Genomic DNA, 57,671 nt, shown 5'->3' with positions numbered 1-57,671 from the left:
AAGGAATATCAATATAATTACACACTTTAGGCTCGCGATGCATCACTTCTAGAACTTCCATTGGGAATCCTGTAGGAAACGCATAGTGCAAACGAATCCATTCTATGCCTTCTACTTTTACGAGTGCTTCTAATAACTCAGCTAGGTTTCGTTTTTTATATAAATCTAATCCGTAATAAGTAAGATCTTGTGCAATGAGAATTAATTCAGAAACACCATTGGCCGCCAGTTTTTTAGCTTCTGTTACGAGGTGTTCAATAGGTTTCGATTTGTGTTTTCCTCGCATCAAAGGAATAGCACAAAACGAACATGGACGGTCACAGCCTTCGGCTATTTTAAGATATGCATAGTTTTTAGGTGTCGTAGTAATACGCTCTCCTATAAGCTCATGCTTATAATCTGCACCCAATGCTTTTAGTAAACCTGGTAATTCTGTGGTACCGAAGTATTGATCTACATCTGGAATTTCATTTTGTAGATCTGGTTTATAACGCTCAGATAAACAACCTGTCACAAATACTTTATCAACATCACCTTCCTCTTTCTGCTTTACATACTCTAGAATAGTATTGACAGATTCTTCTTTGGCATTATCAATAAAACCACAGGTATTAATTACTACAATATTCCCTTCTTCTTCATGAGCCACTTCTTTGCCATTGGCTTTTAGTTGTCCCATCAATACTTCACTATCATAGACATTCTTAGAACATCCAAGGGTGACTACATTGATCTTATTCTTTTTGAGGGTTTTCGTTCTCATACCTATGTTTTATTCGGAGTGCAAAGATACGTTATAAAAAATAGGAGCAACATATAAATTAGTAAAACAAGCTGTTAGTCAGCCTTAGGCAACATCATACTTTTTATACAACTATTAACACTTGTCCATTGGGGAAGAATAAATTGTGTTTAGATACTGTATTTTCATTTTTTTCCTCAAACCTTAAAGGATAGAATAAAAATTTCTACTATTCACCCTTTCTTTAGGATAGAGAAAAAATAAAATGCGCAATTTTTAATCTAGTATTAAACGATTTGAGATTTACAGAGTCCAAAAGACAACCAAAATCAATATAATCTAGATGAGAGCTATGTACTTCATTGTGTTTTTAATATGCTTAGGTTGTTCTTCTTCTGATGACCCTACAGACACCACATCTGAAGAGATGACCACAGAAGAGCCTACACCTACTAACGGTGACACTTCAAATACAACCTTATATTTCCCTCCCATAGATAGTGACACTTGGGAAACAACAGCACCAGAACTAATAGGTTGGAACACTAATGAATTAGAACCGCTTCATACATTTTTAATAGATCACAATACCAAGGCCTTTATAATCTTAAAAGATGGAAAGATTGTGATTGAAGAATATTATAATGGTGCTTTAATAAGTGATAATAACCCTTGGTTTTCAGCAGGAAAAACACTTACCAGTTTTGTTACTGGAATGGCGCAAGATGATGGTTTATTATCTGTGGATGATACCAGTTCTACGTATTTAGGAAACGAATGGACAGCTATGTCTCCAGAACAAGAACAAGCCATTACAGTAAGAAATCAATTAACTATGACATCGGGAGGTGATTATACAGTTTCAAATACTTCGTGTACAGATCCTGAATGTCTTTTATATCTAAATGCTCCTAGCAACTACTGGTATTACCATAATGCATTTTATACATTATTACAACCTGTGCTACATGAAGCCATTCCTGAAGGGTTTGACACTTATTTTGACAACCGCCTCAAAAACAGTATTGGTATGAATGGCGCATGGATAAATATTGGTTTTAATCGTATTTATTTTAGTACTGCCAGAAGTATGGCTCGTTTTGGATTACTAAATCTTAACGAAGGGAATTGGGACGGAACACAACTTATTTCGGCTTCTTATTTTCAGGAGATGACTACCTCTTCTCAAAGTTTGAATCCCGCCTATGGATATCTTTGGTGGCTTAATGGAAAAGATAGTTATAGATTACCTAGTAGTACTGCCCAATTTTCTGGAAGTCTTATTCCTAATGCCCCAGATGATCTTATTGCTGGTCTAGGAGCAAATGATCAAAAACTATATGTGGTTCCTAGCAAAAAGCTCGTGGTCATTCGAATGGGTGATAGCGCAGGAATGGAAGTTTTAGGACCATCTGGATTTGATACTGAACTCTGGGAGAAAATCAATGCTGTTATTGAGTAAGGGTATGCTTTACCGTTTCACTCTCCTTGCAGTCGTGAACCTGCCTACCGACAGGCAGGTCTCACAAGTTCGATTTCATACTTCGATAATGCTCAGTATAAACTTCTGCATAACGATGTTCCTTGAAAGCGTATACAACCTCCCTACTGAATTAAGACATTACTCCTCATAACCTTCAGGAAGTTTACGCTCTTTTGAGATTTGCTCATACCCATAACCCAATTTTAGTAAATCAATTTCTGTAAAGGGTTTTCCAATAAAAGTAAGTCCTTCGGGCTCGTCGTCTTCAGCATATCCCATTGGAACGGTAAGGGCCGGATATTTTGCCATGGCAGCATAGGCCGCATGATAATTATTAATAGATAAGAAGGCGTCTAGTTTGTACTCATCCAAAAATGCATCAAAAAAAGCCCTTGATATCTTTTCAAGGTTATTTTTAATTTCTTCATTTTCTTGATCTGTTGTTTTATCGGCGACAATACCTTCAAATAATTGTTGTCCGTAAGGAACATGTATCAAGGTATCTTCTTTATTGAATGCAACAGCATCTGCAACATTTTTAATGGTTACCGAAGATCCTGAATGTTGCTTTAAATAGACAGGAAGATCATTTTTCATATCTATATTTAATACCGTAAGAAAGCCCGGAAGATTCACCTGTTCAGGTTCTATTTCCACAATAACACCGCCATTTGTTTTGATTTTTTCTATAGCAGTTGCGTATTGCGGATTTTCTAAATAGGAGGTTACGACACCAAAACGTTTTTCTTGCACCGTTCCTTTTATAACTTCTGAAGGTTTAAATGCGGGCAATGTTACAGATTTTGGGTCCGCTAAATCTTTCCCCATTAATGCTTGGTAAAGAATACTATTATCTATTGTATTTTTAGTCATAGGCCCGGGCGTATCTAAAGTACTGGAGATAGGCACAATTCCCGTTCTACTCAATGCTCCAATCGTTGGTTTTAATCCTACCACAGAATTCTGACTAGAGGGTGATAAAATAGATCCTGCCGTTTCTGTTCCAATAGCTGCTACTGCATAATTTGCAGCCACCGAAACCCCACTCCCTGAACTGGAACCTCCAGATTCAAATTCTAACCTTCCATAAGGGTTTATGGTTTGTCCTCCTACAGCACTATACCCTACTGGACATCCTGCACACAAGAAATACGCCCACTCACTTAAGTTTGCTTTTCCTAATATGATGGCATTTTCTGCTTCTAGTCGTTCTGTGATAAAAGCATTTCCTGTTTGATTATTTTGTAAAGCTATGGCGCCTGCCGTTGTGTTCATACCTGCCGTACCAACATTATCCTTTAAAAGGATAGGCATTCCAAAAACAGAGTACACATCGATTTGATTTTTATCCATTTGATCGTATGTTCTAGCTTTTGCGACTGCGTCTGGATTTAAAGTAATTACACCATTTAGCGCACGAGTATTATCGCTCTCTATACTTGCAATACGATAGAGGTAAAACAATGTAAGCTCTTCATAGGTAAATACGCCGTCTTTTATGCGTTGTTGTAATGTGGGGATATCCTTTTCTAAAACCTGCGGTAGGAGTTCTTTATAACGTGCTACTGAAAAACTTTGTAATTGCTCTTGAACAGGTTTCCAAATCTCATTTTTATCTCTCACTTTAGAATTTATGAGTTTAAGATGCATTCTAGGGTTTTCCAATTTTTGCGTCCCTGCCAAATCCTCGGTTTCATTATAAGGTTGCCAAACAATAGGATCATTTTTTATAATAGGTGTTGCTTCTGGTGATTCTTTACAAGAAAACAAACAATAGCTAATACATAAAAACAGGAATAAAGACTTTTTCATAGCGAATGATATTTTTTGTTTTCAAGGTATAAAAAAAGGCTTTACGATAAATCGTAAAGCCTCTGAATATTTTATAATTAACGTTCTATTTAAAGAACGAGTCTACAAACTCTATTTTGTTAAACACTTGTAAATCTTCTATTCCTTCTCCTACACCTATATACTTTACTGGAATTTGAAATTGATCTGAAATACCAATTACAACACCTCCTTTTGCTGTTCCGTCTAATTTAGTCACAGCAAGTGATGTTACTTCAGTTGCAGCTGTAAACTGTTTGGCTTGCTCAAAAGCATTTTGACCTGTAGAACCATCTAGTACTAGTAAAACATCATGGGGTGCATCTCCAACTACTTTTTGCATCACTCGTTTTACCTTCGTAAGCTCATTCATTAGGTTTACTTTATTATGTAAACGTCCTGCTGTATCTATAATAATTACATCGGCACCTTGATTAACTCCACTTTCTAAAGCATCAAAAGCCACAGAAGCTGGATCACTTCCCATTTGCTGCTTTACAATAGGAATATCTACACGATCTGCCCATACTTGTAATTGATCTATGGCAGCAGCTCTAAAGGTATCTGCTGCACCCAAAACTACTTTCTTTCCTTGCTTTTTAAACTGATAGGCTAGTTTCCCTATAGTAGTGGTTTTTCCAACACCATTTACACCTACGACCATAATCACATGTGGCTTGGTTCCTTCAGGAACTTCAAAATCAGTTGCGTTTCCGGTGTTTGTTTCACTTAATAATCCTGCAATTTCTTCACGTAAGATTTTATTAAGCTCGTCGGTTCCTAGGTATTTGTCTTTAGCTACTCGTGCCTCGATGCGTTCTATTACTTTAAGAGTTGTCTTTACACCTACATCACTAGTCACCAATACCTCTTCTAAATTATCTAGAACATCGTCATCAACCTTAGACTTTCCTGCAACGGCTTTACTCATCTTTTCAAAGAAGCTAGTCTTTGATTTTTCGAGTCCTTTGTCTAAGGTTTCTTTTTTCTCTTTTGAGAATATTTTTTTGAAAAAACTCATGTTTCTTTTTTGGATAGAATGTCAAAAATAATGCCTTTTCCTGAGAATGCAATTATGTCAGGTCGGTATCTCTTTTTATTGCTTTATTATCTACTGTTTTGACAGGTTCTTTATACGCTTTCGCGAAAGCGGACTTATATCTACATAAAAACAAAACCCGTTACACAATTGTATAACGGGTTTTTGTATCTCTAATAGAAAAGGAAGATTAAGCTTCTTCTGACTCTTCTTCTTTCTTTTCTTCTTTTAATGCTTTTTTCTGTACAGTATCAAACATCACAGGTGTTGCAATAAATAGTGAAGAGTATGTTCCTACAATTACCCCTACAATTAATGCAAACATTAATCCTCTAATAGAATCTGCTCCTAAGAAGAAGATCGCTAATAACACGATTAATGTCGTTACAGATGTATTTAATGTACGGCTTAATGTACTATTTAATGCTTGATTGATTAGTTTTCCAAATCCACGTGTTGATCCGTGCTCTTTGATATACTCACGAATACGGTCAAATACAACCACGGTATCATTCAGGGAGTATCCAATTACGGTCAGGATAGCCGCAATAAAGTTTTGGTCGACTTCCATATCAAACGGCATGATATTTTTGAAAATAGCGAAGATTCCAAGTACTAATAATACATCATGGAATACCGCCGTAACTGCTCCTAAAGAGAACTGCCATCTACGGAAACGTAATAAGATATATAAGAATACTACGATTAATGATCCAACAACGGCTAGTAAAGCGCCTCTCTTAATATCATCTGCAATCGTAGGTCCTACTTTGTTATAACTCATCTTACCAACAGTCTTCCCTTCGAAGGATCTACTAAAGTCTTCAAAACTTAAATTGGCAGGGAAGTAGTCTTTAAGAGCTCCGAATAATTTCTTCTCTACAGCTTCATCTACTTCGATACCGCTTTCTTGAATTTTATATTTAGTAGTAATCTTTAATTGATTATCTGCTCCATATGTTTTTACAATAGCACTTCCAAAAACAGCGTCACTAGCTAATAGTTCGCCAACTTCGGTAGAGCTAATTGCTTTTTCAAAACGCACTGTATAAGAACGTCCTCCTACAAAGTCTACACCAGCATTTAATCCTCCAGTTACTAAAGAGAAAACACCTACAGCTACTAATCCAAGAGAAATGATATACGCAACCTTACGTTTTCCTAAGAAATCAATTTTCGTATTTGTAAATAGGTTTTTAGTCATTCCTGTTGCAAATGCAAGTGATTTTCCATTCTTACCATAGTTATCTATGAAAAGACGTGTAATGAATATTGCAGAGAATAAAGAAGTAGCAATACCAATCATTAAGGTTGTTGCAAATCCTTGTACAGGTCCTGTTCCAAATAAGAATAAGATTAAGGCTGTTAAGAAGGTCGTAATGTTTGCATCCAGAATAGATGACAATGCATTATTGAAACCATCTTTAATAGCATCTTTTTGAGATTTGCCTTTTCGTAATTCTTCTTTAATACGCTCAAAGATAAGTACGTTGGCATCTACCGACATACCTATGGTTAATACAATACCTGCAATACCAGGTAATGTTAATACTGCTCCTAAACTTGCTAGTACTCCAAAAATGAATAGAATGTTTACAATCAATGCGATATCTGCAAATAAACCTGCTTTACCGTAATAGAATACCATCCATATCAATACAAGTAATAATGCTATCACAAATGAGATAACACCACTATTAATTGCTTCTTTTCCTAATGTTGCTCCAATTTCTTCTGCTTCAATTACATCTGCAGAAGCTGGAAGTTTACCCGCGTTTAATACAGTAGCAAGATCTTGTGCAGATTGTACTGTAAAGTTACCTGAAATCTCTGTGCTACCCCCTTTAATTTCTTTTCCTGCAGTTGCTGCAGATTGTACCGTATTATCAAGAACAATTGCTATCGCATTTCCTTTTTGTGCTACAGTACGTGTCATTTTTGCCCATTGGCTCACTCCTTGTCCTTCAAAATCAAGACCTACAGCAGGCTTTTGTTGTTGTGTATATTGTTGACGTGCATCATTTACAACATCACCACTCATATAAGGTGCTCCAGAACGATTAGATTCTAGTGCATATAAAGTAACTCTTTCTACTTCTGTGATATCATCACCTGTTCCTTGTTCTAGTGTCTCTACATCTCCCCAAGTAAATTTTGCAAAACGTAAGTTAGCAGGGCGTAAACGTACAATTTCTGGAGTTCTTAAATAAGCATTAATTTTTGCTGTATCCTTAACTGCAGCATATCCAATCGTAGAGATCTGTCTGTATTGTGGATTTAATGCTATTTGATTTGGTTCAAAAACATCAAATAATGGATTGTTTTGAGCTACTTCTTCCTCTTCATCTTCTTCTACATCTTTTAATAATTCATCTACTACATTATCTGTATTTTCAGTTGAATCTTGTACTACTTCTGTTTCTTCAACTTCGTCTTTCTTAACCTTGGCAGCTAAGGCTTGATTCACTGAAAATAAATACTGTAATGCATCACCCGCATAATGTGTTTCATAAAATTCTAATTGAGCTTTAGCGGTTACAAACTCTACAGCACGTTGAATGTCTTTTGCTCCAGGAAGTTCTACTAAAATACGACCATTATCTCCAAGGCTTTGGATATTAGGTTGTGTTACCCCAAATTTATCAATACGATTACGTAATGTTTCAAAAGCCGACTGGATCGTTTCTTTAACTTCTTCTCTAAGAACTTCAGCAACTTCAGCATTAGGTATGTTTGCTTTTCTTATTTTATCTCCTAGAACAACATTAGAAAAAATATCTGGATCTGCTAATTTTTTATCTCCTCCTTGCGCATCAAACGCAGTTAAGAAATCATCTAGATATGTATTCTGACTATCTTTTTGTGCTTCATCGGCTGCATCTAAAGCAGCAATAAATTTTGGATCTCTTTTTCCATTAGCTAATCCTCCTAAGATATCTCTAACAGAAATTTGAAGAATTACGTTAATTCCTCCTTTAAGGTCAAGACCTTTATTTAGTTCTTTTTCTTTTGCTTCGTTGTAAGTAATTCCAGCATATATTGGAAGTTTCCCTACACTGTCTAGGTATATACGCTCTTGTCTATCTCTTTCATCTGCGTTATCACCTGCTTTACTGATGGCAAATTCTTTTGCCGCTGTCTCTGTTTTATTTGCTAAATACGTAAATCCAAGTTGGTAAATACATACCAATCCAAATACGATAGCAAATAATCGAATGAGTCCTTTATTTTGCATTTTGTTGTTTTTTGCGATCAATTATCAAAGTCAGTACATCTGTGATGTATTACTTATTTTTGATCATTACTATTATATGGTAATTTAGTTGAAGCTCTTCATTTGAAAAGCTGTTGGGTGTGTGATTATCGAAAATCACTTAGGATAAGAATTCTTTTAAGCTGTGGGTCCTGCCCTTACTTCAGGGATTTTATATGCAGCTTCATCTATTGCAGTTGCAATATTTTTATAGCAGATATATGCTATTTTCTCAATTTTATTTTTTTGCGCTTCAGTTTGCTTACTTTTCGTAGCATAAGAATCTGGAGTAAAAAAACGAATGATTTCTGATTTTGCTTCTAAAACATTTCCGTTAGAACCAACGAAATCATTGTTATTTTGAATTTCATAAATATCTAGTTGATATTCTTTCAATTCTTTTTCAGAAGGTAATTGTGCATCTTCTTTATCTGAAGTATGACTAGATGCTATTTCAACACTTTCTGAGAATATTTTTTGAATTTCAGAAACCTCAACATCACTATAATACGTGATTTTCAAGGTGCCATTTCCTAATTCCTGAATCTTGATACTATGAACTCCTACAGCTTCTAATTGGCTTTTAACACGAGTAATGGTGTGTTGCGCTTTGTCTGAAGCTATTTCAGCATCCGTAAACTGAATAACAAGTTCTTGATTGGGTGCAGAAGAGCGTTCCGAGCTAATACCTAAAATAGCTAGGATAAAAATGAGAACAACAATGTACCATTTATTTTTCACGCGTCTGATTTCAGAAACTTAAGATTTACATTTTATAAAGTGATCATCATCGATCTTTTTACAAAACGTGCAAATATAGGGTTTCAATTATGAAAACCCAATATTTTTTATAGTACGAAATTGCAACTATTAAATGAAAGACTAGGTACACAAGATAAAAGAGAGTTCATTGTTTAATAACTGCTCCTTTCTATAATTTACAGGGTGTTGTATACGCTTTCGCGAAAGCGTACTTAGCAAAATCTACATCAAAATGTTTGTTTATCTATACTAACTATTTCTAATTGCTGTATAGGGCCGCTATTGAGAATAGCCGATAAAGCAAAGGCTTCTTTTTCTGTTAAGTTTCCACTTATTTCAGTCATACCTCCTTTAATAGCTGTGGCTGCTCTGGCCGCCATCATTACTTGATTATCGACAACAATGGCTATAGAAAATCCTTCTTGGGATGCTTTTCTGGTTAATCGCTCCCATTTTTCTGCTTGTAAGGCTTCCATATTAATTGAAATGCTAGGGCGTCCATCATAAGACCTGCTAGTTCTTGCCATTGAGACAATATCACCTGTCATTGCTGGACGTTTTCTAGTACCCACTTCTAAAGCATATAATGGCAATCGTTCTGTTTGACTATCAAACAAACCCCAGGCAAATTGTATATGAAGTGGACGCTCATTTAAGTGACTTCTAATTTCTGGCTTCATTAATAGTTTATTAATTGCTGCCGTATCTTCTACCTTGACATACCCTAACTCTGGTGACTCAAAAACAGGAACAATATAAAACACATCTTCAAAAAGAGGTTGAGATTCAGTACTGTCTGCAGCATACATTTTTGAGACTTCCTGTATAACCGACCCCACATCTGCTAAGTTTTTTGTTTCATAAAATGCAAGATTTCCTTTGGTAGTAATTATTTCTTGTACAATCGTATCTGAAGCATCGCTTTTAAAATTGATAGTGATTTCTTTTGCATTTTTTTTATTGATATTGACTACTCGCGAGATTGTTTCTAATCGTTCTTTAAGACGTGTTATAGTGACATCCTCTATAGCATCTGAAGTAACTTGGATCGTGTATTCATATTTTGGTTGATTTGACATACAGGATATCAAGCAGATGAAAAGACAAAAAATGCCAATTGATTTTATAGACATATTAGAAATTGTTTTAAATAAAAAAAGCCATCCGAAGATAGCTTTTTTTATTATAAATTATTGTTTGATGCTTATGCGTCTAAAAGACTGTTTGTTTTCTTAACGCCTGCTGCACTTTCTTCTAAGTGTGCTCTTTCTGCATCACTTAAATTAATTTCTACGATTTTTTCAATACCGTTACTACCTAATACTACAGGTACTCCAATACATAAATCTGAAAGTCCATACTCTCCATCTAATAAAGTAGAACATGGGAATATTTTCTTTTGATCACAAGCAATAGCTTGTACAAGACCTGATACTGCAGCGCCTGGCGCATACCATGCAGAGGTACCTAAAAGCTTTGTTAATGTCGCTCCACCTACCTTCGTATCTTCAAGTACTTGTTGTAAACGTTCTTCACTTAAAAATTCTGAAGCTGGCACACTATTACGAGTAGCCAAACGTGTTAAAGGAACCATTCCTTTGTCAGAGTGTCCTCCAATTACCATTCCGTCTACATCAGAAATAGGTGCTTCTAAAGCCTCTGCTAAACGATATTTAAAACGTGCGCTATCTAATGCACCTCCCATACCGATAATACGATTTTTAGGAAGTCCAGTTACTTTATGAGTTAAATATGTCATCGTATCCATAGGATTAGATACAACAATTAAAATCACATTTGGAGAATGTTCTACAAGGCTCGTTGCCACAGATTTTACAATTCCAGCATTAATTCCTATCAGCTCTTCACGTGTCATTCCTGGTTTACGAGGAATACCAGAAGTAATTACCGCGATATCACTCCCTGCTGTTTTGCTATAATCACTAGTTGAACCTGTGATTTTTGTATCAAAACCGTTGAGAGAAGCCGTTTGCATTAAATCCATAGCCTTTCCTTCAGCATATCCTTCTTTAATGTCTAGTAATACAACCTCACTTGCAAAATCTTTAATAGCGATATATTCGGCGCAACTTGCTCCTACTGCTCCTGCACCTACTACGGTAACTTTCATAAATTTATTTTTTTTAATTTGTTATTGTTTTTTCAACTAGTCGCAAAAATACAGTTTCTTTAACATTTAATTACTAAATAAGGGTTAAAAGACATCTTAAACTATTCATTTTTTACTTTAAAAGTATTATAGGTGGGTAACAAAATTATATGTTTTGCCTCTACCCATTATATAAGCATATCAAGGTATATATATATTGAAAATGCTTATTAAAATCCTAAACCTAATTTTAAAAACCAAAAAATTATGAAAAAATTATTTTTTTTAGCGGCGTTTCTTTTTTTGTGTATTATCTCTGGATGTGAAAAAGACGATAGTCTAGATGAACTATTAGAGAATGATCTTAAAAATACTACTGCTAATTTCACATTACCTATTAATCCAATAGATATAGATAAAGGCGAAATTGTAATTAAATATGAAGAAGGTCTTAGTGAAGCTGGCAAACAAGAAATAAGAGATCAGTATCAAGTAACGGAGTATAAAAAATGTGAGTGTGCCGATCCTACGCTCGAACTATGGGTTTTTGTTATTGATAGTAGCGGGGAGACTTCTAGTGGTTTAACATTAGAAACGGTTGTTAATGGTACTAGAGAGACATTAGGTGTTGAGGGATCTCAAATGAATACCATTATAAAACATAAAGGAGGAAAATTGAATAGCGCTTTTGGCCCTGACGACATCACAAGTGCTACCAATCTATTAAAATCTTCTAATAATGGGGTCACTATAGCGGTATTAGATACGGGTATCGACCATAACTACTTTGGTTTTGAATTGCCTTTTATCTATAACAATTCATTAAATACTAATGCTTGTATAGATGATGATATGATAGACTATGTTGGATGGAATTTTGTAGATAATAACAATATCCCTTTTGACAACCATGGTCATGGAACCCAAGCTTCTTATATGATATACGAGAAGTTAACCGCTCAAAATATCAATTTTCAGATACTCCCTGTAAAAGTATTTGACGAAAATGGAAATGCTCGTTATTTCGATATTCTTTGCGGATTTAAATACATTTTAAATAATAGTGACGTAAAAATTATCAATATGAGTTTTGGATGGTATGGTACAGAATATACACTATTAAGAGAATTTATAGAAAGTGCTCAAGATGATGTTCTTATTATAGCATCTGCTGGTAATGAATCAAATGACAACGATATTATAGCTCATTATCCATCTTCATATAATTCAAACAATATACTTTCTATAGCGTCTTGGAATGGAAATACCTACAATTCAGGTCTCTCTAAATTTTCAAATTACGGAACGCAATCTGTTGATATTGCAGCACCTGGACAGAACATTCCATTCTATATAGATGAGAATGATTATATATTACTTTCAGGAACCTCATATGCCAGCGCATACACCTCTGCCATTGCTGGAACATTATACACACCCGGTATAGCTCCAATGCAACATATTGAAAGCATACTTTATACATGCACACTCAGCAATAATTTAACAGACATTAAATATCAATCATATTTAGACTATTAATTTGGTTTGGATAATTAGGTTTAGGTAGACACTTATTGTTTAAACCACCAAGGGGAAGGAAGTAAAATTCCTTCCCTAAAATAGTATATATTTATAGTGCAAAATGCTACCTATGAGAATAATAAGCAACACCTCCCTACTATCACTAGTATGTTTATTAACAGTTTCTGTTTGGTCTCAACAAGCTCCAAACTCCTATGTTGACTCTATTCTAGATTTAAAAATAACCAATACCCAAAAAGTAACTCAACTAGAACACTATTTTGAATCACTTCCTAAAGAAACTGAACTATTAGAAGATGCTTATTACTTATACTCCAGATGGTATTATGGGTATGTAGGTGATGATAAAGCGCAAGAATATGGAAAAAAGGAACGCGCATTACGTTTAAAAAAGTTAAATCCAAAAGCAGATAAAACACGACGAAATTTATATAACCTCGGTTACTTTCATCATAACTCAAATACTCCTCAGCTATGGAAGGCAAAGGCATATTATGACACTTTGGTTTCTGTTTCTGATGACCGTGATGCCAGATTAGGTAAAGCATATGGAGAATTAGGCATTATTTACGATAAATGGGGAGACTTCCAAAATGCCCTTGAACACTTTTTATTAGCAGAACAGATTCTTAAAGATCAGCAATACGATAACATGGCCATTAAAGTACTTAACAACATTTTAGCGATGTATGTAGAGCTCAATGACCCTATTTATCTAGATGATTTTATTGAAATTAAAAAGAAGATAGACACCTATGATCAATCAGATGTTTCTCCATCAACAGAAGCTTCTATAATCAATAACACCGCAGCAATGTATCAGATTGCAGGCTTACCAGAAGATGCTGAAAAAAATGCCCTTAAGTCTTTTAAAATATACAAAGACCTAAACAGTCTAGATAAAGCATTTAATGCTATAAGCTTACTGGGTGTTATTGAAACTGAAAAAAACAATTTTATTAAAGCAAGAGATTATTTTAATCAATCATATGCCTACACAGAAGAAAGAAATGTTCCTTTGAGTAACATTTCAAACAATCTTGGTAGTCTTGAATTCAGAATAGGAAATTATGAAAAAGCATTAGATCACTATTATGAGGCTATTTCATTAATCACTAAAGATGATCCATCTGTAAAAAAACAATTACCAAACCTCTCTGAAATAAGTATTTCTCCAAATAAAAAATTCCTTTTCAGTTACTTATATGATGCCTTAAACGCATGGATTGCTTATTATGAAAAAGATCAAAATGAAGAGCATTTACAGCAAGCACTCAATGTATTGAAATATGCAGATACTGTAAGTGATGAACTTTTCTTAGAAAGTCAAGAGGAACTATCAAAGCTAAGTTGGCGTAAAAAAGCAGCTCCCTTATATATGAATGCTATTAAAGTTGCGCATCTTCTTAATAAACCTGAAGTCGCATTTTACTATATGGAGAAAAAGAAGGGGCTTCTTTTATTAGAAAACACTACAGAAACCTTAGCCAAACAAAGAGCAAATATACCACAAGAGATACTAGAAACTGAAAGTAACATGACCTCCAGTATTAGTAGTTATTTAGACATTATAGAAAATACACCTCTTACTAATACAACTACTGATCAGATAAAAACAGCCAAAAAAGAATTGTTTTCTATCAAAAGAAAATATCGAAAATTCATAGATTCAATAGGTGTTTTGTATCCTATTTATAGAGATTTTAAAAAGCAGCTAAATGTATCTTCTCTTGAAAACATTAAAGAAACACTCCAAGCAAATGAACACATCGTTAATTATGCTTTGGGAGATCGCTTGGGATATGTAATGCATGTTTCTAATAATGAAATTAAACTTAAAGAAATTCCGGTCTCTATAACAACTCTTCAACAACAAATTGAAGAATTCCAACAGACTCTAACACGTCCTTTTACAACCTCTCAAGAGATTACACGCTATAAAAAACTAGCAGCAAATTTGTCAAGTGTATTATTGCCTTTTACACGCTTTCGCGAAAGCGTACCAGGAAGTTCTCTAGTTATTATTCCTGATGGCGATATTCAGAAAGTACCTTTTGAAGCACTTATCCTATCCGAAGAATTAAATATTCCCGAAGCTTACTTTATAAACACATATAACATCACGTATAAATATTCTCATTCTTTGGATGAGCGTATTACACAATTATACCCCACAGAAAATAAAAACATTAGTTTTCTACCTACAGATTTTAAAGATAATTATCTAGACAAACTTCCGAACAGTGCAAAAGAAGCAACCGAAATAGCAGTCTATTACAACAACCAAACGTATACAAAGAAAGAAGCAACTAAAGCGTTGTTTTTAGTTCAATATGAAGACAATAGTATCATTCACATTTCCACACATGGAGGCACAGACAACTATGGGCCATGGTTAGCATTTTATGATGAAAAACTTAGACTAGAAGAGCTCTATACCACAAAAAAGAGAAAGGAATTAATCGTTTTAAGTGCTTGCAAAACCGATGTTGGAGATCTCAAAAAAGGCGAAGGGGTTTTTAGTATTAAAAGAGGTTTTTTTAAGGCTGGAGCCCGAAGTGTAATTTCGACGCTTTGGGATGTCAACGAAAAAGCAAATATGGAGATTATCACGGCTTTTTACAAGGAGTTATCATCAGGAAAAAAGAAGTCTGAAGCGCTTCGAAATGCAAAATTATCCTATTTAAAAAAACATGCAAATACTAGTGAAGCTTCTCCTTATTACTGGAGCGGTATTACACTAACAGGACACGATAATACAATTGATTTAGGAATAACCCCTATGACATATATATGGGGATCTCTCATCATTAGTGTCATAATTATTTTAGGTATTGGCATTAGAAAACGTTTTTACAAATAGTCACTTAATTAAAAATAACGAGCATCCAAAAATGAATGCTCGTTTTCATAAAGTAAATCATTATAGATATACACTCTCGATTATAAAATTATTTCTACAATGACTACTTTAAAAAATGAATACTCCAACATCTTAATAATTGTAATTACACGTACGTATATCACAATTATAAAAACAATACCTACATATTTAAATTTAAAATACTTGATTTACAAATAAGAGCGCAAACAAACATTTTGTTACCCGATATTTTTCAAGTACTTTAATCAAGTCATTTAAGGCATTTTATTTTATGAATAAAAAAGATCCTTTTATTGATGGTTTTCTAAATGGGAAGCCTGATATATTCAATAAACTCTATACCGAATCCTTTCCTGCTGTACAACGATATATTGTAAGCAGAGGTGGTTCTAAAGCGACGGCAGAAGACATTTTCCATAACGCATTAGTCATCCTTTTTGTAAAATTAAAGAATGAAGAATTGCAAATACAATCGTTTAAGAACTATTTGTTTACAGTGTGTAAAAACTTATGGCGAAGAGAATGTTCACAAAACAGGGTAACAAATTTACCTTCGACCCCTCTTATAGATGAAGCTGTTGACTTAGCCAAATTTTCAATTGAGCAAAAGCAATGGGATTTATATCAAGAGAAATTAAAAGAATTATCAGAGAATTGTAGAAAGTTACTTTTATTGAGTTTTAAAAAAATTACATATAAAGAGATTGTAAAGGTTTTCAATTACGCATCAGAGACTGTTGCGAGACAACGTGTCTTTAAATGTAAATCACGTTTAACAAAACTCATCAAAAAAGATAGTAGATATCTACGACTTAAACCCTGAATTATGAATGATGAAGAATTAAAAAACGAAGCCATTGAACGTTATCTCCTTATGGAGATGCCACCTGATGAACGGAAAAGTTTTGAAGAAAAAATAGCGCAAAACGCTGAATTAAAAGAGCAAGTAGCACTATACAAAGCACTATATGCTACAGATGATGATTCGGAAGAATGGATCACTACCGAAAAAAATAATGAACTATTAAAAAAAGAAGCAACACTATTTAGAGCACAAGAAACTAAAGACTTTTCTAAAGCCCTTAAGGACTATAGAGCAGCAAATACGAAGACAAAACGCTCCTTTTTCACACCTCAATTATGGAGTGCTATTGCTGCAGTCATTATCATAGGCATCTTTATTTTATACCCAAAATCTCCTAGTTTATCTAAGCTCTATGAAAACTATCATAATTGGGAAGAATTACCCTCTTATGTTTCTAAGGGAGATGACAAAGCTCTAACTTTAAAAAATATAGAAACCACTTTTCGTTCTAAAAACTATCAGAATGTTATTAGTATATCACAAACATTAGATACTTCTATATACAATACAAATCCTCAAATATCATTATATATAGGTGTTTCTCATCTAGAGACAAATCAACACGAAAATGCTATAACAGCTTTTGACCGTCTTATACAAAGTAATGCTATAGATTTTCATAAAGGATATTGGTACAAGGCTCTCGTTTTCTTAAAGAAAGGAGATAAAGAAAATACTATAAAAATATTAGAAACAATAGTTGCAAATCCTACATACTATAATTATGAAAAAGCAAAAGAACTATTAGATGAGATAAAGTAAACGTTATTTTAGAGATGAATACCTCTAAAGGCATCCGTTATATTTTATAATGAACTGATAGGTTATAATTTGCAAACGTTCCAAAAGTAAATGCATTTGATACATAAAAGTCACCGATGTGATAATTTACACCTATGTCTCCTTTTACTAAAGTTCTCGAAGCGTCTAAATCTTCTAAAAGCGTATTTAAAAGCACTAATACAAGTCCTTGTTCTCCACTCATAACAAATTGAGCATCACTCACTATGATTCCGGCACTTCCAAAAAATTCAAAATTTTTATATTGTTTTGAGGCTATTCCTTGAAATAACCATGAATCTAGTGTAACATCTAATTGATTTACAAACAATAAAGGAGGATCTTCTGCATCTGGACCATCAATTTGAAAAGCATCAAATAGTAATCCAGAATTAAATCTCGAATACGCAACTTGCACAGCTACTTCAAGAGGATTGTTTGTACTTTTATCATCAGTTCTTTTAAAATACTGACTAATTGAATGCTTGAGTGCAACTCCAAAAATACCATATTCAGCATCAGAAATTTTTATCTCAGGAGAATAACGTATGGAAAGATCTGTTTGCTTCCACAAGCCAATAGACGCTTGAAAAAAAGGATGGAATAACTGATTCTCATTTACACCTTCAAATGCCTGAAATTCATTAGGTTCGCCACCTATATCAAAATCAAAGAAAACATTAGTATCACCGCCTAATACTGTAGGAATTGTAGCTGTCTCTCCTCCTCGTATACGCAATGCATTAAAATCATTATTAGTAATAGTAAATGCACCTCGACTTTTAGGGATAAACAAACTATTAATATGTATAGAAGCATCTACCTCAAATAAATCTAAGCTTTTTGCAGTACTCGCCCAACCACTCGTGGCTTGATAGGCAGCACCATCTGCCCCAGGGGCAACATAGCGTTCTGAAATAAGCAACATATCATTTAGAATGAGCTCTGTATCTTGTAAGGCATTTTGAGAATGTAACGTCATAAAGCTCCCTATAAAAGAGAGTGTAAGTAGGATTTTAATAGACATGATAGTAGTTTATTTGCGAGCGAAAATAAGGGAAATTAAATTAAGTTGCCTTGTAAATGATTTCTTGGGTGTTCTCCAATAAAAAAGACGAATAACCAAATAGTTATTCGTCTTTTTGTGTAAAGAATATAATTTCTTAAGTATCAGATTTTAACACCTAAAACATATAGCGTTTTAGGATTAAACATCAATATTTGCATATACTGCATTTTTTTCTATAAACTCACGACGTGGCGGAACTTCGTCACCCATAAGCATTGAGAATATACGATCTGCTTCAGTACCATTATCAATAGCAACCTGTCTAAGCGTTCTAAATTCAGGATTCATGGTTGTGTCCCATAATTGCTCTGCATTCATCTCTCCAAGACCTTTGTAACGTTGTATAGATACTCCTTGGTTTCCATAAGAAGCTGCAATCTGATCACGTTGCTCATCATCCCAAGCATATTGCTTTTTCTGTCCTTTTTTAACAAGATATAAAGGAGGTGTAGCAATATATACATATCCTTTTTCTACAAGCTCTTTCATATATCTAAAGAAGAATGTCAAGATAAGTGTAGAAATGTGACTACCATCCACATCGGCATCACACATAATCACTACTTTATGATAACGCAGTTTTGATAGATTAAGCGCTTTACTATCTTCTTCTGTTCCAATAGTAACTCCTAATGCTGTAAAGATGTTTTTGATCTCTTCATTTTCAAAAACTTTATGTTGCATTGCTTTTTCTACATTCAAAATCTTACCACGTAATGGCAGAATTGCTTGAAACTCACGATCACGTCCTTGCTTAGCCGTACCACCTGCCGAATCTCCCTCAACAAGGAATACTTCGCATAATGTAGGATCTGTCTCAGAACAATCAGATAATTTTCCAGGAAGCCCCCCAATACTCATAACGGTCTTACGCTGTACCATTTCACGTGCTTTCTTAGCAGCATGACGTGCTTGTGCGGCAAGAATTACTTTTTGAACAATGGTTTTAGCATCATTCGGATTTTCTTCCATGTAAATTTCAATCATTTCTGCAACTGCTTGCGAAACGGCCGATGTTACCTCACGGTTTCCTAATTTTGTTTTGGTTTGTCCTTCAAACTGAGGCTCTCCAACTTTTACAGAAATAATAGCTGTTAATCCTTCACGGAAATCATCTCCAGCAATATCAAATTTCAGTTTGTCTAGCATTCCTGAATTATCTGCAAACTTCTTAAGTGATCCTGTCAAACCACGACGAAAACCTGCTAAGTGCGTTCCTCCTTCATGCGTATTAATATTATTTACATACGAATGTAAATTTTCAGAATAACTATCATTATAAATCATAGCTACTTCTACAGGGATACCATTCTTCTCGCCTTCCATAGAGATTACATCACCTATGATAGCGTTACGTGTACCATCTAAGAAACGAACAAATTCAGAAAGTCCTTCTGTACTATGAAATGTTTCTCCTTCAAAATCACCATCTTCCTTTTTATGTCGCTTATCAACAAGTGTAATCGTAATACCTTTATTAAGATAAGCAAGCTCTCTTAAACGAGATGCTAGTGTATCATAATTATACTCCGTGGTTTGTTGGAAAATACTTCTATCCGGTAAGAATGTAACTTCTGTTCCAGTAAAATCTGTATCTCCAATAGCCTTTACAGGATATAATGCTTTTCCTCTTTCATATTCTTGTTCCCAGATTTTACCTTCTTTGTATACGGTAGCTCTTAAATGATCTGAAAGTGCATTTACACAAGAAACCCCAACTCCGTGAAGTCCTCCAGATACTTTATATGAATCTTTATCAAATTTACCTCCAGCACCAATCTTGGTCATTACAACCTCCAGTGCAGATACCCCTTCCTTTTTATGTATTCCTACAGGGATACCACGACCGTTATCACGTGTCGTAATTGAGTTATCTTCATTTATCGTTACATTAATGGTATCACAGTGTCCTGCAAGTGCCTCATCTATTGAGTTATCAACAACTTCATATACTAAATGGTGTAATCCTCTTACACCTACATCACCAATATACATGGATGGTCGCATACGTACATGTTCCATCCCTTCTAAGGCCTGAATACTATCTGCTGAATACTGTTTTTTGTTAGCGTCTTCGCTCATATATAGTCTTCTTAAAATTGTCTTAAAAATCTAAGGTTAACAAATATAAAAAAAGGGCACCGTACATAGGGTTAAAAGCGTGCCAAAACCCTTGAAGTTATCAACAATTTGTGAAAAAGTAAACGCGCGTAAAGTATAGTATTTATGCGCTTTCGCGAAAGCGTATACATTCAAAATCCGTTTTGTTTGTAAATGACCTAAAATCAAGCAAAAAACGCCAGCATTTTGCTGACGTCTTTCTATAAAAAACTACTACTATTTTAATAAGCATCATCGTGCACCATAGCTACGGCTCTACCCGATGGATCATTCATATTTTTAAACGCTTCATCCCACTCTAATGCAATAGGCGTACTACACGCCACCGATGGTACCGAAGGCACACATAATGCCGCGGCGTCACTTGGGAAATGCTCTTCAAAAATAGAACGGTAATAAAACTCTTCTTTATTTTGAGGGGTATGTACCGGGAAACGATGGTGCGCATTTTCCATTTGTAGATCACTTACAGCACTCTCTACTACTTCTTTCAAGGTATCTATCCAGCTGTAACCAACCCCATCAGAAAATTGCTCTTTTTGTCTCCATGCGACACTTTCTGGTAAGTACTTTTCAAAGGCTTTACGAAGTACCCATTTTTCCATGCCTCTTCGTTCTTTGGTAATCATTTTATCTACTGGATTTAAACGCATGGCCACATCCATAAATTCTTTATCTAAAAAAGGTACTCGGCCTTCAATTCCCCATGCTGCTAATGACTTATTTGCGCGCAAACAATCATACATATGGAGTTTATCTAATTTACGTACAGTTTCTTCGTGAAACTCTTTAGCATCTGGTGCTTTGTGAAAGTATAAATATCCTCCAAAAATCTCATCAGCTCCTTCGCCAGACAATACCATTTTTACGCCCATAGATTTAATCACACGCGCCATCAAATACATAGGCGTACTTGCACGTATGGTTGTAATATCATAGGTTTCTAAATGATAAATCACATCTTTTATAGCATCTAGTCCTTCTTGAATTGTAAATTCTATTGGATGATGTACCGTCCCAATATGATCGGCTACTACTTGTGCAGCAGCAAGATCTGGAGACCCCTTCAATCCAATACTAAAGGAATGTAATTGTGGCCACCAAGCGTCTTGTTCATCGCCAGATTCTATACGTTTTTCTGAATACAATTTTGCAACAGCACTTGTTATAGACGAGTCTAAACCACCTGATAATAATACTCCATAAGGCACATCACTCATTAACTGGCGTTTTACAGAAGCGGCAAGCGCATCATGCAATTCTTCAATGCTTGACTCATTATCTTTTACCGCATCATATTCCATCCAGTCACGCTTGTACCAACGTACCAACTCACCATCTTTACTAGAGAGGTAATGTCCGGGAGGAAATAATTCGATTTTTGAACAAACACCTTCTAGCGCTTTGAGTTCTGATGCTACATAAAACGTTCCATGTGCATCCCACCCCATATACAACGGAATGATTCCCATATGATCACGTGCAATGAGATAGCTATCTGTTTTTGTATCATACAAGGCAAATCCAAAAATTCCATTGAGATCATCTAAAAATTCAACTCCCTTTTCTTGATATAAGGCTAATATGATCTCACAATCTGATGCTGTCTGAAATTCATAATCGGTTGTGAGTTCTTTTTTGAGTTCTTTGTGATTGTATATTTCTCCGTTGGCTGCTAGAATAAGATTTTCAGAAGCATCTATTAACGGTTGTTTTCCAGAAGCTGGATCAACAATAGCAAGACGCTCATGCGCTAAAATCACTTTTTCAGTCGCGTAAATTCCGCTCCAGTCTGGTCCTCTATGACGAATTTTTTTTGACATTTCTAATAATTGAGGACGTAGGGTTGTCATATCTTGTTTTAGTTCGAAGGCACATACAATTCCACACATAACTAATTTATTTTTTTTATAATTTATAGTTCAAATGTCCTATTATAGTTTCATTAATAAAACTATAAATACGTTTTAAGCTACAATATGAAACAAAAAACAACATTATAAGTTTAATACATAAGATATACGCTTTCGCGAAAGCGTATAAAGGAATATTTTGAAAGTTTTGATCATTTAGTACGACTACTTCTAGAGGGATAAATCTTAAGGTTTATTTAACATCATAGATTTATCTCCTACAGTATCTTTAAACCAAAATTAAACTCAAATGAAAAAATTATTTACAGTAGCTCTTATAGCTATGGCTTTTATGGTTGCACCTTCAGTGAATGCTCAATTTGCAGATCTTCAGAAAAGTCCAACGGATATCGCTTATGCAAAAGCAGATCGTCGTGCAAAACCAACTATTAAAGTAATCTATAGCCGTCCACAGAAAAAAGGACGTGACGTTTTTGGAGGATTAGTTTCTTACGGAAAAGTTTGGCGTACAGGTGCTGATGAAGCAACAGAAATCAAATTATTTAAAGATTATAATGTTGGAGGTAAAACAGTAAAAGCGGGAACATATTCTTTATTTACAATACCTGGAGAAAAAGAATGGACAATCATTCTTAATTCTGACCTTGATGATTGGGGAGCATATGCTTACAAAGAAGGTAATGATGTAGCGCGTATTAAAGTTCCTGTTTTACAAGGAAAAGAGTCAGTAGAAGCATTTTCTATTGGATTCAAAGCAGTTGACAAAGGATACCACATGGTACTAGGATGGGATACTACACTTGTTGAAGTGCCTTTCTACAACTAGAAAAACACATTTTCTTATATATTTAAAAAGCCTTCCAAATTGGAAGGCTTTTTTTATGTTTTTAAATCAGCTGGATCAATACCAGTACCAATCATATCACATTTTTCTTTTAATGTAGCGTCATTGAGAAGCCCCATTCTATAGCAACGTGCTAAAAAATAATACATCGCATTCACTACATCTCTTCGTGTTGTATCTAATACCGAACTAGACATACGTTTAGGAGGTGATGGCGCAGGTGGATTTCCTTCACTAAATTCACATTTTCCGCCACATATATGACAATAATCAGATACCCTAACATCGTGTTTTACTATGTATTCTTTCTGAGCATCACGCATATTATTAAATCTAGATGTATATGCATCTATGGTTTTTTGAGCTTCCATCACTTCTTGTAGCCAAAAGTCAATATTAGCATATTGCCCTACTACATAGTATCCATATCCTGTGGTAAATTTCTTTAATTGCGTTGCAACTAGGTTTGCTTTTTCTATCGTGTAAATCATTCATTGGTTTTTGTTACTATTTATTTGAAATCACAATAGTAATTACTTAGAACGAAATGATTTTGCGTAGTTGGTATTTTTAAGTACGTAATTAGGGATTAGTATTACCTTATTTTCTCATCTATAACAAAGTGTTTTGTTAAAAATCCTTGAAGTCTTTGAAGAAATTTTAGTGTCATGCGAAGCTGAAAAAAGTTCAGCTTAACGGAACTAATAATTACCTATTGAGAACGTAATAATCTAGCGATTTTTTCTTCCCACTTTTTTTCGGCTTCTCTGTTTATAGAATGGTTGGTTTCTTCATCAAAAGTTCGTTGCATTCCACGTCGGTGCCTCTCTACTTCTTCATACAATGCTTTGACTTCTTTTTTAGAGTTGGATGTAAAATTATAAGCTTGAATACGGGCATTTAATATTCTTGCGTGAATCTCTGTAATATCAAAATGGGCTTGCTCATGCTTTAATAATCGAGCGGTCGTATCTTTAGCTCTGTACCAAGAATATTCTGGATAAAAATGAGCGACTACTTGTGTTTCATCTTTATGCAACATGCCTTTATTATCTATCACATACGACTGGCTCATACCACTACTCGTACTTGCCACAAAGCTTCCGCTGGCATTTGGACTTCCTTTAAAATCTTCCCAAGTCAACGTCTTGTTAGGTTGCCATGCGACACGTTCTGGTGCCGCTACAAATGAGCATAGTATCACCAGTGTAATTCCAAGTACTTTGGCATGTCGTAAGATCATATCAAGTTTTTTGCTTTTTCTTTCTAGCTGCTGGAAAAAGTACATTATTTAATATTAAACGATATCCAGGAGAATTGGGGTGTAATTCTAATTCGGTTTTTGGGTCACCTACACGATGGCGATAATCTTCAGGATCATGCCCGCCATAAAATGTAAAGAATCCTTTTCCTTTAATTCCATGAATGTAACGTGCTTCTCCATTGGTTAAGTTTTCTCCCATTACCAATACATTCGATTTAATTAAATCTGAATCATAAGAAGTTGTCTGTCCCATAAATCCTTTGACTAAGGCTGTATGATTTTGACATAGCATCGTAGGGATCGGGTCCCATTTTGCACTGTAATCCTTGAGTGTAAAATAATCTGTTTCAAAAGGAATACGACGTTTACGTGTCATATCAATCGTTGAAAACTCATATGTGGTTGGCGAGCGTTCTAGTGTAAAGTTCTTAAAGGCAAATGTTTTTCTAAAATCAATTTTAGATTGATAATCGGCATCTGATGCATCTCCATCAAACATCGGTTCGCAGATATCTATGCCTTCGGCAGCTAATGCAATATCAAAACTATCGGTAGCGCTACACATCGCAAACATAAAACCACCGCCTACTACATAGTCACGTATTTTTAAAGAGACATCTCTTTTTTCTTCAGAGACTTTAGCATAGCCTAGTTTTGTAGCTAAGTCTTCAGCGGCTTTCTTTTCTTCTATATACCAGGGTGCTGCTCGGTAGGCTCCATAAAATTTTCCGTATTGTCCTGTAAAATCTTCATGGTGTAAGTGTAACCAATCATATAATATTAATTGGTCACTGAGTACTTCTTCATCATAAATGGTTTCGTACGGAATCTCAGCATAGGTTAATACCATTGTTACCGCATCGTCCCATGGTACTTTACTATCTGGAGTATAAACTGCAATTTTAGGTGCTTTTTCAAGCACTACTGCTTCCATATTTTGAGAAGGACTACTAATCATGGTAAGCAACTCTTCGGTTTTCCCATCTGAAAGGACTTCATAGGAAACACCTCGAATGGTGCATTCTCTTCGGATCTCTTCAGTGTCGGGCACTAAAAAGGAACCTCCTCTATAATTGAGTAACCATTTTACTTTGATTTGTTGATCGAGCGTCCAATAGGTAATTCCATACGCCTTTAAATGCTCTCGCTGACTGTCTATATCCATAGGTATTAAGATATAAGACGCTTGCGCGAAATGGCATGTCAGCACCAACAGAAGTATTGTAACTATTCTTTTCATAAGCAATAATACACACTAGGTATTCATATAGTATGTAACGTTTAAAAATACGGTTTTCTTATGACAAAAGTGATGCCATGTTCAGAGATTAGTATCTAGTTAACAGTATATGGTTGTAGTAAGTAGTTTTTGAAGGAGTCAAGACCGTTATGCTGTTGGTGTCAAAAAAAAGAATCGAGCCTGCCTGCCGGTAGGCAGGATCACTGCGTTGCTGGAGTCAAGAAACAAGACTAAACACAAATCTCATTATTAATTTTGATTAATCCCTTCTCCTTTGGGAGAAGGTTAGGATGAGGGAAAATCACGTTTTTAAATAGAGTAATACTCTAATTTAGAGTATTACTCTATTTTTGTGTGTCTTCTATAATCTTAATTAAAAAGGAACCCCGTCATCTTCTTCTTCACTTCCAAAGGCTTGGTCTGGTGAAGGAAGGCTGTCAGGTTTAAAGGTATCGTCATTGGCAGCAGCATTCATACTACTTGCAAATTCATATGGAGTACTGAAATCATCAAGGTTATCAAACTTACCTAAGTGCCCCACAAACTTTAGACGAATATTATCCAATCCACCATTACGGTGTTTTGCTACGATAAATTCTCCTTGTCCTTCGGTTGGGCTACGTTCTTCATCATCCCATTCTTCTATCTTATAATATTCTGGACGGTAAATAAAAGATACAATATCGGCATCTTGCTCAATCGCTCCAGATTCACGAAGGTCAGACAGTAACGGACGTTTACTTCCACCACGAGTCTCTACCGCACGTGATAACTGTGATAGTGCAATTACAGGGATAGAAAGTTCTTTTGCGAGTGCTTTCAGATTACGTGAAATCATCGAAATTTCCTGTTCACGGTTTCCGCCTCCTTTTTGTGCAGATCCACCTGTCATTAACTGTAAGTAGTCAATCATGATGATCTTAATGCCAAATTGAGAAGCGAGACGTCTTGCTTTTGCTCTCAAATCAAAGATAGAAAGCGATGGGGTATCATCTATAAATAAAGGTGCTTTTTCTAAGCTCTTTACTTTCACATTTAATTGCTCCCACTCATGTTTTTCTAGTTTACCTGTACGTAATTTTTCTGAAGACAGTCCTGTTTCTGAAGAAATCAAACGGGTAATCAGCTGTACCGAAGACATCTCTAGTGAGAAGAAAGCTACAGGTATATTTTGATCTACCGCCATATTACGAGCCATTGTAAGCGTCATAGCTGTTTTACCCATACCTGGACGTGCTGCTACAATAATCAAATCACTCGGTTGCCATCCGGAAGTCAACTCATCTACTTTGGTAAATCCAGTAGGAATTCCTGACATTCCTTCCTTATTGGACATTTCTTCAATCTTCTTCTTCGCTTGAATTACTAAGTTTTGTGCAGACTCACTACTACGTTTTACATTTCCTTGTGTTACTTCGTAAAGTTTACTTTCTGCGGTATCTAACAAGTCAAAAACATCTGTCGTATCATCATAGGCTTCTTCAATAATTTCATTAGAAATTTTAATAAGCGAACGCTGAATATACTTCTGTAATATAATACGTGCATGATACTCAATATGCGCAGAAGAGGCTACTTTTTGCGTCAATTGAATCAAGTAATAATCACCTCCTACCATTTCCAATTTTGCCATTTTCTTCAATTGCTCAGAAACCGTTAATAAGTCAACGGGCTGTCCTTCTTCAAAGAGAATTCTAATGGCTTCAAAAATGTGTTTGTGTTGATCTTTATAGAAAACATCTGGTGAGAGAATATCGATCACCTCATCGACTCCTTTTTTATCAATCATTAAAGCACCTATCACAACAGTCTCTAAATCAACTGCTTGTGGTGGTATTTTTCCTTTTTCTAAGGAAATCACTTGTCCTGAAGATACATTATATGCTGGAGTTGGCTTGATTTTTTCCATGGCTACGAATGTAAACAAATTGTTAAGTGGTTGAAACCCCTCCTAGGGGATGAATCTCCACACTTCATTAACAATTCAACTGTTAATAACTCTTTTTTATTGTTAATAGTCATAAAAAAATCCGAAACTCAAATGGCTTCGGATTTGGTAGTAAGTGAAAAAATGGGAACTAGCCTTTAAAGACTCCCATTTCAGAATATTTTTTCATTCTATTATCGACCAATTCTTCTGGTGATAAGTTTTTCAAATCATTAAAAGAAGACTCAATTGCTTCTCTTACGGTTTGAAAAGTTTCTTCTCGATTAGCATGTGCTCCGCCTAGCGGTTCTTTTATAATAGAATCGATGACTTTCAGTTTTAAACTATCTTTTGCAGTTAGCTTTAAAGCTTCGGCAGCAATTTCTTTTTGCTCCCAGCTTCTCCACAAAATAGACGAACAGTTTTCTGGTGAGATCACAGAGTACCATGCGTTTTCAAGCATCATTACTTTGTTACCTACACCTATTCCTAAGGCTCCTCCACTAGCTCCTTCTCCTATGATAAGCACAATGATAGGCACTTTAAGACGAGTCATCTCTAAGATGTTACGTGCAATCGCTTCTCCTTGTCCGCGTTCTTCTGCTTCCAATCCTGGATAAGCTCCTGGTGTATCTACTATAGTTACAACAGGTACATTAAATTTTTCGGCGCTTTTCATAAGACGCAATGCCTTACGGTATCCTTCAGGATTTGCCATTCCAAAATTACGATACTGGCGTGTTTTGGTATTGTATCCTTTTTGTTGGCCGATAAACATATAGCTTTGATCGCCTATCTTACCAAGACCTCCAATCATTGCTTTATCATCCTTTACATTACGGTCTCCATGTAATTCCAGAAACGTATCACCACAAATCGCATTGATATAATCTAGCGTATATGGACGGTTAGGATGTCTTGACAATTGCACACGTTGCCATGCAGTCAAGTTTTTATAAATATCTTTTTTGGTTTGTGCGAGCTTTTTTTCAATTTGCTTACAGGTTTGGCTTACGTCTACATCACTTTCTGCCCCTATAATGACACATTTGTCTAGTTGTTCTTCTAGCTCCTTAATGGGTAATTCGAAATCTAAATATTCCATTTTCAATGTATTACCTATTACGATTGCTCGTAATGAGTTGTTAGGTTTATCTTACAAATATACTAGTTTCTATTTGACTGCTGATTCTTTTTTTGAACGTAAAAGGTTTCTATTTTTCAGAATCCCATTTGCAATGACAACTAAGAGTATGACAATAGCACCATAATAGAATTCTGCACTCATTTGCTCTTTATCGCCTAATACCATAAACGCTAGTAAAATTCCATATACGGGCTCTAGATTTATGGTCAGCATAATCGTATATGGACTCAGATGTCTCATTACTTTTACAGAGGCAATAAATGCATAGGCTGTACATATAGATGCCAAAACAAGCAAATAGATCCAATCTGTATATGGGAGGTCAAAAAAAGATGTGGTAAAAAAGGTGTCCGCTTTCGCGAAAGCTAAATACGTCGTAATAAACAAGGTACCAACGACCAGTTCATAAAACGAAATCTTGGTAGGATTGTGATCATGCACAAATTTTCCATTCACCAATGTAAAAATTGCCGATAGTAAGGCCGAAAGCAATGCGAGTCCAATACCTAATCTGTATTCGGGTTGGACTTCAAAAATGAGGTATAACGCTCCAATCACAATAGCACCGAATAGAAGTTCGTACCAAATCAGTTTTCGCTTATAAAAAATAGGTTCTAAGATGGCTGTAAAAAAAGCACCAGTACTCATCATCGCCAATGTTATAGAAACATTAGATACTTTGATGGCACCAAAAAACGTGAGCCAGTGCACGGCTATGATAATTCCAGCAATGGCAAAGGAGAGGAACGCTTTTCGCGAAAGCGTAATATCTATTTTTTTCCATTTGATATAGATAAAAATAAATAGAGACGCCATACCCATTCTAAACCATACTAAGGGCACCGAATCGATACTAATCAAAGATCCTAATACGGCGGTAAATCCCCATATGAATACAATGAGATGAAAATGAAGATAGCTTCGTAGTTTAGCGTTTTGCATTGCGCAATAGATATATTGCTAAAATAGCAAACAGGAAATTAGGAAACCATACAGCTACTAAGGGTGGGAAATCGGATTGCTCTGCAAGTGTACCAAACACTTTATCAAAGAAGATGAATACAAAAGCAAGTAAAATACCGAAAGCGAGATTAGCTCCCATTCCTCCTCTACGTTTCATAGCAGATACGGCTACTGCAATAATCGTCAAAATGTATGCAGCTACTGGTAAACTATAGCGTTTTTGAAGCGTCACTTTATAACGACTGATATAAGAGGAACCTCTTAGTTCTTCTTTTTTAATAAACTTCAATAAGTCTGGAGTCGATAGGGTTTCTGCAATATACTCTACCGGTGTTAAGTCATCGATATCAAATGCGAATGTGGTATCTACTTTTGCTTTGCTTTCTAAAATATCTTCGTCTATGCCTACCGTACGTTTCTTATAGTTAAAAAGAGTGTAGGTAGTATCTTCCGAATTAAATTTGATTTTACTAGCAGACATCTTGTAGGTCATCTCGTTATTTTCAAAATGTTCCCACGTAAAGTCTCGTCCTACTTTTGTTCTTGTATTAAACGAACTTACATAGATGTAATCATTTTCTGCAATCTGACGGAATACATCTTTGGTCTGTTGGGCATTATTTTTTTTTCGCTCACTTTTGAGGTATTCATAGATAAACTCATTGTAGCCTTTATTTGCTTTGGGTGCTAGGTAGGTTCCTAACACAAAAGCTCCTAAACATACTACTGTAGCTCCTATCATATAGGGACGTAAAAAACGCCAAAAGGAAACCCCACTACTTAAAAATGCAATAACTTCTGTGTTGTTTGCAAGTTTGGAGGTAAACCAAATTACAGATAGGAAAAGGAATAAAGGAAACAGGAGATTAGCAAAATATACCGTAAAATTCAGGTAATAAATAGCTACTTCTAAAAACGGCACTTCATTGGCTAAAATCTTATCAATTTTTTCTGCAAGATTTACAGTAATTCCAATAGGTATAAATAACAATAGCATCGTGACAAAGGTCCCGATGTAGCGTTTTACGATATACCAATCTAGAAGTTTCATCTTTTATAAGCGTTTGTCCATTTGTTTGACCATTTTATTCTTCCATTCTGTAAAGGTTCCGGCAAGAATTTCTTTTCGGGCTTCTCTTACTAACCACATGTAGAAGCCTAGGTTATGAATAGTCGCTATTTGCATACCTAATAACTCGTGACATTTGAATAAATGACGTAAGTAGGCTTTGCTATATTCTGTATCTACCCAAGTGATTCCCATCTCGTCAATAGGCGAAAAATCTTCTGCCCATTTTAAGTTTTTAATATTAATGGTACCGTGTGCTGTAAATAACATTCCGTTACGGGCATTACGTGTAGGCATGACACAATCAAACATATCAATCCCTAAAGCTATATTTTCTAAAATATTAATTGGGGTTCCTACGCCCATTAAATATCTTGGTTTTTCTTCGGGTAGTACCGCCGTAACAACTTCGGTCATGGCGTACATTTCCTCGGCAGGCTCTCCTACTGAAAGTCCACCTATGGCATTTCCAAAGGCATTTGAATTTGCAATATACTCGGCAGATTGTGTTCGCAAATCTTTATACGTACTTCCTTGTATGATGGGGAATAAAGCTTGTTCATAACCATACAAGGCAGGTGTTTTTTCAAAATGTGTAATACATCTATCCAACCAACGATGTGTCATATGCATAGATCGTTTTGCATATCTATAGTCGCATGGATAGGGTGTACATTCATCAAAAGCCATGATAATATCAGCACCTATCTGACGCTGGATTTCCATAACATTTTCTGGTGTAAACAAGTGCATAGATCCGTCTACATGGGATTTAAATCGCACGCCTTCTTCCTTAATCTTTCTACGGTTAGACAGTGAGTATACTTGAAAACCACCACTATCCGTAAGGATGGGCCTATCCCAATTCATAAACTTATGTAAACCTCCTGCTTTTTGCAACGTGCCTGTGCCTGGACGTAAGTATAAGTGATAAGTATTTCCAAGAATAATATCTGGATTGATATCTTCTCTTAACTCACGTTGGTGCACTCCTTTTACAGAAGCCACCGTTCCTACAGGCATAAAAATAGGTGTTTCGATCACTCCATGATCTGTTGTAAGTTTTCCTGCTCTAGCTTTACTAGCTGGATCTGTTGTAAGAAGGTCAAATTGCATAGAGCGCAAAGATAGTTTTTATAAATACGATGTGCTATAGCTGTTTTAATAAAATCTAGTTAAAGGCGAATTGTATTATGCATAGAGCATATAAAAGAAGTTTATATAAAAGATGATACTTATCTGTATTTTAAGAATACTGATTTACAGTGTTTTTTCATGCAGTATTTTGTTTAAAATACGGATGTGTTACTTTTCTATGCCTTTTATCTAAACTACTTTAGGATCAAAATCAGGGTGCTGTTAACAACCAGTTTTTTAAGAAGGGGAAACCGAAAACCTTTACTAGAGTAGGTACTTTATTATCTAATATATTTTAATCATGTTAAAAAACATTTTAAAACTAAACGGGGCTCAAAAATTGAGTAAAAACGAACAAACTTCTATCAACGGAGGAGGCAACTTCATTATAACGAATATACCATGTTCTAACATCTTTGATTGTCTTGCAGCAGGAACAGATCGTTGTTACTTTGGAGCTAATGCAGCTCCTGGCAATGGGAGGTGTGTCATATTCTAATCATATATGGTACGTATTTAAGAAATCCATAAACACTCTAAGAATTGTGTTTGTGAGAATAATTCTCTGATACTTATCTGTAAAATTGAGACCGTCTTTATTTTTTAGATGGTCTCTATTTGTCTTTAAGAATCGAGATTAAACGCCCTCAATAATAATACTAAACATCATTATATATGAAAAATAATTTAAAAAAGGATAGTGTATTAGAAAGCTTCAAGCAGTACAAACTTGAAAATCAATTAAGAATATTAGGTGGAAGAGATGAGCCGCATAATCCTGATTGCTTTGAATATGTTCCGGATTAGTCGATACTAGAAATCTTTAAAAAGTAAGAACAAATTAAACACCATTAAATATGAAAAATAATTCAAAAAAGGATACCGCATTAGAAAAATTAGAACAATACAAACTTGAAAATCAATTAACAATATTAGGAGGAAAACATCAAGCTCATAATCCCGAATGTTTTGGATATGTTCCGGATTAAGTGATCGTTTTAAATGACACATTCTTTAATAAGAACAGTCATTAATTTATATATTAACGACTGTTCTTATTAATTTTTTTTATGCTAGAATCAAAAGATCTAGACTCATATTCATTTCAATTACAATACATTGATTGCATGTATATAAACACGCTATTTATTCATTGTTTGCATAAAAGTAAATATCAGAAGAAGATATTTAAAACAACGTACTCACATACCAACCACTAAAAGCAATTAACAGAATGATACTAACGATGCTATATATTTTCATAAGGATGCCTAATCTTGCTTTTTCAGGAACATCGGGATCTTTAAACACTAAGTAATTACAAATCGCATAAAACGGCGCTGTCAAAAATGATAATATGGTTGCCACTTTAATTAAGAGTCCCATCTCACTAACGAAAAAGAAAAGAATGATACACGTCCCTAGAATGAGTAAAATAAGCCAAAACAAATAGCTTTTAAAAATATGTTGTGCTCCTAAAAGGTTTGTCGCTGTAGACATAGCCCTGGGAGAAGCATCTAAAGTAGTTAAGGTTGTACTAAACATAGTGGTAAAAGCAGCAACGCCTATAAGTATGGTAGCCCAATCACCTAAACTTGTCGTATACATACTGATGAGCTGCCCTGCAAAAACACCTCCTTTATCAGAAAATATATCGCCACTTCCAAACATTACTAAAGCGCCGAGCGTCACAAAACATATCCCTAATACTACGGTTCCTAGGTATCCCACATTAAAGTCGAAAAGGGAAGTTTTTACATCATTTTTTTGAGATTTCCCTTTTTCTACAGTCCATAAAGAATGAAAAATTGAAATATCTAAAGGAGCCGGCATCCATCCCATAAATGCAATTAAAAATGCGATTCCTGCCACATCTGTAGGTAGGAGTTGTATCAATCCATCTGAAGAACCCATACCTTCTGTGGCTATGCTTTCGCGAAAAGCAAATAAAACAGCAAACAACGTACTTACTGTTAGTACCAAAATAATTACCTTCATAAGGCTATCCAAAAGTTTATAACGGCCAAATGCTAAAATTGCGGAACAAAATATAGTAATGACAACACTCCAAACAGCAATATCCCAATCAAGTCCAAAAAGCTGCACGGCCAATCCTGCTGTTACAATCGTAACAGCTGTTTGAATAGTAAACATCGTAAGCAGTGAAAGTGCAAAATAGGTAACAAGTACTCCTTTTCCCAGTTTGCGATAACCATGTAATAAACTATTTCCCGTTGCGGCTGCATATCGAGGTCCAAACTGAAAGGAAGGGTATTTTATAATATTGATAAGCAGTAAAGCCCATAACAAACCAAATCCATAATACCCTCCTGCTTTTGTACTTTGTACTAAATGGGAAACGCCTATCGCAGCCCCTGCAAAAAGAAGTCCTGGACCTAGTTTTTTTAAAGAAATACCACTCATCGCTCTGCTTTTTGAATAATATCTGCAAGAAGTCTTCTTGCTCTCAGTAATTTTACTTTTACATTATTCATAGGTTCATCTAGCGTTTTCTCCATCTCTTTGTAACTCATCTCTTGAAAATATCTCAAGTTGATCATTTCCTGATAATGAGGCTTTAGCATTTTGATATATCGTAATAATTGTGCTAGATTTTGCTCTTTAATCAGTGCATCTTCGGGAGTTGGGTTTTCATCAGGTATCTTATAGACCCCATCTTCTTTTCTGGTTATTTGAGAACGAATAGATGATTCCTTTTTTCTTAAAAGATCTATATGAATGTTTTTAGATATCGTAATGAGCCACGTATTGAACTTATATTGTTTTTTATAAGTATGTATTTTATCAAAAGCCTTAGAAAATGTCTGAATAGTGATCTCTTCAGCCTCATATTCGTCTTTTGTACGCTTTAGTTGAAACTTATACACTTCATTCCAGAAGGTATTCAACAAAAAATTATAGGCACTTTGTTTGCCTTCTTTTGCTTTTTCTATTTCTAAAAGAATTGTCTCGGGGTTTATTTCCAACGATTAGGTTTTGATATCAAATTTGTGATAAAAATACTCAATTGGAAAAATAATAAAAATAGTTCGTTAATTGGATATAAAAGTATTACATCTTTTTCTTTCAACTTATTTGCGCTTGCTCCAATAGCAATCCAAGAAAAAAGATAGCGTATTCCTATCATTGCAGCAACCCATTCCCATTGGTAGTTAAAAGCGAGTAATAGTATTGCTACGACAAAAAACAGCAACTGACTTGTATAGAAAAGTCCTAAAAAGAATTTATCCATAAAACGGTAATGTGACGAAGTGCTGACATGTCTACGCTTTTGGGTATACCATTGACCAAATGTTTTCTTAGGTGTAGAAATGGTAAAACTATCTGGATGAAAATTTACAGCTACATTTTCTCTTGTTCCCGCTTGATTTACAAACAAATCATCATCCCCACTTTGCACTTTCATATGGTCTATAAAACCGCGTTGCTCATAAAAAAGGTTGGTCGTATATGCAAGATTACGCCCTACGCCCATATAAGGTCTTCCTGCTATGGCGTAACTGAAATATTGTATTGCAGTCAATACTGTTTCGAAACGAATTAATTTATTAAGCCACGACCCTTTAATTTTCTCATAAGCGCCATATCCTAAAATCAATTCTTTCTTTCCGACAAAATGATTTGACATTTCTTGTATCCAGTATGCTGATTCTGGGGTACAATCGGCGTCTGTAAAAAGTAAATGGTCATGACTTGCTTTCTTAATTCCTAAAGTCAAGGCATATTTTTTACTTCCCCAGAAGGCTTCGTTATTCTCTACGTGTACTTGCACAATACTAGGATGTAGTTCTGCAAATTCCTCTATAACGTCTTTTGTTTCGTCTCTAGATGCATCATTAATAAGTACGATTTCAAAATGAGCATACTTCTGCGCTAACCAATGTGGAATATTTCGGCGTAAGTTTTCTGCTTCATTCTTAGAGCACACAATAAGAGATACAGGTGGGAGGTATGAGGATGTGGCTTTTTTTGCTTTCGCGAAAGCAAAAACAAAGAAAAAAAGATAATAACTACTATTGATAGCTACTATCCCTATAAAAGCATAAAATAAATACGTTAGTACTACTTCCAAGATCGTCAGCGATTACTGATCATTCTTGCAATCTCCCATCTCTGAAGGTAATTTTCCGCACATGCCGCATGCTTCCCCTTCTTTATTAAGAAAAGGGCTTTGACTTGCACAAGTTCCAGCAAATTTACCGTCTTTTTTTGCCCAGATTTTTATTGCAATTCCTGCAACGGCAAGGCTTAAAAGTCCTAGTGTAAGAAGGAGTAATTTCATAGGAATATCATTTATGCAAATATACAAAGATTCTAAAAGATGAATCCTTTAAAAAAACATAAAATATTAGAAGGAAATATTGGCTACTAGGTTATCTACAGTGGCTTCTTCACTTCCTCCTTTTGGCTCTATGGTGATATTAAGACTCGCCATACGCTCTTCATATGGAATCTCTACCAAGTTTTCCTTTGTGATTTTTAGAATATCTAAAGGAACCATATGCCCGTCTACGCCTGCCCACATTTGATATACTTGATCATCTGGTAATTCAGGAAGTGCCACGACATGTATATATGATTTTTTCTCAAGCATATTTACATAGGCAACGGTTTCTAGTTTTCTAGCCTTAGTGTTTCCTCGCAATACATATTTATCTGTAGACGAATTATTAAGAATCATAAATTGCTCTTCTACAGACTGCAGCGTTTCTCTATTGGAAACAATATCTTCATTAAGCTCTTGAATGAGTCTAGTAGTAAGCCTTCTATCATCTAGCAATTCTTGATTCTGATTCCAAATCATAAAGGTCATGATTCCAAATAGAATAGTTGCAGCACAAGCTGTAATTGCCAGTATTGGAATAGAAGCTTTAGGCTTGGGTTTTGATTTAACTTGCTTTAAAATCTTATCTTTTAGTTCTGGGGGTGCAGGCACTGCATACGAAGTGGCATATTCTTCTAAATTTTCTTGCAGTTCTATATAGGTCTTCTTTACCTCAGGATATTTTTCTATATAATGCTCTACTTCTTTAGACTCCATAGGGGAAGTGGCATCCATTAAGTAGCGCTCCAGCAAATCTCCATCCAAAAATATCTTTACTCTCTCATTCATATCGACAAAAATACAATCACTATACCAAAAAGCTTGCGTAATTCTCTTAAACCTATTTTTAATCTTGATTTTACAGTTCCTAGTGGAATATTTAACTCATCACTAGCTTCTTGTTGCGTCATTCCTTGAAAAAATAGTGCATCTATCACTACTCTATATTTATCTTCAAGACCATTTGCGTGTGATGCAATATCAAGATGTTCTATGGCAAACTTTGTGCTTGGTATACTATATACGTTAGATTCTTCTATTTGGATTTCTTTTGTAGTCTTTCTTTGTCTACTTCTTACAGCATCTATAGCTGTATTTTGAACTACTCGAAAAAGCCAGGTAAAAAGCCGTGCTTTACTCGCATCATATTTATGAGCATTCTTCCAGATTTTCACAAAAGATTCTTGTAATACATCTTGTGCTAGTACCTCATCTTTTGTCACTTTTATAGCAACACCAAATAACGCATCTGCATAATGATCATATAGTAATCCTATGGCACGTTCGTCTTGAGCTTTGAGAAGCTCGACTATATGTTGTTCTATAAATGGTTTCAAAAATGGTTGGTTTTTGATTTAACAAAAGTTTGTGAATGCATAGAAATCCATTGTTTAAAGTTACGGCGTATCTATTACAAATGAAAACAACTTTTTAATTATTAACTCAACAATTTAAAATTTATTATGAAAAAGATCGTTTTAATCTTCACCATGTTAACATTCTGTTTTTCAACAGTATCTATTGCACAATCTGACATCGTAGATGTTGCTTTATCTTCTAAAGATCATACTACACTTGTTGCAGCCGTAAAAGCCGCAGACCTTGTAAATACACTTAAAGGCGAAGGTCCCTTTACTGTTTTTGCTCCTACCAATGCAGCCTTTGATGCACTTCCTGCAGGGACATTAGAATCTCTTTTAAAACCAGAAGCAAAAAGCAAATTGGCATCTATTCTTACTTATCATGTAGTTGCTGGCAACTTTAAAGCCGCAGATGTTGTCGCTGCCATTAAAAAGAGTGGAGGCAAATTTACTATCAAAACCGTTAATGGAGGCACGCTTACGGCTTCTCTAAAAGGAGACAAAGTTGTCTTAACAGATGGTAATGGAAATACGTCTACTATCACAGCTACAGACCTAAAAGCTTCTAATGGGGTTGTACATGTAATAGACAGCGTCGTGCTACCTAAATAAATAATTGGGTAAGTACTCTTTATAAGAGAATAGCTCTATTAAATTTTTTATTAATAGGGCTATTTTCATTTCTAACCAATCTTTCTAAATCCGTTGTATGTTTTGATAACATAGGTATTATATATACCTATATTCTATTATTTTCTTTTACGTAAAATTATGGGATAACAATTTCTACGATGCACCCTTTAGGGAAGGTGACATTTGAAGAAATTCTATCGAAAAATACAATGGATTTTTCTAAAAAACATTTACTTCTGGTATAATAACGAGTCCGAATTTTGTTTTTACTTCTTCTTGAATACGCAAAGCAAGATCCCAGATTTCTTCTCCTGTAGCATTTCCATGATTTACGAGCACTAACGCTTGTTTATCATGTACTCCAGCATCTCCATAGCGTTTTCCTTTAAATCCTGCTTGTTCAATAAGCCATCCTCCGGGTACTTTAATTTGATCTGAACCTACAGGATAATGTGGAATTTCTGGATATTTCTTATATAATTCAGAAAAATCAGTTGTAGATATGACTGGATTTTTAAAGAAACTTCCGCTGTTTCCTATTTTTTTTGGATCTGGAAGTTTAGCTTGACGTATTTTGATAACTGCATCAGATACATTTTTGATAGTGGGTGCCACAATTTTTTGTTCCTGTAATGTAGTTGCGATAGCCCCATATGCTGTTTTAATAGTGTGCTCTTTCGTAGTCAGTCTAAATGTTACGGATGTTATAACATATTGATCCTTTAAGGTAGTTTTAAACACGGAATCTCTATATCCGAACATACAATCTTTAAGAGAAAATGTTTTTAGTGTTCCATCTGCTCTAGATACCGCTTCACATTCATAAAATACATCTTTCAATTCTACTCCGTAGGCGCCTATATTTTGAATAGGAGCTGTCCCGACATTGCCTGGAATGAGCGATAAATTTTCGACTCCTCCATAATTATTATCAATACAATAGAGTACAAAGTCATGCCAGTTTTCACCCCCAGCGACTTTGAGCAAAATTTCATTTTCGCCGCAAGGCAAATCAACAATAGCATATCCTTTCATATTGATATGTACCGCGTACTTATCAATATTTTGTGTTAAAAGCATATTACTACCGCCTCCTATAATAAATAATTCAGAAGGATCTTTTTCTTGAAGAATACGTTGTAACTCTGGAACGGATGTTACAGATGTTAGGTCTAGTGCTTGTACATCAATTCCAAATGTATTGTATTCTTTTAAAGAAGCCTTCTTTCTCGTATCCATTAATTAGTCTTTATACTGTTGCAATGCTTCTCGTAAAATTTCTACCGCTTCCTTTAATAGATTTTCTTCTAACACATAAGCTATACGTACTTGATTAAGACCTACACCTTCACTAGAGTAAAATCCAGCTGCTGGTGCTACCATAATCGTTTTACCGTCTAATTGGAATGTTTCTAGTAACCATTGTGCAAATGTATCTGCATTTTGAACTGGCAGTTCTGCGATGCAATAAAAAGCACCTTTAGGTTTTGCCACTTTCACTCCTGGTATTGTTTCAAGTCCTTCTACTAATGTATTACGTCTAGAAACATATTCATCTATCACATCTGTAAAGTAAGATGTTGGTGTCTCTAAAGCAGCTTCACTTGCTAATTGTGCAAAGGTAGGTGGACTCAGGCGCGCCTGTGCAAATTTCATTGCCGTGCTAATTAATTCTTTATTTCTACTTACGATACATCCAATACGTGCACCACACATAGAATAACGTTTTGACACAGAATCTATCATAATGGTATGCGCATCTATGTCACGTTGTGTCATGACAGAATGATGTTTTAAACCATCATAGGCAAACTCTCTGTATACCTCATCTGCAATTAAAAACAAGTCATGCTTTTTAACGAGTGCTGCTAATTGTTTTATCTCTTCTTCGCTGTATAAATATCCTGTTGGATTTCCAGGATTACAGATCACAATGGCTTTTGTTTTTGAAGTAATTAGTTTTTCAAAATCAGCTATTGGAGGTAATGCAAATCCTGAATCAAGATTAGAAATCACAGGTACTACGTCTACTCCACTTGCAGTTGCAAATCCATTGTAGTTTGCATAAAAAGGTTCTGGAATAATGATTTGATCACCAGGATCAGTCACACTTCCCATCGCAAAAAGTAAGGCTTCTGAACCTCCTGTAGTAACAATGATATCTTCAGCATCTACTGTAATGCCATTTTTATTATAATATGCAGCAAGTTTCTCTCTATAAGAAGCAAAACCAGCACTATGTGAATATGCTAACACTTCTATCGCATTACTCTTCACAGCATCTAATGCTACTTGAGGTGTTTTAATATCTGGTTGCCCTATATTAAGGTGATGTATTTGTACTCCTCGAGCTTTTGCAGCTTCTGCATAAGGTACTAACTTACGTATAGGAGATTGTGGCATGATCTGCCCTTTATTAGAAATTGCTGGCATAGTAATTTTATTTTTGCGTTACAAAAATGCAAATTTATATTGGTATTTAATAGGGCGATACCTATAAAAAATAACGGTACTATTTAAAAACAATAAAGCCACTCATTGAGTGGCTTTATGCGTGTAAAATTTTAGATTATTACTTTCCTGCTTGTGGTTTTACAACGCCTTTTATTTTAAGCGTATAAGGAATTTCAGAAGCATTTGAGTATACTGTAATTGTCTTTCTAATAGGTCCAGCACGTTTTGTATCATACTTTACCTTTATAACACCGCTTTCGCCTGGTTGAATCGGATCTTCTGGTTTTTCAGGAACTGTACATCCACACGTTGAATATACTCGAGCTATAATAAGCTTCTCACTTCCAGTATTTGTAAATTTAAATTCACGTACACCATCTGATCCATAATCTACCTCTCCATAGTCTACAACATCACTCTCAAAAGTGATTGCGGCTTTTTTCTCTTGGGCTGTTACGGTCATAGTCATAAGACCCACAAACAGCAATAACATTAGTTTTTTCATAATTTCCAATATTTGAGGACGCTAAAAATAGTTAGAATTAAGACCGTTACCAAAAAATGATATCAACAATCAACTGATAAGACTAAATATATTTTATCATTAAAAAATCTTACCTACACTATTTATTAATCCTACTGTTATCAGTACTTTTGTTGATTAGTATTCAATAATCAGACCAAACTATGAGCATAGCATCAAAATATGACGCTTCACAGGTAGAAGACAAGTGGTATTCGTACTGGATGGAACATAATTACTTCCATTCAACACCTAATGAAAAAAAGCCATACACTATTGTAATTCCTCCTCCTAACGTCACAGGTGTATTACACATGGGACATATGCTTAATAATACGATTCAAGACGTGTTAATAAGACGTGCACGTCTTACAGGTTTGAATGCATGTTGGGTACCAGGTACTGATCATGCTTCTATTGCGACAGAAGCTAAGGTAGTTGCCAAACTAGCAAAGCAAGGCATCAAAAAATCTGACTTGACCCGTGAAGAGTTTTTAAAGCATGCTTGGGAGTGGAAAGAAGAGTATGGTGGCGTTATTTTAGAACAGCTTAAAAAACTAGGTGCTTCTTGTGATTGGGAACGTACTAAGTTCACAATGGACCCAGATATGTCTGAAGCGGTTATTAAAACTTTTGTAGATCTTTATAACAAAGGACTTATCTACAGAGGGTATCGTATGGTAAATTGGGATCCTGAAGCAAAAACAACACTTTCTGACGAAGAAGTGATCCATGAAGAAAGACAAGGAACCCTATATTATTTAAATTATAAAATAGAAGGTTCTGAAGACTTCTTAACAATCGCTACGACACGTCCAGAAACAATTTTTGGTGATACTGCCATCTGTATCAATCCAAATGACGAACGTTTTACACACCTAAAAGGTAAAAAAGCGATTGTTCCTATTTGTGGTCGTGTGATTCCTATCATTGAAGATGAATATGTAGACATTGAGTTTGGAACAGGGTGCTTAAAAGTAACGCCTGCTCATGACGAAAATGATAAAGTATTAGGTGACAAACACAACTTAGAAGTAATAGACATTTTTCATGAAGACGCATCCCTTAATAGTTTTGGACTTCATTACGAAGGTCAAGATCGATTTGAATGTCGTAAGAACATCAAAAAAGAACTAGAAGAAAAAGGACATCTTGTAAAAACAGAAACCCATACTAATAAAGTAGGAACATCAGAGCGTACAAAAGTAGTCATAGAACCAAGACTTTCAGACCAATGGTTTTTAAAGATGGAAGATTTGGTAAAACCAGCACTGAAAGCGGTTTTAGAAACAGGCGATGTAAAGTTATTTCCTAAAAAGTTTGAAAACACGTATCGTCACTGGATGGACAATATTCGTGACTGGAATATCTCTCGTCAATTATGGTGGGGACAGCAAATCCCTGCATATTATTATGGAGACGGGAAAGAAGATTTTGTAGTAGCCGAAACTGCTGCGGAGGCGTTAACGCTTTCGCGAAAGCGTACCCAGAATGAAAACCTACAGCTTACAGACTTGCGCCAGGACGAAGATGCGCTAGATACATGGTTTTCTTCTTGGTTATGGCCTATGAGCGTTTTTGATGGTGTACGTAATCCTGACAATGAAGAATTTAAATACTACTACCCTACCAATGATTTGGTAACGGGTCCAGATATTTTATTTTTCTGGGTGGCTCGTATGATTATTGCTGGCTATGAATATACAGATCAACGTCCATTTGAAAATGTATACTTAACAGGGTTGGTACGCGACAAGCAACGTCGTAAAATGTCTAAGTCATTAGGAAATTCTCCTGATGCATTAAAACTCATCGAAAATTATGGAGCCGATGGGGTACGTGTAGGACTGCTATTAAGTAGTGCTGCTGGAAATGACCTCATGTTTGATGAAGAACTATGTGATCAAGGAAAGAAGTTTATAAATAAAATCTGGAACGCTTTCCGATTAATTAAAGGATGGGAAATAGATGACTCACTAAAACAACCGGAATCTAGCGTAAAAGGTCTAGAATGGTATACGGCGCGTTTTCATCAAACACTTGCAGAAATAGAAGACCATTTTTCGAAATACCGCATTAGTGATGCTTTAATGGCAACATATAAATTAGTGTGGGATGACTTTTGTGGATGGTTATTAGAAAGTGTAAAACCGGGATATCAACAGCCCATAGATCGAAAAACATATAATGCTGTTATCGAAGCACTAGAAAACAACTTGCGTATTCTACATCCATTTATTCCTTTTGCATCTGAAGAAATTTGGCAAACAATCGTTGATCGTACTCCTGAAGAGGCATTAATTATAAATCATTGGCCTGCACAAGAAACTTTTGATAAAAAAATCATAACCGACTTTGAATATACATCTCAAGTAATTTCTGGTATTAGAAGAGCTAAGAAAAGTAAAAATATACCAAACCATGAATCTATAGAGCTTCACGCCATACTTAATGAAAAAATATCAAGCAGCTTAGATACACTGATTTTAAATTTAGGAAACGTAACAGATTACACCATTACTGATACTCCTTTAGAAGGTGCACTTTCTTTCAGAGTAAAATCTAATGAATATTTTATTCCATTTGAAGAAGAGATAGATGTAGAAGCAGAAATTGCTAAAATTGAAGAGGAATTAAAATACACAAAAGGCTTCTTACAATCTGTTTCTAAAAAACTAAGCAATGAACGTTTTGTGAATAATGCTCCTGAAAAAGTAGTTGCCATTGAGAAACAAAAACAAGCCGATGCTGAAGCAAAAATTGAAACCTTAGAAAAAAGGTTAAAGAGTTTATCTTAATCTTACAACTCTTTGAAAAACAAAAAAACGCTTATAATTCTATAAGCGTTTTTTTGTTTTTCACATACTCAAATACTTAACACTATTATTTGCTCAAGTATTCATTAGCGATGGTTATATAAGCTATTTTTGCTTCGTCACTTGTCATTGATTTAACTTGTAACAATGCATTCATTTTAAAAGCACTTACCAATTCATGTTCTCCTTTTTGATAACTGAAGGTATTTTCTTGTGTAGCCTGTTTATAAAGCGCATAAAATCTCAACAGTACATCAGGCGGAAACTCTTGTTTAGCCTCTCCTACTTTTTTAAAAGCCTCCCAAAATGCAGTATGGAGCGCTTCCTTTTCCATTATACGGTTGCTATTATTGATGATGCTCCTTTTACTTTTTGATTTAGGGCAACGGCTATTTTGGTTCCAACAGGTAAATAGATATCTACACGAGATCCAAATTTTATAAAACCACTTTCACCACCCTGTGTAACAACTTCCCCTTCTTCTGCGTAGTTTACAATACGTTTGGCTAATGCCCCTGCTATTTGCCTATGCATTACTTCTCCGAATTTTTCCGTCTTGACAACTACGGTTGTACGTTCGTTTTCTTCACTCGCCTTAGGATGCCAGGCAACTAAGTATTTTCCTGGATGATATTTACTAAAAGTAACATCACCTGCGCCAGGATATCTTGTTACATGCACATTAAGTGGCGACATAAAAACGGATACCTGCAAACGCTTATCTTTAAAATATTCTTTTTCAAACACCTCTTCTATCACTACTACTTTACCATCTACAGGAGAGACAATAACACCCTCATCATTTGGAGCTATACGACTAGGGTTTCTAAAAAATTGAAGAATAAGTATCAATAATACAACAAGGGTTGTTGCTATTAAATAAAATAGCCATCCTTTCTCTAAAAATCGATTTGCAGTTAATAGTCCTATCGTAAAAAGACCTAATGCAATAGCAATAATTTTACTTCCTTCTTTATGAAACATAATCTAATACTATTAAAAACAAATAAATAAATGGACTTGCAAAAATGATACTATCGAGTCTATCATATATACCGCCATGTCCTGGCATCAATTGCCCACTATCTTTTACGCCTGCTTGGCGTTTAAGCTGTGATTGAATTAAATCTCCTAACGTTCCAAACACAGAAGTAACTATCGCTACCGTAATCCATAATTGAATACTTAATAGCTCCGTAAATTTATAAATAAATATACTAGCAATACAAGAAAACACAAGTCCTCCCAAGAATCCTTCTACTGTTTTTTTAGGGGATATGCGTTCTAAGAGTTTATGTTTTCCTATACTTTTTCCAACAATAAAAGCAAAGGTATCATTTATCCATATCAAGGCAAACACACTAGCTACTAAATATGATGTATATTCTCCTCTGTATGAAGGTAATATAATCGTGAATACAAAACCGCCAATAATGTAAAAAAGTAAATAAATATATTTCTGTGCTACCGTAATATAACGCTCCGAAGGTCTTATTAAATTTTTAATAAGATATAAATTTGTCATAATAGTAATAGACAGAAAAACAAGTGTTATATGGTTTGTTGGTTTTGTGTAGCCAAGCGCTATGTAATTAGAAGGTATGAGATAACAAAAAACAACGACAGTTACCACCAAAAGAAGATAAGGAACGTATGACTTTATCTTTACAAGTTTTAAGTACTCATACATGCAGATACATCCAAAGACAAATATCAATAACAAATAACTAATTTCCCATGAAAAGATAGCAAGTAACAAGAATGCTACATACAATAATCCAGAAAGTCCTCTTATTAAAACTTCACGCATACTACAAATCTTCTAACAGTAACAAATATAAATTTTTTGTACTGCTTCCATAAGACATAAAGTCTTTTTCATCTTCATCGGTTTCAAAATGTTTTATTGTTGTAATATTACTAGGAATGTTCCCCTTATTTCTATTTTTAATGAGTCGTAATCCTTCTCCAATGTTATTTACTATTTGACTTGTAGTTGCAAAAACAATCATTGCTTTAGGAAACTCTTGAAGTTTTAACTCTTTTAATTGATGTGAACTTACAAGAATGGATCCATTGTCCGCAATAAGACTCTCACACGTTGTCAAGAAAAATGAAGCATCTCTATCTTGTGTAAATTCAAGATTATACCCTTTAAACGTATCTTCTAAATGTTTGTCGAAGCAAAATGACTTTTGTTCATACCAGTCATTTTCTAATAAGATGTCATCAAAATTACCTTTGAGTTCCTCTAAGTTAACAGCGTATAGAAATTTACCTCCATTAAGAATGAAATTTTTCGTGAAACGCTCATCAGCAGGTGTGTGAACATCAGGCATATACTTACTGCGCTCGTCATGATTTTTATCTGAACGAGGGCCGTCTGATTTAGATTCTTTTTTAAATAATTTTCTAAATAGACTCATGGTGAGATTTAGATTCGAGCGTACAAGTTCTTCAAATATAAAAAAACTTGATTTAACGATAAATTAAATCAAGTTTTAATTCTATTATTAAAGAAAAGTTTATGCAATTACTTCAACATCTTCTTTCTTTCCAAAAGGACGATCTCCAAAAATCTCCAATAAGTTATCTTTAAAGATGACTTCTTTATCAAGAAGAAGGTCGGCCAATTGGCTCAATTTTTCTTTATTTTCTTTAAGTAAATCAATAGCTCTTTGATATTGCTCTTCTATAATAGCAGATATTTCTTTATCAATTAACTCTGCTGTTTTCTCACTATATGGTTTACTAAAATTATATTCTGATTGACCTGAAGAATCATAATATGTAAGATTTCCTACCTTATCATTAAGTCCATATACCGTAACCATCATACGTGCTTGCTTTGTCACCTTTTCAAGATCACTAAGTGCCCCTGTAGATATTTCATTAAAAATGACTTCCTCAGCAGCTCTACCTCCTAATGCAGCACACATTTCATCAAGCATCTGTTTAGGGCGAACAATAAGACGTTCTTCTGGAAGATACCAAGCTGCCCCTAATGATTGTCCTCTAGGAACTATTGTAACTTTTACTAATGGTGCCGCATGCTCAAGCATCCAACTTACAGTAGCATGTCCAGCCTCATGATAAGCAATAGCTTTCTTCTCTTCTGGGGTAATGATTTTATTTTTCTTTTCAAGACCTCCTACTATTCTATCTACTGCATCTAAGAAATCTTGTTTTCCTACAGCTTTATTTCCTTTACGAGCAGCAATTAAAGCGGCTTCATTACAAACATTGGCTATATCTGCCCCAGAGAAACCTGGCGTTTGTTTTGCTAAAAAGTCAATATCTAACTCGTCATCTATTTTCTTTAAAGGACGTAAGTGCACTTCAAATATCTCTTTACGTTCTCTAACATCTGGAAGATCTACATAAATTTGTCTATCAAATCTTCCTGCTCTCATTAATGCTTTATCCAAGACATCAGCTCTGTTAGTAGCAGCTAATACAATTACATTTGTATTGGTGCCAAAACCATCCATCTCAGTTAATAACTGATTTAATGTATTTTCTCTCTCATCATTAGAGCCTGAAAAATTATTTTTACCACGAGCTCTACCTATCGCATCAATCTCATCTATAAAAATAATCGCTGGTGATTTTTCTTTAGCTTGCTTAAATAAATCTCTCACACGAGAAGCCCCAACCCCTACAAACATTTCTACAAAATCAGATCCTGACAAAGAAAAGAATGGAACTTTTGCCTCACCTGCTACCGCTTTTGCTAGTAATGTTTTACCTGTTCCTGGCTGCCCTACTAATAATGCTCCTTTTGGAATTTTACCTCCTAAGCTTGTATACTTTTCTGGATTTTTAAGAAAATCTACAATTTCTTGTACTTCTTCTTTTGCTCCTTCTAGACCAGCTACATCTTTGAATGATGTTTTTACATCTACTTTTTCGTCAAAAAGCTTTGCTTTTGATTTACCAATATTAAAAATCTGGCCTCCAGGACCTCCACCAGAACCAGCTGACATACGTCTCATAATAAAAATCCAGATTCCTACAATAAGTATAATAGGCAACATAGGAACTATCATATCAAAGAAACTATACTCTTCGTCCGCATCTCTTATTGTAGCCAAGCTATATTCTTCTTTTGCTTCATCAAAAGATTCAGCAAAATTACCATCATCTACATAGCTAATCACGTAATCAGCTACACCTTGTGATTTTGGCATTAACTGACTTCCTTTCTTTTTCTTATGTATTTCTTTCTGTTTTGCTTCTGGAGTTAAGAAGATCTTAGCTTCTTTTCTATTTGTTACAATAAATACTAACTCAACATCTCCATCTCTAAGGTATTGCGTATATTCTGAGTTATTTATTTTCTTAGGTTCTCCAAAACCTCCGTTACCACTAAACATACTAATAGCGATAAAAATGACTACAATCAATCCATAAATCCAATAATTACTGAATTTAGGTTTATTAGTCGGGGGGGTATTTTTTGTTTCTTTAGACATTCACTACTTTTTTATTAATAACTAGTTGCTATAGAGGTAATCTTTGCATCGCCCCATAGACTTTCTATATCGTAAAATTCTCTTATGTGTTTTTGAAATACATGGACTACCACATTTACATAATCCATAAGCACCCATTCAGAATTATCTAGGCCTTCTACATGCCAAGGTTTTTCTTTTAATTCTTTACTAGCAACTTTTTGAATAGAATTTACTATTGCTGCTACTTGAGTATTTGAAGTACCATTACAAATAACAAAATAATCACAAACCGTATTTTCAATATCCCTTAAATCAAGAATATCAATGTTTTGCCCTTTTACTTCCTCTATCCCTTCTATAATTTTTGCAATTAATTGATCTGCGTTCGTTTCCTTTTTTGCCATTAAATCCTTTTATTTACACAAAGTTATTACAAATTTACGTTTATCAACCTTCTTAACATAAGTTTAAATAACATAATAACACATATGCGTATAGTCAAACTTCATACCATCGATTCAACGAATGACTATCTAAAGTCATTAGCAAAGGAAGAAAATCTTGAAGAAGATACTGTTGTATGGGCCCTAGAGCAAACTAATGGTCGTGGCCAAATGGGTACCAAATGGGCTACAGATCCCAGTAAAAACCTCACATTCAGTGTCTTTAGAAAAATTCAGCAAATCACTATTGATCAACAGTTTTATGCCTTAATGGCTGCTTCACTAGCCGTAAAGGATGTTTTAAAAAAATTATTGATAAAAAATGTGAGCGTAAAATGGCCTAACGACATATTGTCAGACAAGAAAAAAATATGTGGGATTCTCATAGAAAATGTCATAAAAAAAGGAGAATTAAATGCCATGGTTATCGGGGTAGGACTAAATGTCAATCAAACTACATGGGAAGATGTACCTCGTGCTACTTCTATAAAGACACAAACAGGCATACACTTTGACCTTCAAGAAATATTAAATATGCTTCTTGAACAATTTCATTACTATGTAAAAATGTTACTTGAAGGCGATTTCGAAAAAATCAAAGAAAATTATGAAGCACATCTTTTTAGGAAAGATAAGCCTTCCACGTTTCTGAATACTGACAAAGAACAATTTGTAGGTATTATTCAAGGTGTTACTCATCAAGGGAAGCTTATTTTACTAGAAGAAGACAATGTTATTAATGAATACGATTTGAAAGAATTAGAATTGTGCTTTTAACGTTTGATTACCAATATAGCATACCTACCCAAATTTGTTTTATTTGTATCTTTGCTATTCTTTATATAAGCTATGCAAGAAGAAACAATAGTCCAACCTGTTAGACAACCGAAACCCAAATGGTTACGTGTTAAACTGCCTACTGGAAAAAAATATACAGAACTTAGAGGTCTTGTAGACAAATACGACTTACATACCATATGTACTTCTGGTAGTTGTCCTAATATGGGAGAATGCTGGAGTGAAGGTACTGCCACCTTTATGATTCTAGGAAATATCTGTACACGTTCCTGTGGTTTTTGCGGTGTAAAAACAGGCAGACCAGAAACGGTAGATTGGGAAGAGCCTGAAAAAGTAGCAAGATCTATAAAAATCATGGCCATAAAGCATGCTGTTATTACTTCTGTAGACAGGGATGACCTTAAAGATATGGGAACGATTATATGGGGAGAAACTGTAAAGGCCATACGCCGTATGAATCCGGAAACAACCTTGGAAACATTAATACCTGATTTTCAAGGAAGAGAAGATCTTCTTGATCGAATTATTGATGTACATCCAGAGGTCGTATCTCATAATATGGAAACCGTAAAACGACTTACACGTGAAGTACGTATACAAGCAAAATATGAACGTAGCTTAGGTGTTTTAAAATATCTTAAAGATAATGGCATCAACCGAACAAAGTCTGGAATTATGCTAGGACTTGGTGAAACGGAAGATGAAGTTATCCAAACATTAAAAGACCTCAGGTCTGTAAACCTAGACATTGTTACTATTGGACAATACTTACAGCCTTCTAAAAAACATTTACCTGTCAAACAATTCATTACTCCTGATCAATTTAAGAAGTATGAAGAAATAGGTCTTGAAATGGGCTTTAGACATGTAGAAAGCGGCGCACTTGTTCGTTCATCTTATAAAGCTCAAAAGCATCTTACTTAATATATGAGTACCATCAAAGTTGCCATTAATGGATTTGGGCGTATAGGTCGTAATCTTTTTAAGTTATTACACAATCACAACAACATTGAAGTGGTTGCTATAAATGATATAGCAGATGCTCATACCTTAAGTCATTTATTAAAATTTGACAGTATTCATGGGATTTTTAATGCAGATATACGCTTTCGCGAAAGCGTACAAAGCCCATCTACAATTATAGTAGATAACAAAGAAATCCCTTTATTTAAAACTGCTACTATAAAAGATATTCCTTGGCAAAGCGTAACTCCAGATATTGTTATTGAATCTACTGGTAAATACAAAACAACTGCAGATTTAGAACATCATATTGCAAATGGTGCTAAAAAAGTGATTTTAGCTGTTCCGCCACAAGACGACCAAATCAAAATGGTTGCTTTAGGAGTCAATGAACATATATTAGATGGTACAGAAACTATTATTTCAAATGCTTCTTGCACAACAAATAATGCTGCACCTATGATTAAGGTTATTGACGAACTATGCGGTGTTGAGCAAGCATATATCACAACAGTGCACTCATACACTACAGATCAGAGCTTACACGATCAACCTCATAGAGATTTACGTAGAGCTAGAGCTGCAGGACAAAGTATCGTTCCCACAACAACTGGGGCCGCAAAAGCACTAACCAAAGTTTTTCCTCATCTTGCAAATGTTATAGGCGGCTGTGGCATTAGAGTACCTATAGCAAATGGATCTCTTACAGACATTACATTTAATGTAAAAAAAGACACTTCTATAGAAGAAATAAATAACGCATTAAAGGAAGCATCACAAACACATTTAAAAGGAATCCTTGAATATACAGATTTACCTATCGTATCTGTAGATATTATTGGTAACACACATTCCTGTATTTTTGACTCTCAAATGACCTCTGTTATTGGGAAAATGGTAAAAATTATAGGTTGGTATGATAATGAAATAGGATATTCTAGTCGAATTATTGATTTAATTTTATTCATTAACAGGAAATAATATATATTCGTATTTGTTTAAGGCAACTAAATATATGAGCAAGTATTTGATTCGCACTCTGCTTTTCGTGCTATGCATTCTCCCCACAATTACTGTGGCTCAAGAGATTGATCTTGCAACTCAAAAGATTACGGGTCAGAAGATTGACTCCTTACTTACCATAGCCGCTACTGCTATTGAAAACAACGATTACAACACTTCTGCACAGATCATGACTAGGGCAAGAATCTTAGCAGAAAAGACAAACAACAAAGGTAGAATAGGGCTTGCTTCTAGCGCATTATCTCGTTTATACCTTCTTACTGGGAACATCGAAAAAGCAAAAGAAGAAAATAACCTTGCCATTAAAATGCAAGAAGGCTCTGAAGATCACCAAGAAAATAATTTAGGGCAAAGTTATATTACTGCAGCAAAAATTGAATTACTACAAAGAAATTATCCGAAAGCATCTGAATATCTAGAAAAAGCAGAAGAGACCTTAGAAAGTTTAGGACGTCCAGAATTATTATCAAAAGTATATCTCAATCAAGGAACTATTGCTTTAATAAAAAATAATCCTCAAAAAGCTGGAGAATTATTTGACTTAGCTATCAAAAAAGCTGAAAAAACCGATGACGGCGGAGGTAAATTCTTAATTGCAAAAAGCAATATTCAAAAGGCAGAAGTATTACTGCTTCAGAAAAAAATTGATGAAGCTAGTAACACAATAAAAATTACTCAGGATATCAGTATTTCTGAAAATTACCCTACACTCTTATCTGAATCTTATAGAGTAAGCAGTCGAATTGCAAAAGAACAAAATGACATTGCTAAAGCTTATGAACACATTATGCTTTACAATACCTACACAGATCAAAACAGAAAAAATAAAGAAGAAGAGATTGTTATTCAACAATTCAAAGAAGACAAAGTTTTAAGTGCTCAACTAAAAGAAGAAATAGAAATAGAAAGAGCAAGAGCAAGAGATACAAATAGACTCACGACGGTATTAACGATCGCTATGATTACTATTTTATCTTTACTAATCCTGTCATTATATAAAAACAATAATCTCAGGACGAAAGCAAATGAATTATTACAAGCTAAAAACACTGAACTTATAGTAGCTAAAGACAATGCAGAGAAAGCCTCTATGGTAAAGGCACAATTCTTATCTACGATTACGCATGAGTTACGTACACCAATGTATGCCGTAACAGGACTCACACACTTATTACTGAGTGAAAACCCTACTCCTGAACAAAAGAAACACCTTGACTCTCTTAAATTTTCTGGAGAATACCTACTATCGTTAATTAACAATATATTAGATCTCAACAAATTAGAAGCAAATAAGGTTGAAGTTGAACAAACAGCTTTTAACCTTAAGAAACGTATTGAAGATGTATTATTTGCTTTAGGAAAATCTGCAAAAGATAAAGGCAATAAGTTAAACTTTGAATTTGATCAAGATATTCCTGAAGAAGTTTTAGGAGACCCATTAATGATCTCTCAAATATTAATCAATCTTGTAGGTAATGCCGTTAAATTTACCCGTGATGGAACAGTAGACGTAAGGGTTCAGAAAATTAAACAAACAGATAGCGAAACTTATTTACACTTTGAAGTGGAAGATTCTGGAGAAGGTATCTCTAAAAAGAAACAGAAAAACATTTTCCAAAACTTCACACAAGGATCCGTTGCCATTAATAGAAAATTTGGTGGTACTGGATTAGGATTATCTATTGTAAAAAATCTATTAGACTTATTAGGCAGTAAGGTAGAATTAGAAAGTACATTAGGGAAAGGATCTAAGTTTTCTTTTGATATCAAATACAACCTTACTAAGCAAGCAGCTGGAGAAGAAGCAAATCCACATAACATTATTTACGATATAGATTATGTTGCTCTAGAAAATAGAACCATACTCGTTGTAGAAGATAATAAGATCAATCAAATGATTACGCGTAAAATCTTAGAAAAGAATAAGATGTTATGTGATGTTGCAGATAACGGAGAGATTGCTGTAGAAAAAGCCAGAAACCAAAACTTTGATCTTATCTTGATGGATATTCACATGCCAGGAATAAGCGGTATAGAAGCTACAGAACAGATACGCCTTTTTGACAAAGAAATTCCTATTCTTGCATTAACGGCTGTTACTATAGACGAGAATATAGATGAATTCCATGAAGCTGGTTTCAATGATATTATCCCTAAACCTTATAAGGTGGAGGAGTTTTTCCAAAAAATACATAATGGCTTAAAACAAGCTAAAGTATTTAATTAAACTCTTTAACAAAGCCTAATACCTGATCATTAAACAAAGTTTCATCTTCAATAAATGAGGCTTTAATTGGAAGGTAAAATAAATTCTCTGTAACCATCATAGGCGATAAGCGTACATAATCTTTTTCTGTAGTTAAAATAAAGTCATGAGATGCTAAGGTTTTAATTTCGCTTAAAGCGAAATTATGATGATCTCCAAACGCTTTATGTTCAAAATCTAATCCTAAGTCCTTTAAATAATTCACCAAAGGTGTAGGATTTGCGATTCCAGTAACCAATGTAAACTTCTTTGTTTTTAGTACTGAAATAGGCAATTCGGTTTTATCAGACATCAATACATCACTATAATTAATTGTCGTAAAATATACTTTTTGATAAGCTAATGGTGCTATTTTTTCAACTACTGCATCTCGCTCATTTTTAGAAATATGAGAAGGGCATTTTGTTACAATAATTACCTGAGCTCTACGAACACCAATCCTAGGCTCTCTTAAATTACCTGCAGGTAATAAAAAATCATCCGTATATAGATCATGATATGCCGTAAGTATGATTTGAAAACCTGCCTTCACTTTTCTATGTTGATACGCATCATCAAGTAAAATTACATCTAACAAAGGATTTGTTTCTAAAAGTTTTGAAATACCTAACTGCCGATCTTCACACACAGACACGTTAACATTTTTAAACTTTTTGGCAAACTGCAAAGGTTCATCCCCTACATTTTTAGCTAAACTATCTGAAGACACTTGAAGATACCCTTTTGTTTTCCTACCATAGCCACGACTTAACGTTGCTACCTTATAGGAATCTCTTAACAATCGAATAAGATATTCTGTCATTGGACTTTTACCAGTACCCCCCGTATTTAAATTTCCGACACAAATAACTGGCAGTTGATATTCTTTGGATGAAAAATAACCTCTATCATAGGCTTTATTAAGTAATAAAGTGATTATATAATAGCATCCTGCAAAAGGAAATAATATTTTACGCAGTTGTTTCATATAGGGCGAAGGTATAATTTTTATCTTTACTTTTTTAAGATACAACTATGACTATACGTGATGTAACTAATATACTTGAAGAATGGGCTCCACTACCCTACGCTGAAGATTTTGACAATGTAGGACTTCTTGTTGGTGATAACTCGTCTAAACTAACAAATATTCTAGTAACCCATGACGCTTTAGAAAATGTAGTTCAAGAAGCTATAGATAAGAATTGTAATCTTATCGTTTGTTTCCATCCTATTCTATTTTCAGGAATAAAAAGAATAACAGGTTCTAATTATGTAGAAAGAGCTGTCGTAAAAGCGATCAAAAATAATATTGCTATTTATGCATTACACACAGCACTAGACAACGTATCTTATGGTGTAAATTATGGAATGGCTAACGCCTTAGGACTTATAGATACAGAAATTTTAATCCCTAAAAAAGAGCACATAAAGAAACTCGTCACCTATACACCACACAATTCGCTTGATTCTATTAAAGAAGCACTTTTTAAAGCTGGCGCTGGCCAAATAGGAAATTACGACCAATGTAGTTTTGGAGTTTCAGGAGAAGGCACTTTTCGCGCAAGCGCAAATGCAAATCCTACTATTGGCGCTATAGGAGTTCAACATAAAGAATCAGAAACCCAGTTGCATATCACCTATGAAAAACATCATGAATCAAAAATAATACGTACATTATTTTCTAATCATCCTTATGAAGAGGTTGCCTACGAAATAACATCACTTCAAAACAATCTCCAGAATGTTGGATTAGGCATGGTTGGTAACCTTGAGGAAGCTATCAATGAATCAGATTTTTTGAAGCTAGTAAAAGAGACATTTAAAACAGGTGGCATCAGACATTCTGAATTCATAGGCAAACCTATTAAGAAAGTAGCCGTTTTAGGAGGCAGTGGTGCTTTTGGAATATCTCAAGCAATCCGAAGTGGTGCTGATATTTATATAACAGCCGATCTTAAATATCACGACTATTATAAAGCTGAAAAACGAATTTTATTGGCTGATATTGGTCATTTTGAAAGTGAACGCTTTACAAAAAACATTATAGCCAGTTATCTTACAGAAAAAATTCGTAATTTTGCAGTCGTTTTATCTGAAGAAAATACCAATCCCATCAACTATTTATAAAGTATGGCAAAGAAAAAGGAGTCAACTGTCGAAGAGAAGCTAAGAGCTTTGTATGATTTACAACTTATAGATTCTAGAATAGATCAAATACGCAATGTAAGAGGAGAACTACCTCTTGAAGTCGAAGATCTTGAAGATGAGGTTGCTGGTCTCAATAAGCGTATTGAAAAATTGGATAATGAGTTATCTCTTATTGAAGATCAAATCAAGGCTAAGAAAATTCAGATTGAAGAATCAAAAGCTTCTATCAAAAAATATTCTGAGCAACAAAAGAACGTTAGAAATAATCGTGAGTTTAACGCACTTAGTAAGGAAGTTGAGTTTCAAGAATTAGAAATACAACTTGCTGACAAGAATATACGTGAGTTTAAGTCTCAAATTGAGCAAAAGAACGAAGTTATCTCTACTACCAAAGAACGCTTAGGAGAACGCGAGAAGCACCTTAAGCATAAAAAAGGAGAGTTAGATGCTATTTTAGCAGAAACTGAAAAAGAAGAGAAAGCACTTATCAAAAAGAGTGAAGACTTTGAAAAAGAAATTGATGAACGTCTAGTAAAAGCATATAAACGCATCCGTACTAATGTACGTAACGGTCTTGCTGTTGTTGCTATTGAGCGTGGAGCATCTGGAGGATCATTTTTTACAATTCCACCACAGGTTCAAGTTGAAATCGCTAGTCGTAAAAAAATAATTACTGATGAGCATAGTGGACGTATTCTAGTAGATAGTGTACTTGCTACTGAAGAACAACAAAAAATGGAATCTTTATTCAAGTCTATCTAATAAAGAGCTCTAATTGAATAAAAAAGCGTTTAGAATATTAATTCTAAACGCTTTTTAGTTTCTGATGTATAGACATAGTACGAATGCTAATCATTAGAAGCATATACCCCTTACAGTTAGTGCACAACACACTTAACAAATTGTCTATAATGTTTCTAACATAATAAGTCACTAGACATTAACACTTAAAATAAAAAAACCTCAATGATAGAGGTTTTTTTGGTAATTCAGTATGTTATAAAACTCGCTAGTAAATAATTAATTTTTCTGTAAATGATCCCATATCCGTTTCTAGTCGAAGTATATAAGGACCCTTACTTATATTGGATACTGGTAACTGCAACGTGGTAGTTCCAGTTGCTGGTTTCCATTGTTGTATTACTTGACCAAGCATAGAGAATAATGTTGCATTGTTTACATTATTAGCTTCATTCTTAGTGATAGCAATATATTTTCCTTGTGTATTAAAACTTACTAAAACACTGTAAAGATCTGTTTCTTCTTCTAGAGAAATACTTTCTTCTTGTACTGATATTTCAGTGTCCTCTTCTTCAGTTTCAGTTTCTTCTTCTGTATCTGTAGATGTATCTTCCTCTTCAGTATCTGTTCCAGAAGTTCCTTCTCCTTGCTCATCATTATCATCGTCAGAAGAGGTTTCTTCTTCTGTTTCTTCCCCAGCTTCGGTGTCAGTATCAGTATCTTCTCCTGTACCAGTAGTTTCTTCCTCTTCTTCTTCCCACTCTTCAGAAGTT

At 34.7% G+C, this 57,671-nt stretch carries 52 protein-coding genes (1 of these 52 running past the window's edge); 17 read left to right on the top strand and 35 right to left on the bottom strand.

The annotated features are described in order from the left end of the window. Window positions 1–763 carry the 5' portion of a 30S ribosomal protein S12 methylthiotransferase RimO gene (gene rimO / locus Q1A01_RS18830; protein ID WP_299683922.1) on the bottom strand. It extends 584 nt beyond the left edge of the window, so 763 of the gene's 1,347 nt are visible here — the first part of the coding sequence; the start codon lies at window positions 761–763; its stop codon lies beyond the left edge, outside the window. A 322-nt stretch (window positions 764–1,085) separates the two neighbouring features. Here rimO and Q1A01_RS18825 point away from each other — a divergent pair, with 322 nt between their 5' ends. Next, window positions 1,086–2,204, top strand: coding sequence for a serine hydrolase domain-containing protein (locus Q1A01_RS18825; RefSeq protein WP_299683920.1), 1,119 nt, complete (start codon window positions 1,086–1,088; stop codon window positions 2,202–2,204). Window positions 2,205–2,363: 159 nt separating this feature from the next. Here the strand turns inward: Q1A01_RS18825 and Q1A01_RS18820 are convergent, their stop codons facing one another. The 6 genes from Q1A01_RS18820 to mdh all read right to left on the bottom strand — a co-directional run bounded on the left by Q1A01_RS18820 (window position 2,364) and on the right by mdh (window position 11,240). After that, complete coding sequence (locus Q1A01_RS18820; RefSeq protein WP_299683918.1) at window positions 2,364–4,037, bottom strand: amidase family protein; 1,674 nt, start codon at window positions 4,035–4,037, stop codon at window positions 2,364–2,366. An 85-nt stretch (window positions 4,038–4,122) separates the two neighbouring features. Further along, window positions 4,123–5,076 carry a signal recognition particle-docking protein FtsY gene (gene ftsY, locus Q1A01_RS18815; RefSeq protein WP_299683916.1) on the bottom strand — a complete coding sequence of 318 codons (954 nt, stop codon included), beginning with the start codon at window positions 5,074–5,076 and terminating at the stop codon, window positions 4,123–4,125. A gap of 208 nt (window positions 5,077–5,284) precedes the next feature. Next, window positions 5,285–8,329, bottom strand: a complete 3,045-nt coding sequence (gene secDF / locus Q1A01_RS18810) for a protein translocase subunit SecDF (protein ID WP_299683914.1) — start codon at window positions 8,327–8,329, stop codon at window positions 5,285–5,287. 156 nt (window positions 8,330–8,485) lie between these two features. Beyond that, a complete protein-coding gene (locus tag Q1A01_RS18805) occupies window positions 8,486–9,088 on the bottom strand; it encodes a hypothetical protein (RefSeq protein WP_299683912.1) in 603 nt (200 codons plus the stop codon). Between the two features lie 248 nt (window positions 9,089–9,336). Then, the gene (locus tag Q1A01_RS18800) at window positions 9,337–10,188 is read right to left on the bottom strand and encodes a hypothetical protein (protein WP_299683910.1); all 852 of its coding nucleotides are present in this window, start codon (window positions 10,186–10,188) and stop codon (window positions 9,337–9,339) included. Between the two features lie 125 nt (window positions 10,189–10,313). Then, on the bottom strand, window positions 10,314–11,240 hold the full coding sequence (gene mdh, locus Q1A01_RS18795; protein WP_299683908.1) for a malate dehydrogenase: 927 nt from the start codon (window positions 11,238–11,240) through the stop codon (window positions 10,314–10,316). A 246-nt stretch (window positions 11,241–11,486) separates the two neighbouring features. On the opposite strand from mdh, the gene Q1A01_RS18790 reads away from it, so the two are divergent. From Q1A01_RS18790 to Q1A01_RS18775, 4 genes are all read left to right on the top strand, one after another. Continuing rightward, window positions 11,487–12,758 (top strand): S8 family serine peptidase, encoded by a 1,272-nt coding sequence (locus Q1A01_RS18790; RefSeq protein ID WP_299683906.1) that lies wholly within the window; start codon window positions 11,487–11,489, stop codon window positions 12,756–12,758. A gap of 112 nt (window positions 12,759–12,870) precedes the next feature. Beyond that, window positions 12,871–15,624 carry a CHAT domain-containing tetratricopeptide repeat protein gene (locus Q1A01_RS18785; protein WP_299683904.1) on the top strand — a complete coding sequence of 918 codons (2,754 nt, stop codon included), beginning with the start codon at window positions 12,871–12,873 and terminating at the stop codon, window positions 15,622–15,624. Window positions 15,625–15,916: 292 nt separating this feature from the next. Further along, window positions 15,917–16,468 (top strand): RNA polymerase sigma factor, encoded by a 552-nt coding sequence (locus Q1A01_RS18780; RefSeq protein ID WP_299683902.1) that lies wholly within the window; start codon window positions 15,917–15,919, stop codon window positions 16,466–16,468. Between the two features lie 3 nt (window positions 16,469–16,471). Continuing rightward, window positions 16,472–17,272, top strand: a complete 801-nt coding sequence (locus tag Q1A01_RS18775; RefSeq protein WP_299683900.1) for a tetratricopeptide repeat protein — start codon at window positions 16,472–16,474, stop codon at window positions 17,270–17,272. A 37-nt stretch (window positions 17,273–17,309) separates the two neighbouring features. On the opposite strand, the gene Q1A01_RS18770 is transcribed toward Q1A01_RS18775, so the two are convergent. The 3 genes from Q1A01_RS18770 to asnB all read right to left on the bottom strand — a co-directional run bounded on the left by Q1A01_RS18770 (window position 17,310) and on the right by asnB (window position 22,372). Then, window positions 17,310–18,317 carry a DUF6588 family protein gene (locus Q1A01_RS18770; RefSeq protein ID WP_299683898.1) on the bottom strand — a complete coding sequence of 336 codons (1,008 nt, stop codon included), beginning with the start codon at window positions 18,315–18,317 and terminating at the stop codon, window positions 17,310–17,312. A 180-nt stretch (window positions 18,318–18,497) separates the two neighbouring features. Beyond that, window positions 18,498–20,441 carry a DNA topoisomerase (ATP-hydrolyzing) subunit B gene (gyrB, locus tag Q1A01_RS18765; protein ID WP_299683896.1) on the bottom strand — a complete coding sequence of 648 codons (1,944 nt, stop codon included), beginning with the start codon at window positions 20,439–20,441 and terminating at the stop codon, window positions 18,498–18,500. A 260-nt stretch (window positions 20,442–20,701) separates the two neighbouring features. Next, window positions 20,702–22,372 carry an asparagine synthase B gene (asnB, locus tag Q1A01_RS18760; RefSeq protein WP_299683894.1) on the bottom strand — a complete coding sequence of 557 codons (1,671 nt, stop codon included), beginning with the start codon at window positions 22,370–22,372 and terminating at the stop codon, window positions 20,702–20,704. A gap of 271 nt (window positions 22,373–22,643) precedes the next feature. Here asnB and Q1A01_RS18755 point away from each other — a divergent pair, with 271 nt between their 5' ends. Further along, a complete protein-coding gene (locus Q1A01_RS18755; RefSeq protein WP_299683892.1) occupies window positions 22,644–23,180 on the top strand; it encodes a DUF2911 domain-containing protein in 537 nt (178 codons plus the stop codon). 53 nt (window positions 23,181–23,233) lie between these two features. Here Q1A01_RS18755 and Q1A01_RS18750 read toward each other — a convergent pair whose 3' ends face one another. The 8 genes from Q1A01_RS18750 to tgt form a co-directional block, all read right to left on the bottom strand. Next, complete coding sequence (locus tag Q1A01_RS18750) at window positions 23,234–23,689, bottom strand: hypothetical protein (RefSeq protein ID WP_299683890.1); 456 nt, start codon at window positions 23,687–23,689, stop codon at window positions 23,234–23,236. 221 nt (window positions 23,690–23,910) lie between these two features. Beyond that, window positions 23,911–24,441, bottom strand: a complete 531-nt coding sequence (locus Q1A01_RS18745) for a DUF922 domain-containing protein (RefSeq protein ID WP_299683888.1) — start codon at window positions 24,439–24,441, stop codon at window positions 23,911–23,913. Between the two features lies 1 nt (window position 24,442). Then, window positions 24,443–25,702: an asparagine synthetase B gene (locus tag Q1A01_RS18740; RefSeq protein WP_299683886.1), complete on the bottom strand. Its 1,260-nt coding sequence runs from the start codon at window positions 25,700–25,702 to the stop codon at window positions 24,443–24,445. Window positions 25,703–26,075: 373 nt separating this feature from the next. Then, window positions 26,076–27,611, bottom strand: a complete 1,536-nt coding sequence (gene dnaB, locus Q1A01_RS18735; protein WP_299683884.1) for a replicative DNA helicase — start codon at window positions 27,609–27,611, stop codon at window positions 26,076–26,078. Window positions 27,612–27,780: 169 nt separating this feature from the next. Next, window positions 27,781–28,734 (bottom strand): acetyl-CoA carboxylase carboxyltransferase subunit alpha, encoded by a 954-nt coding sequence (locus tag Q1A01_RS18730; protein WP_299683882.1) that lies wholly within the window; start codon window positions 28,732–28,734, stop codon window positions 27,781–27,783. Between the two features lie 69 nt (window positions 28,735–28,803). Further along, the gene (locus Q1A01_RS18725; protein ID WP_299683880.1) at window positions 28,804–29,718 is read right to left on the bottom strand and encodes a DMT family transporter; all 915 of its coding nucleotides are present in this window, start codon (window positions 29,716–29,718) and stop codon (window positions 28,804–28,806) included. Continuing rightward, window positions 29,705–30,790: an LptF/LptG family permease gene (locus tag Q1A01_RS18720; protein ID WP_299683878.1), complete on the bottom strand. Its 1,086-nt coding sequence runs from the start codon at window positions 30,788–30,790 to the stop codon at window positions 29,705–29,707. Before Q1A01_RS18720 ends, Q1A01_RS18725 begins: the two co-directional genes overlap by 14 nt. A 3-nt stretch (window positions 30,791–30,793) precedes the next feature. Then, entirely contained in the window at window positions 30,794–31,924 is a 1,131-nt protein-coding gene (gene tgt / locus Q1A01_RS18715; protein ID WP_299683876.1) for a tRNA guanosine(34) transglycosylase Tgt, read from the bottom strand. Between the two features lie 322 nt (window positions 31,925–32,246). Between tgt and Q1A01_RS18710 the strand changes: the two genes are divergently transcribed. The 3 genes from Q1A01_RS18710 (at window position 32,247) to Q1A01_RS18700 (ending at window position 32,934) form a co-directional block, all read left to right on the top strand. Further along, window positions 32,247–32,444 carry a hypothetical protein gene (locus Q1A01_RS18710; protein ID WP_299683875.1) on the top strand — a complete coding sequence of 66 codons (198 nt, stop codon included), beginning with the start codon at window positions 32,247–32,249 and terminating at the stop codon, window positions 32,442–32,444. Window positions 32,445–32,620: 176 nt separating this feature from the next. Further along, a complete protein-coding gene (locus Q1A01_RS18705; protein WP_299683873.1) occupies window positions 32,621–32,752 on the top strand; it encodes a hypothetical protein in 132 nt (43 codons plus the stop codon). Between the two features lie 50 nt (window positions 32,753–32,802). Then, window positions 32,803–32,934, top strand: coding sequence for a hypothetical protein (locus Q1A01_RS18700; RefSeq protein WP_299683871.1), 132 nt, complete (start codon window positions 32,803–32,805; stop codon window positions 32,932–32,934). Window positions 32,935–33,133: 199 nt separating this feature from the next. Here the strand turns inward: Q1A01_RS18700 and Q1A01_RS18695 are convergent, their stop codons facing one another. The 6 genes from Q1A01_RS18695 to Q1A01_RS18670 all read right to left on the bottom strand — a co-directional run bounded on the left by Q1A01_RS18695 (window position 33,134) and on the right by Q1A01_RS18670 (window position 37,627). Beyond that, complete coding sequence (locus tag Q1A01_RS18695) at window positions 33,134–34,369, bottom strand: divalent metal cation transporter (protein WP_299683869.1); 1,236 nt, start codon at window positions 34,367–34,369, stop codon at window positions 33,134–33,136. Beyond that, complete coding sequence (locus Q1A01_RS18690) at window positions 34,366–34,932, bottom strand: sigma-70 family RNA polymerase sigma factor (protein ID WP_299683867.1); 567 nt, start codon at window positions 34,930–34,932, stop codon at window positions 34,366–34,368. Before Q1A01_RS18690 ends, Q1A01_RS18695 begins: the two co-directional genes overlap by 4 nt. Then, window positions 34,923–36,038, bottom strand: coding sequence for a glycosyltransferase (locus Q1A01_RS18685; RefSeq protein WP_299683865.1), 1,116 nt, complete (start codon window positions 36,036–36,038; stop codon window positions 34,923–34,925). The genes Q1A01_RS18690 and Q1A01_RS18685 overlap by 10 nt, the downstream gene beginning before the upstream one ends. A gap of 12 nt (window positions 36,039–36,050) precedes the next feature. Continuing rightward, entirely contained in the window at window positions 36,051–36,248 is a 198-nt protein-coding gene (locus tag Q1A01_RS18680) for a membrane or secreted protein (RefSeq protein WP_299683863.1), read from the bottom strand. A 66-nt stretch (window positions 36,249–36,314) separates the two neighbouring features. Further along, on the bottom strand, window positions 36,315–37,079 hold the full coding sequence (locus tag Q1A01_RS18675) for an anti-sigma factor (protein WP_299683861.1): 765 nt from the start codon (window positions 37,077–37,079) through the stop codon (window positions 36,315–36,317). After that, window positions 37,076–37,627, bottom strand: coding sequence for a sigma-70 family RNA polymerase sigma factor (locus Q1A01_RS18670; protein WP_299683859.1), 552 nt, complete (start codon window positions 37,625–37,627; stop codon window positions 37,076–37,078). The genes Q1A01_RS18675 and Q1A01_RS18670 overlap by 4 nt, the downstream gene beginning before the upstream one ends. A gap of 153 nt (window positions 37,628–37,780) precedes the next feature. Between Q1A01_RS18670 and Q1A01_RS18665 the strand changes: the two genes are divergently transcribed. Next, window positions 37,781–38,263, top strand: a complete 483-nt coding sequence (locus tag Q1A01_RS18665) for a fasciclin domain-containing protein (protein WP_299683948.1) — start codon at window positions 37,781–37,783, stop codon at window positions 38,261–38,263. A 240-nt stretch (window positions 38,264–38,503) separates the two neighbouring features. Here the strand turns inward: Q1A01_RS18665 and murB are convergent, their stop codons facing one another. The 3 genes from murB to Q1A01_RS18650 form a co-directional block, all read right to left on the bottom strand. Then, complete coding sequence (murB, locus tag Q1A01_RS18660; protein ID WP_299683857.1) at window positions 38,504–39,523, bottom strand: UDP-N-acetylmuramate dehydrogenase; 1,020 nt, start codon at window positions 39,521–39,523, stop codon at window positions 38,504–38,506. Between the two features lie 3 nt (window positions 39,524–39,526). Next, on the bottom strand, window positions 39,527–40,717 hold the full coding sequence (locus Q1A01_RS18655) for a pyridoxal phosphate-dependent aminotransferase (protein WP_299683855.1): 1,191 nt from the start codon (window positions 40,715–40,717) through the stop codon (window positions 39,527–39,529). A gap of 139 nt (window positions 40,718–40,856) precedes the next feature. Next, a complete protein-coding gene (locus Q1A01_RS18650) occupies window positions 40,857–41,243 on the bottom strand; it encodes a DUF1573 domain-containing protein (protein ID WP_299683853.1) in 387 nt (128 codons plus the stop codon). Between the two features lie 182 nt (window positions 41,244–41,425). Here Q1A01_RS18650 and Q1A01_RS18645 point away from each other — a divergent pair, with 182 nt between their 5' ends. Next, on the top strand, window positions 41,426–44,059 hold the full coding sequence (locus Q1A01_RS18645; protein WP_299683851.1) for a valine--tRNA ligase: 2,634 nt from the start codon (window positions 41,426–41,428) through the stop codon (window positions 44,057–44,059). A gap of 85 nt (window positions 44,060–44,144) precedes the next feature. Here the strand turns inward: Q1A01_RS18645 and Q1A01_RS18640 are convergent, their stop codons facing one another. The 6 genes from Q1A01_RS18640 to rsfS form a co-directional block, all read right to left on the bottom strand. Beyond that, complete coding sequence (locus Q1A01_RS18640) at window positions 44,145–44,411, bottom strand: acyl-CoA-binding protein (RefSeq protein WP_299683849.1); 267 nt, start codon at window positions 44,409–44,411, stop codon at window positions 44,145–44,147. After that, window positions 44,411–45,061 carry a phosphatidylserine decarboxylase family protein gene (locus Q1A01_RS18635; protein ID WP_299683847.1) on the bottom strand — a complete coding sequence of 217 codons (651 nt, stop codon included), beginning with the start codon at window positions 45,059–45,061 and terminating at the stop codon, window positions 44,411–44,413. Before Q1A01_RS18635 ends, Q1A01_RS18640 begins: the two co-directional genes overlap by 1 nt. Then, the gene (locus Q1A01_RS18630) at window positions 45,051–45,887 is read right to left on the bottom strand and encodes a phosphatidate cytidylyltransferase (RefSeq protein WP_299683845.1); all 837 of its coding nucleotides are present in this window, start codon (window positions 45,885–45,887) and stop codon (window positions 45,051–45,053) included. The genes Q1A01_RS18635 and Q1A01_RS18630 overlap by 11 nt, the downstream gene beginning before the upstream one ends. 1 nt (window position 45,888) lies before the next feature. Further along, the gene (locus Q1A01_RS18625; RefSeq protein ID WP_299683843.1) at window positions 45,889–46,503 is read right to left on the bottom strand and encodes an LUD domain-containing protein; all 615 of its coding nucleotides are present in this window, start codon (window positions 46,501–46,503) and stop codon (window positions 45,889–45,891) included. A 99-nt stretch (window positions 46,504–46,602) separates the two neighbouring features. Further along, on the bottom strand, window positions 46,603–48,552 hold the full coding sequence (ftsH, locus tag Q1A01_RS18620; protein WP_299683841.1) for an ATP-dependent zinc metalloprotease FtsH: 1,950 nt from the start codon (window positions 48,550–48,552) through the stop codon (window positions 46,603–46,605). Between the two features lie 14 nt (window positions 48,553–48,566). Next, entirely contained in the window at window positions 48,567–48,938 is a 372-nt protein-coding gene (gene rsfS / locus Q1A01_RS18615; protein ID WP_299683839.1) for a ribosome silencing factor, read from the bottom strand. A gap of 84 nt (window positions 48,939–49,022) precedes the next feature. On the opposite strand from rsfS, the gene Q1A01_RS18610 reads away from it, so the two are divergent. From Q1A01_RS18610 to Q1A01_RS18595, 4 genes are all read left to right on the top strand, one after another. After that, a complete protein-coding gene (locus Q1A01_RS18610) occupies window positions 49,023–49,754 on the top strand; it encodes a biotin--[acetyl-CoA-carboxylase] ligase (RefSeq protein WP_299683837.1) in 732 nt (243 codons plus the stop codon). Between the two features lie 72 nt (window positions 49,755–49,826). Further along, entirely contained in the window at window positions 49,827–50,699 is an 873-nt protein-coding gene (lipA, locus tag Q1A01_RS18605) for a lipoyl synthase (protein WP_299683835.1), read from the top strand. A gap of 3 nt (window positions 50,700–50,702) precedes the next feature. Further along, window positions 50,703–51,719, top strand: coding sequence for a type I glyceraldehyde-3-phosphate dehydrogenase (gene gap, locus Q1A01_RS18600; protein ID WP_299683833.1), 1,017 nt, complete (start codon window positions 50,703–50,705; stop codon window positions 51,717–51,719). 94 nt (window positions 51,720–51,813) lie between these two features. Then, on the top strand, window positions 51,814–53,988 hold the full coding sequence (locus tag Q1A01_RS18595; RefSeq protein ID WP_299683831.1) for a response regulator: 2,175 nt from the start codon (window positions 51,814–51,816) through the stop codon (window positions 53,986–53,988). On the opposite strand, the gene lpxK is transcribed toward Q1A01_RS18595, so the two are convergent. Then, a complete protein-coding gene (lpxK, locus tag Q1A01_RS18590; protein ID WP_299683829.1) occupies window positions 53,981–54,994 on the bottom strand; it encodes a tetraacyldisaccharide 4'-kinase in 1,014 nt (337 codons plus the stop codon). The two genes, Q1A01_RS18595 and lpxK, sit on opposite strands and share 8 nt — an antisense overlap. Before the next feature lie 47 nt (window positions 54,995–55,041). On the opposite strand from lpxK, the gene Q1A01_RS18585 reads away from it, so the two are divergent. Both Q1A01_RS18585 and Q1A01_RS18580 read left to right on the top strand, forming a co-directional pair. Beyond that, the gene (locus Q1A01_RS18585; RefSeq protein WP_299683827.1) at window positions 55,042–56,136 is read left to right on the top strand and encodes a Nif3-like dinuclear metal center hexameric protein; all 1,095 of its coding nucleotides are present in this window, start codon (window positions 55,042–55,044) and stop codon (window positions 56,134–56,136) included. A gap of 3 nt (window positions 56,137–56,139) precedes the next feature. After that, complete coding sequence (locus Q1A01_RS18580; protein WP_299683825.1) at window positions 56,140–56,919, top strand: C4-type zinc ribbon domain-containing protein; 780 nt, start codon at window positions 56,140–56,142, stop codon at window positions 56,917–56,919. A gap of 247 nt (window positions 56,920–57,166) precedes the next feature. Here the strand turns inward: Q1A01_RS18580 and Q1A01_RS18575 are convergent. After that, window positions 57,167–57,671, bottom strand: a 505-nt coding sequence (locus Q1A01_RS18575; protein WP_299683823.1) for a T9SS type A sorting domain-containing protein, incomplete at its 5' end; no start/stop codon positions are given.

Origin of the sequence: uncultured Dokdonia sp. (assembly GCF_947492815.1) — a bacterium.
GTDB lineage: Bacteria > Bacteroidota > Bacteroidia > Flavobacteriales > Flavobacteriaceae > Dokdonia.
This window is presented reverse-complemented; position numbering and strand designations above follow the sequence as displayed.

Excerpts from the sequence above, each read along its gene's own strand:
- Q1A01_RS18825 (WP_299683920.1), top strand. The coding sequence starts at position 1,086 with ATGAGAGCTATGTACTTCATTGTGTTTTTAATATGCTTAGGTTGTTCT.
- Q1A01_RS18820 (WP_299683918.1), bottom strand. The coding sequence starts at position 4,037 with ATGAAAAAGTCTTTATTCCTGTTTTTATGTATTAGCTATTGTTTGTTT.
- ftsY (WP_299683916.1), bottom strand. The coding sequence starts at position 5,076 with ATGAGTTTTTTCAAAAAAATATTCTCAAAAGAGAAAAAAGAAACCTTA.
- secDF (WP_299683914.1), bottom strand. The coding sequence starts at position 8,329 with ATGCAAAATAAAGGACTCATTCGATTATTTGCTATCGTATTTGGATTG.
- Q1A01_RS18800 (WP_299683910.1), bottom strand. The coding sequence starts at position 10,188 with ATGTCAAATCAACCAAAATATGAATACACGATCCAAGTTACTTCAGAT.
- mdh (WP_299683908.1), bottom strand. The coding sequence starts at position 11,240 with ATGAAAGTTACCGTAGTAGGTGCAGGAGCAGTAGGAGCAAGTTGCGCC.
- Q1A01_RS18790 (WP_299683906.1), top strand. The coding sequence starts at position 11,487 with ATGAAAAAATTATTTTTTTTAGCGGCGTTTCTTTTTTTGTGTATTATC.
- Q1A01_RS18785 (WP_299683904.1), top strand. The coding sequence starts at position 12,871 with ATGAGAATAATAAGCAACACCTCCCTACTATCACTAGTATGTTTATTA.
- Q1A01_RS18780 (WP_299683902.1), top strand. The coding sequence starts at position 15,917 with ATGAATAAAAAAGATCCTTTTATTGATGGTTTTCTAAATGGGAAGCCT.
- Q1A01_RS18775 (WP_299683900.1), top strand. The coding sequence starts at position 16,472 with ATGAATGATGAAGAATTAAAAAACGAAGCCATTGAACGTTATCTCCTT.
- Q1A01_RS18770 (WP_299683898.1), bottom strand. The coding sequence starts at position 18,317 with ATGTCTATTAAAATCCTACTTACACTCTCTTTTATAGGGAGCTTTATG.
- gyrB (WP_299683896.1), bottom strand. The coding sequence starts at position 20,441 with ATGAGCGAAGACGCTAACAAAAAACAGTATTCAGCAGATAGTATTCAG.
- asnB (WP_299683894.1), bottom strand. The coding sequence starts at position 22,372 with ATGTGTGGAATTGTATGTGCCTTCGAACTAAAACAAGATATGACAACC.
- Q1A01_RS18755 (WP_299683892.1), top strand. The coding sequence starts at position 22,644 with ATGAAAAAATTATTTACAGTAGCTCTTATAGCTATGGCTTTTATGGTT.
- Q1A01_RS18750 (WP_299683890.1), bottom strand. The coding sequence starts at position 23,689 with ATGATTTACACGATAGAAAAAGCAAACCTAGTTGCAACGCAATTAAAG.
- Q1A01_RS18745 (WP_299683888.1), bottom strand. The coding sequence starts at position 24,441 with ATGATCTTACGACATGCCAAAGTACTTGGAATTACACTGGTGATACTA.
- Q1A01_RS18740 (WP_299683886.1), bottom strand. The coding sequence starts at position 25,702 with ATGAAAAGAATAGTTACAATACTTCTGTTGGTGCTGACATGCCATTTC.
- dnaB (WP_299683884.1), bottom strand. The coding sequence starts at position 27,611 with ATGGAAAAAATCAAGCCAACTCCAGCATATAATGTATCTTCAGGACAA.
- Q1A01_RS18730 (WP_299683882.1), bottom strand. The coding sequence starts at position 28,734 with ATGGAATATTTAGATTTCGAATTACCCATTAAGGAGCTAGAAGAACAA.
- Q1A01_RS18725 (WP_299683880.1), bottom strand. The coding sequence starts at position 29,718 with ATGCAAAACGCTAAACTACGAAGCTATCTTCATTTTCATCTCATTGTA.
- Q1A01_RS18720 (WP_299683878.1), bottom strand. The coding sequence starts at position 30,790 with ATGAAACTTCTAGATTGGTATATCGTAAAACGCTACATCGGGACCTTT.
- tgt (WP_299683876.1), bottom strand. The coding sequence starts at position 31,924 with ATGCAATTTGACCTTCTTACAACAGATCCAGCTAGTAAAGCTAGAGCA.
- Q1A01_RS18710 (WP_299683875.1), top strand. The coding sequence starts at position 32,247 with ATGTTAAAAAACATTTTAAAACTAAACGGGGCTCAAAAATTGAGTAAA.
- Q1A01_RS18705 (WP_299683873.1), top strand. The coding sequence starts at position 32,621 with ATGAAAAATAATTTAAAAAAGGATAGTGTATTAGAAAGCTTCAAGCAG.
- Q1A01_RS18700 (WP_299683871.1), top strand. The coding sequence starts at position 32,803 with ATGAAAAATAATTCAAAAAAGGATACCGCATTAGAAAAATTAGAACAA.
- Q1A01_RS18695 (WP_299683869.1), bottom strand. The coding sequence starts at position 34,369 with ATGAGTGGTATTTCTTTAAAAAAACTAGGTCCAGGACTTCTTTTTGCA.
- Q1A01_RS18680 (WP_299683863.1), bottom strand. The coding sequence starts at position 36,248 with ATGAAATTACTCCTTCTTACACTAGGACTTTTAAGCCTTGCCGTTGCA.
- Q1A01_RS18675 (WP_299683861.1), bottom strand. The coding sequence starts at position 37,079 with ATGAATGAGAGAGTAAAGATATTTTTGGATGGAGATTTGCTGGAGCGC.
- Q1A01_RS18665 (WP_299683948.1), top strand. The coding sequence starts at position 37,781 with ATGTTAACATTCTGTTTTTCAACAGTATCTATTGCACAATCTGACATC.
- murB (WP_299683857.1), bottom strand. The coding sequence starts at position 39,523 with ATGGATACGAGAAAGAAGGCTTCTTTAAAAGAATACAATACATTTGGA.
- Q1A01_RS18655 (WP_299683855.1), bottom strand. The coding sequence starts at position 40,717 with ATGCCAGCAATTTCTAATAAAGGGCAGATCATGCCACAATCTCCTATA.
- Q1A01_RS18650 (WP_299683853.1), bottom strand. The coding sequence starts at position 41,243 with ATGAAAAAACTAATGTTATTGCTGTTTGTGGGTCTTATGACTATGACC.
- Q1A01_RS18645 (WP_299683851.1), top strand. The coding sequence starts at position 41,426 with ATGAGCATAGCATCAAAATATGACGCTTCACAGGTAGAAGACAAGTGG.
- Q1A01_RS18640 (WP_299683849.1), bottom strand. The coding sequence starts at position 44,411 with ATGGAAAAGGAAGCGCTCCATACTGCATTTTGGGAGGCTTTTAAAAAA.
- Q1A01_RS18635 (WP_299683847.1), bottom strand. The coding sequence starts at position 45,061 with ATGTTTCATAAAGAAGGAAGTAAAATTATTGCTATTGCATTAGGTCTT.
- Q1A01_RS18630 (WP_299683845.1), bottom strand. The coding sequence starts at position 45,887 with ATGCGTGAAGTTTTAATAAGAGGACTTTCTGGATTATTGTATGTAGCA.
- Q1A01_RS18625 (WP_299683843.1), bottom strand. The coding sequence starts at position 46,503 with ATGAGTCTATTTAGAAAATTATTTAAAAAAGAATCTAAATCAGACGGC.
- ftsH (WP_299683841.1), bottom strand. The coding sequence starts at position 48,552 with ATGTCTAAAGAAACAAAAAATACCCCCCCGACTAATAAACCTAAATTC.
- rsfS (WP_299683839.1), bottom strand. The coding sequence starts at position 48,938 with ATGGCAAAAAAGGAAACGAACGCAGATCAATTAATTGCAAAAATTATA.
- Q1A01_RS18610 (WP_299683837.1), top strand. The coding sequence starts at position 49,023 with ATGCGTATAGTCAAACTTCATACCATCGATTCAACGAATGACTATCTA.
- lipA (WP_299683835.1), top strand. The coding sequence starts at position 49,827 with ATGCAAGAAGAAACAATAGTCCAACCTGTTAGACAACCGAAACCCAAA.
- gap (WP_299683833.1), top strand. The coding sequence starts at position 50,703 with ATGAGTACCATCAAAGTTGCCATTAATGGATTTGGGCGTATAGGTCGT.
- lpxK (WP_299683829.1), bottom strand. The coding sequence starts at position 54,994 with ATGAAACAACTGCGTAAAATATTATTTCCTTTTGCAGGATGCTATTAT.
- Q1A01_RS18585 (WP_299683827.1), top strand. The coding sequence starts at position 55,042 with ATGACTATACGTGATGTAACTAATATACTTGAAGAATGGGCTCCACTA.
- Q1A01_RS18580 (WP_299683825.1), top strand. The coding sequence starts at position 56,140 with ATGGCAAAGAAAAAGGAGTCAACTGTCGAAGAGAAGCTAAGAGCTTTG.